Genomic DNA, 56,589 nt, shown 5'->3' on the forward strand with positions numbered 1-56,589 from the left:
GCCGTCGGCCTGACCTGCGGGGGCGAACTCGACGTCCTCGTGCAACGCATCGACCCTGCGGTCGATCCGCACCTCGCCGCCGCCCTCGCCGACGTCGTGGACGGCCGGCCCGCTGCCGTGGCCCAGGTCGTGGCCGGCCCCAGCGACCTCATCGGCTCCACCCTGAGTGTCCTCGCCGACGGCAGCGTCACCTACGGCAGCCTGGACGGCGGTCCGACGGACAAGCTGGTGGCCGAGGAGGCCCGGGCCCTGCTGCGGGCCGGATCTACCACCCGTGTCACGGTCGGCGGGAACGGGGACGGCTGCCTCGATCCGCTGACCCTCCTCGTCCACGTCCACGCGTCCCGCCCCCGCATGCTGATCTTCGGTGCCGTCGACTTCGCCGCCGCACTCAGCCAGGCCGGCCACTTCCTCGGCTACCGGGTCACCGTGTGCGACGCCCGCCCCGTCTTCGCCACCCTCGCCCGCTTTCCGCATGCCGACGAAGTCGTGGTCGACTGGCCCCACCGCTACCTGCAACACACCGAAGTGGACTCCCGTACCGCCGTCTGCGTCCTCACGCACGACGCCAAATTCGACATTCCGCTGCTGCAGCTCGCCCTCGACCTGCCGGTGGGCTATGTCGGCGCGATGGGCTCCCGGCGCACCCACGACGAACGGCTCCGCCTGCTGAGCGAGGCCGACGTCTGCGAGGAACAGCTCGCCCGGCTGCACTCCCCGATCGGCCTCGACCTCGGTGCCCGCACTCCCGAGGAGACGGCCATCTCCATCACCGCGGAGCTCATCGCCCACACCCACCAGGGCACGGGCCTGCCCCTGTCCCGGGCCACCGGACCGATCCACCGGCTTGCGGAGACGGCAATTTCATAGGCGCAGCGGCAGGGCACGGCCCCGTCCCGGAGAAATTCCTCCCCACCTCGCACATCGCCCCGAAAGAGAATGCCACCGAATGTCACCCACGACCGACGGCCGACCCCACAAACTGCCCTTCGTCGTCCTGGTGCTGTCCGCCGGAACATTCCTCATGGGCACCACCGAATTCGTCATCGCGGGCCTGCTGCCCGAGATCGCCGACGATCTGAATGTCAGCGTGTCTCACGCGGGCCTGCTGATCACGGCGTTTGCGGCAGGCATGATCGTCGGCGCGCCGGCGATGGCTGTCGCGACGCTGCGCCTGCCCCGGCGCTCCACGCTGATCCTCGCGCTCGTCGTCTTCGCCGTGGGCCACCTGGTCGCCGCGCTCGTCTCGTCCTTCGCGCTCGTCCTAGTGGCCCGCGTGGTGACCGCACTGGCCACCGGGACCTTCTGGTGCGTCGGCGCCCTCGTGGCCACGACCGCGGCAGGACCGGCAGCGACGTCACGGGCCCTGGGCATGCTGCTGGGAGGTCTGACCGTGGCCAACGTGGCCGGCGTACCTCTGGGCGCGTGGCTGGGGCAGCTGTCGGGCTGGCGCGGGCCGTTCTGGGTGCTGGCCGTGCTGTCGGCCGGCGCGGCGGCGGTCATCGGCCGGTACATCCCTGCCGACGAGCGACGCGAAGCGCCTTCCGTCCGGGCCGAGTTCGCCGCGCTGCGCGATGTCCGGGTCTGGCTGACGCTCAGTGCCATGACACTGCTGATGGGCGGTGTCCTGGCGACGTACACCTACATCTCGCCCCTGCTCACCGAGCGTGCCGGCCTCCCCGACGGAGCCGTGCCCATGGTCCTGACCGGCTACGGCCTGGGCGCCCTGCTGGGCACCACGGTCGGCGGGCGCCTGGGCGACCGCCGACCCCTTGCCACGCTCATCACCTCCGCCGGCACGACCACGCTGGTCCTGCTGTTGTTGACCTTCGTCTCCACGAGCCCCGTGGCGGCCGTCATCCTGGTGACACTCATGGGGATGACCGGCTTCGCCGCGACCCCGGTGCTCGGCGCACTGGCGCTGCGCTTCTCCAGTTCCGCGCCCACCCTCGTCTCCGGCCTCAGCGGCTCGGCGCCCAACCTGGGCATCGCCATCGGCTCCTGGACGGCAGGCATCGCCCTGACCTCACCGCTGGGGCAGGCAGGGCCCCCGCTGGTAGGCACAGTGGCGGCCGCCCTCACCCTCGTACCGCTGACCGCACTCGCGCTGATGCGTGCCACCCGCTCCGATACGCCCCCACCCCAGCCCCGAGCAGCCGCAGAACAGGCGATCGGGTGCGGCACTCAGGGCATCGGCTGACGCAGTGCTCCGCTCCTCCACGCAAGGGCCGTACCTCACGCTCACGGAGCGACAGAGCGTGCGAGGGACGAAGAGGGCGAAAGGTTCTGCTCGGTCGCCCAGGAGGCAAGGATGCGCAGCCGCTCGTGGGTAGGAGAACCGGAGGCGGCGGTCCAGACGGTCAGGTGCTGGTCGGGATCCGTGTTTGCGGTGAGAGTGTCCCAGTCCAGGACGAGTTCTCCGACGACCGGATGGTTGAGGGTCTTGGTACCCACGGTACGGGCCGCGACGCGGTGATCGCCCCACCACTTGGCGAACTGCTTGTCACGCGTGGACAGTTCACCGACCAGCTCGATCAGCCGGGGGTCCTCGGGATACTTCGCCGCCTCCATCCGCACCTGTGCCACGGCGATCCGCGCCGAGCCCTCCCAGTCGGCGTACAGGCTGCGCAGCGCCGGATCGGTGAAGATGAGCCGCGGGTAGTTGCGGTGCTTCTCCGGAATGCGGGAGAAGTCGGTGACCAGGGCGGCGGCCAGCGCGTTCCACGCCAGAATGTCACCGCGCCGCCCCTGCACGATGGCCGGGGTGGCGGTGAGGTCGTCCAGCACGCGTTGCAGCTGGGGCTGTACCTTCTGCCTGCCGTGGCGCCGGGGGGTGCGGGTGGTGGTCTTGCCCGCGAGCTGGAAGAGATAGCCCCGCTCGTCGTCGTCCAGGTGGAGGACGCGGGCGATGGTGTCCAGCACGGGAGCGGATGCCTGCATACGGCCCTGCTCAAGACGCGTGTAGTAGTCCGTACTGATCGAGGCGAGCTGGGCGACCTCCTCACGGCGCAGCCCGGCCACCCGGCGGGGCCCGCCCGTCTCCGGCAGCCCGACCGCGCGCGGGCTCAGCTCCGAACGGCGCTTCTTGAGGAACTCGCCCAGCTCATTGAGAGGAACGTTGCTGGTCATGCTTCCCATCCTGACGAGGCCGGCAGGTTCTGGTCGGCGGCCCAGGAGGCGAGGATGCGCAACCTGTCGTGCGCGGGGGATCCCGGGGCAGCGGTCCAGACCGTCATGTACTGGTCGGGGTCGGTGCTGGCGGTAAGGGTGTCGCAGTCGAGGGTGACCTCGCCCACGACCGGATGGATCAGGGTCTTCGTGCCCACGCTGCGGGCGGCGACGCGGTGATCGCCCCACCACTGGGCGAACTGCTTGTCACGCATGGACAGTTCACCGACCAGCGCGATCAGACGAGGGTCCTCGGGATACTTCGCCGCCTCCATCCGCAGCTGCGCCACGGTGACCTGCCCAGCCGTCTCCCAGTCGGCGTACAGGCGGCGCATCACCGGATCCGTGAACAGGAGCCGCGGGTAGTTGCGGTGCTTCTCCGGAATGCGGGAGAAGTCGGTGACCAGGGCGGCGGCCAGCGCGTTCCACGCCAGAATGTCACCGCGCCGCCCCCGGATCATGGCCGGGGCGGAGGTGAGGTCCTCCAGCACCCGCTGCAGCTGCGGCTGGACATTCTGCACGCCACGGCGCCGCGTGCGGACGGTGACCCTGCCCGCGAGCTGGAACAGATGGCCCCGCTCGTCGTCGTCCAGGCGGAGGACGCGAGCGATGGTGTCCAGCAAGGGAGCGGACGCCTGCATACGGCCCTGCTCGAGCCGGGTGTAGTAGTCCGTGCTGATGGAGGCGAGCTGGGCGACCTCCTCACGGCGCAGCCCTTCGACCCGGCGGGGCCGGCTGGTCGACGGAAGTCCGACCGTGCGCGGGCTCAGCTTTGAGCGGCGCTTCTTGAGAAATTCTCCCAGTTCATTCAGGGTGGCATTGCTGGTCATGCTTCCCAGCATTACATCGATCGCACCCGGGGAAGGGGGGAGAAATTCCTCCCTGGATGTTCCTCTCCCTGGATGTTCCTCTCCTGGGATGGATTCCTCCGCTTTTCCCGCCCGCCCTCGCGTATGAGGCTCGATTTCGAGCAGCCGTCCCCGGATTGCCGGCTGCGGTTCCAGACCCTCGTACCGAAGGAAGCACCCCATCATGCGCGGAGCAGTCATTCACGCCCCCGGCGACGTGCGCTTGGAGACCCTGGACGACCCGAAGATCAGCCGACCGACCGACGCGATCATCCGCACGGTCGCTACCTGTGTGTGCGGCTCGGACCTGTGGCCCTACCGCGGCGCCGAACCGGTGGACGAGCCCCATCCGATGGGGCACGAGTACGTCGGCATCGTCGAGGAAGTCGGCAGCGAGGTCACCAACGTCAAGCCTGGCCAGTTCGTCGTCGGGTCGTTCGCCACCTCGGACAACACCTGCACGAACTGCCTGAACGGCTGGCAGTCCTCCTGTCTGCATCGCGAGTTCATGAGCACCTGCCAGGCCGACTACGTCCGCATCCCCAACGCCCAAGGCACCCTCGTCGCCACCGAAGAGCACCCCGACGGCGACCTCGTCCCTGGTCTGCTCGCCGTCTCCGACGTGATGGGCACCGGCTGGTACGCCGCCCTCGCCGCCGAGGTGAAGCCCGGCTCCACCGCCGTAGTCGTCGGTGACGGAGCCGTCGGTCTGTGCGGTGTCATCGCGGCCAAGGAACTTGGGGCAGAGCGGATCATCACCATGAGCCGTCACGAGCCCCGCCAGAAGCTGGCCCTGGAGTTCGGCGCCACCGACATCATCAGCGAACGCGGCGACGAAGGCATCGCCCGCGTCAAGGACCTCACCGGCGGCGTCGGCGCCGACTCCGTACTGGAGTGCGTCGGCACCCCAGAGTCCATGCGCCAGGCCCTGCACTCCGCCCGCCCCGGCGGCAACGTCGGCTTCGTCGGCGTCCCGCACGACGTTTCGGTCGACGGCCAGGAGCTGTTCTTCTCCCAGGTCGGCCTGCGCGGCGGCCCCGCACCCGTGCGCCGCTACCTGCCCGACCTGATCGACCGGGTCCTGACCGGCCGGATCAACCCGAGCAAGGTCTTCGACCTCAACCTCCCCCTGGACCAGGTCGCCGACGGCTACAAGGCGATGGACGAACGCCGCGCCATCAAGGCCCTCCTGAAGCCCTGACCGCAAACCGTCCCGCCATCGGGGCCGGGCATCCGCTGCCCGGCCTCTCCCGCAAAAGGACTCATCGTGACCACTTTCGCCCTCATCGGTGCCGGACCGGGCCTCGGGCTCGCCACCGCCCGCCGCTTCGGAGCCGCCGGCCACTCCGTCGCTCTCATCGCCCGCGACACCCAGCGCCTGGACGACCTCACGGCCGAGCTGGTCGGCGACGGCATCGAGGCCCGCGGCTTCGCCGCCGACGTCCTCGACATCGAGTCCCTGACGGCGGCCCTGTACGCGGCCGGGACCTCGCTGGGGACCATCGAGATCCTCCAGTACAGCCCCGTGCCCCGGGCCGACTTCATGAAACCGGTCCTCGACACCAGCGCCGACGACCTCGACGCCCCCCTCGCCTTCTCCGTCAAGGGCCCCGTCACCGCCGTGAACGCCGTCCTGCCCGGCATGCGGGACCTCGGCCGCGGCACGCTGCTGTTCGTCAACGGCTCCAGCGCCGTACGCCCCAACCCGAACGTCGCCGGCACCTCGGTCGCTTTCGCCGCCGAAAGCGCCTACGCCCGCATGCTCCACGACAGCCTCGCCGCTGAGAACGTCCACGTCGCCCAGCTGATCGTTCCCGGTGCCATCCGGCCCGACGCCGAACACAGCAGCCCCGACGCCCTGGCCCAGCGCCTGTACGACATCCACACCGAGCGCGACGGCTTCCGCCACTACTCCGAGCCCCTGCCCGACTGAATCCCTGGACGCCCCGTGATGCCGACCGCCCTTCCCGCCCCGGCGGCCCGTGGCGCCGTAGCCGCGGTCCTGCTGCTTGCCGTCACCGCCTGCACCGACAACTCGCCCGCCGCCTCCTCCGCGTCCTCCGTGTCGTCCCCTTCCGGACGGCAACAGACGCCGAAACGCCCGGCATCCACCACATCGTCCGACAGGAACACCGCCATGAACATCCAGGTCACCATCGACGGCCAACCGGTCGACGCCAGGCTGAACGACAACGCCGTAGCCCGCGACTTCGCCTCCCTGCTCCCGCTCAGCCTCGATCTGGAGGACTTCCACCAGACGGAGCGGATCGCTTATCCGCCGCGCAAACTGGATATCTCCGGCGCCCCGGACCCGGCCGCACCGAAGGCCGGCGACCTGACCTACTACGAGCCCTGGGGCAACCTGGCCCTGTTCTACCGCGACGGCGACTCCGCCTCCGCCGACCTGATCGTCCTCGGCCACATCGACGACCGCGACACCGAACGTCTCGCCAACGCCGAACACATCACCATCGAAGCCGCCCCCTGACCCGGCCGGCAGCCACCGCAAGCACTGGCCTGCTCATATTTCGCCATTCCGCTCAAGGAGAGACCACACGTATGCCTTCCACATCCGGGACCGCACGCGGCAAGCTCCCCTTCGTCGTCTGGGTGCTCGCCGCAGGCACGTTCCTGATGGGCACCACTGAGTTCGTCATCGCCGGGCTGCTGCCCGAACTCTCCACCGGCCTAGGTGTGGGCACCTCCCAGGCCGGGCTGTTGATCACCGCCTTCGCCGTCGGCATGATCATCGGGGCGCCGGCCATGGCGATGGCCACCCTGCGCCTGCCCCAGCCTCAGACGCTGATCCTGGCGCTGTCCGTCTTCAGCCTCGGTCACGTGGTGGCGGCCCTCAGTACCTCCTTCACCGTCGTCCTCGCCGCCCGCGTCGTCACCGCGCTGGCCACCGGAGCGTTCTGGTCCGTCGGTTTCGTCGTCGCCACCGCCGCCTCGGGCCCGGAGAAGGCCACCCGCGCGACCGGCGTCATGATCGGTGGGCTGACACTGGCCAACGTCGTCGGCGTACCCATCGGCTCTTTCGCCGGCCAGTTCATCGGCTGGCGCGGCCCGTTCTGGGCCCTGGCCGCCCTCTCCGCACTCGCCGCCGTCTTCATCGGCCGCTTCATCCCCGCCCGGGAACAACGCGCGACCGTCTCGCCGCGCGCTGAATTCCGCGCCCTGCGCCAGGGCCGGCTGTGGTTGGCGCTGAGCGCCGCCATGCTGATCATGGGCGGTGTCCTGGCGACCTACAGCTATGTCACCCCGCTGCTGACCGACCGCGCCGGGATCCCGGCGGGCGCCGTCCCGTTCGTCCTCATCGCCTTCGGTATCGGCGCCCTGGGCGGCACCACCACCGGCGGCCGTCTGGGTGAGCGCCGTCCGATGGGCACCACCATCACCGCCGCCGCGGCCACCGCCCTGGTCCTGTTCCTGATGATCCCGCTGTCCGTCAACGCGGTCACGGCCACCGTCCTGGTCTTCCTCATGGGCCTGACCGGATTCACGGTGAACCCCGTCGTCACCGCGCTCGCCATGCGCTTCGCCGGCGACGCTCCCACCCTCACGTCCGCACTGACCACCTCCGCCTTCAACGTCGGCGTGGCCGGCGGATCGTTCATCGCGGGTACGGCCCTGGACTCCTCCCTCGGGCTGACCGGCCCGCCCCTGGTCGGCACCGTCATCGCCACCCTCACCCTGCTCCCGCTCATCGCTCTCGCCGTCCGCGGCGCCTCCGGCAGGAGCCGAATCGTGGCTCAGCACCCTGCCCCGGCCCGCGCGCCGGGTGACGAGCCGGTACAGACGCCGTCGCGTCGCTGACCGCAGCCCTGGCCGCCGTACACGGCGGACGTGGCCCAGCGCAGAGAGCAGGCGAGCGCCCGCCATGAACTGAACGGGGCACCCCGAACCACAGAACAACCCACGACGGGAGAGCACGACGTGAACCCCACCTATGACTTCACCGGCCAGGTCGCCCTCGTCACGGGGGCCGGCGCCGGCATGGGCCTGGCGACCGCCCACGCCTTCGCCGAGTCCGGGGCCGCCGTCGCCCTCATCGACATCGACGAAGCCGCCCTCAACGCCGCCGTGCAGGACCTCACCGACGCAGGCCACCGGGTCCTCGCCCTCACCTGCGACGTCAGCGACGAGGACCAGGTCGCCGCCGCGGTCGACCGCACCGTGGAGACCTTCGGCCGCCTCGACATGGCCTACAACAACGCCGGCATCCAGATCCCGCCCAGCGACGCCGCCGAGGAACCCGCCGAACGCTTCGACCGCGTCAACGCCATCAACCTCCGTGGCGTCTGGGCCTGCATGAAGCACGAGCTGCGGCACATGCGCGACCGGGGCAGCGGCGCCATCGTCAACTGCTCCTCGCTCGGCGGCGTGGTGGGCCTCCCCGGCCGCGCCTCCTACCACGCCTCCAAGCACGGCGTCATCGGCCTGACCAGCAGCGCCGCACTCGAATACGCCCCGCGCGGCATCCGCATCAACGCCGTCTGCCCCGGCACCATCGACACCCCCATGGTCAGCGACATGATCGCCGAGGGGGAACTCGACCGCGCGGACGCCGAGGCCAACCAGCCCATCAACCGGCTCGGCACCGCCGAGGAGATCGCCCAGGCCGTCCTGTGGCTGTGCAGCCCCGGGGCCGGCTTCGTCATCGGAGTCGCCCTCCCCGTCGACGGCGGCTACGTCGCCCGATAACGACCATCAACGTCCGCAAGGGATGTGAGGCAACCATGCAATTCGTCCAGCAGCAGCCCACCAGCAAGGCCCCGGCGGACTGGTTCACCGGTGACGTGTGGTGGGACGTCATCGTCGCCGGCCAGGAGCCGTCCCGAATGCGCGCCAACCTGGTCCGCTTCTCCCCGGGCGCGCGCACCAACTGGCACTCCCATGTGCTGGGCCAGGCCCTGCACGTCGTCTCCGGCGTCGCCCTGATCGGCACCCGGGACGGCACGGTCTTCGAGGCCCACCCCGGCGAGACCGTCGCCTGCCCGCCGGGCGAGGAGCACTGGCACGGCGCGGCCCCCGACCGGTTCATGGAGCACCTCGCCCTGTGGGAGGCCAAGGGCGACGGCAGCACCGAAACCACCTGGGCCGAGCCGGTCACCGACCAGCAATACAACAGCCCGCGCACTCGCGAACTGCCGCAGGCCACCTCCTGATCCCGCCCCCGACGCGCCGAGGACGATCTGTGCCATGAAGAGCCCCACCGATGCCCCAACCGAAAGACTCATCCATCTCCGGTCAGCAAGCGTGAGCTTGGTGCTGGACCTGCGGGGCAACGGCTTGCCCACCGTGCTCCACTGGGGCGCCGATCTCGGCGACCTCACCCAGGAGGAGCTGTCGCAGCTGGCCGAGGCCGTCACCATGCCGAACATGCCGGGGTTCGACGATGTCGTACCACGTGTCGCGTTGCTGCCCGAGCACGGCACCGGATGGCCGGGCCGGCCCGGTCTGACCGGGCACCGGCAGGGTGCGGACTGGTCACCCCTGTTCGCCCTCGACTCGGTCGAGACCGACGGCCTCTCGGTACGGATCCGGGCCGCCGACAACACCGCCCGGCTCGGTCTCGTCCTGGAAGCCGGGCTCACCCCCTCCGGGCTGGTGCGGATGCGGGCTGCCCTACGCAACGACGACACGGTGCGGCCGTACACGCTCGACGGGTTGATGCTCGCGCTGCCGGTACCCGACGCTGCCACCGAACTGCTCGACCTCACCGGCCGCTGGTGCCGTGAACGCGCCCCGCAGCGCCATCCGTTCAACGCCGGCACCTGGCTGCGCGAGACCCGCAGCGGGCGCACCGGCCACGACGCCGCCCTGGTCCTGGCGGCCGGCACGCCGGGCTTCGGCTTCGGCTACGGTGAGGTGTGGGGGCTGCACATCGCCTGGAGCGGCAACCACCGGATCCTGGCCGAACGGCTTCCCACCGGCCGCCCGGTCGTCGCCGCCGGCGAACTGCTGCTTCCGGGCGAAGTGATCCTCGGCCCCGGCGAGCAGTACACCGGCCCGTGGCTCTACGGCTCCCACAGCGACCAGGGCCTCGACGGACTGTCCGCCCGCTTCCACGACCACCTGCGCGCCCGCCCCGGACACCCGCACCGGCCCCGCCCGGTGGTGCTCAACACCTGGGAAGCCGTCTACTTCGACCACGACCTCGACAAGCTCACCCACCTCGCCGACCTCGGCGCCGAAGTCGGCGTGGAACGCTTCGTCCTGGACGACGGCTGGTTCCGCCACCGCCGCGACGACCGGGCCGGACTCGGCGACTGGTACGTCGACGAGACCGTCTGGCCCAGCGGCCTGCGCCCCCTCATCGACCATGTCCGCGCGCTCGGGATGGAGTTCGGCCTGTGGGTCGAACCGGAAATGGTCAACCCCGACTCCGACCTGGCCAGAGCCCACCCCGAATGGATCCTGGCCACCGGTGGCCGCACCCCCGCCGACCGCCGCCACCAGCAGGTCCTGGACCTCACCCACCCCGAGGCGTACGCCCACATCCTGGAGCGGCTCGACGCCCTGCTGACCGAGTACGACATCGCCTACCTCAAGTGGGACCACAACCGCGAACTGGTCGACGCCGGCCACTCGCCCGACGGAGAACCCGCCGTCCACGCCCAGACCCTCGCCGTCTACGCGCTGCTCGACGAACTGCGCGCCCGCCACCCGGGCCTGGAGATCGAGTCCTGCTCCAGCGGCGGCGGACGGATCGACCTCGCCATCCTCGAACGCACCGACCGCGTCTGGGCCAGTGACTGCAACGACGCCCTGGAACGCCAGTCCATCAACCGCTGGACCGGTCTGCTCCTGCCGCCCGAACTGATCGGCTCCCACATCGGCGCCGCCCGCTCCCACACCACCGGCCGCACCCACGACCTGGCCTTCCGGGCCGGTACCGCGCTCTTCGGTCACCTCGGCATCGAATGGGACCTGACCCGCGCGAGCGAGAGCGAACGCACCGAACTCGCCCGCTGGATCACCCTCCACAAGCAGCTCCGCGGCCTGCTGCACACCGGCCGCGTGGTCCGCGTCGACCACCCCGACCCGGCCCTGTGGGCCCACGGCGTCATCTCCCACGACCGGACCGAAGCCGTCTTCGCCCTCACCACCATGGCCACGTCCGTCGCCGCCCATCCCGGCACGCTACGGCTGCCCGGCCTCGACCCGAACACCACCTACCACCTGCACCCGCTGCCCCCGGCCGACCAGGCCCCCGGCATGGAACGCGGAACCCCCGCCTGGTGCACCAAGGACGGCATCACCCTGCCCGGCAGCGTCCTGGGACGCGTCGGCATCCAGATCCCCAACCTCCACCCCGAACAGCTCATCCTGCTCCACCTCACGAGCTGTCCCTCTACACGGGCCAATCGCTGATGAGAGCGTGTCCGCCACCAGGCGGACCGTGTGATCCGGCTGCCGGCCGCCGGTGCCCGCTGGCAGGCCAACGGGGACCGGCACGCGCAGACTTCACCGGCTGGCTCGCATCTCCTCGACAGCGCTGTCTGACGCCCGTCACGCCCCCTCGGACCTCCCATCCCACGCCTGTGACGGCTGAGATGCCGTACGTGATCCGACCTCGCCTCCGGTCTGCTGAAGAAGCACGAGGTCACTTCAGGCTCAGCGCGCGATGTCTCAACAGTAGATCGTCAGACCTTGATGACTGTGACGCGTCGGCCGCACAGCGCAGTGAGGTCCTCGGGATCCGAGGTGAGGATCGTGACCTGCCCCGGGGCGGCGAGGGCGGTTGCGCTGAGCATGGCGTCGATGGCGTACTTGTGGCCGTGCAGCCCGGCGTCAGCGAGGAGCGCGGCGGCATGGCGGGCGATGGGCTCGGTCACCGGTTCCACGACGAGGCGGGACAGCGTCCACTCCAGGGCCGGCCGGTTGATCCGGGGGTGGACCACCTCGACGAGGGTTGCCGCAGAGGTGATCACTCGCAGGTCGTCGGCGCGTGCGAGGGCGAGCCAGCCGGTGACTGTGCGATCGCGCAGCACGGCCTTGGCCAGCCCTTCGCTGTCCAGGACGAGGGTGCCACCGGGGACGGCAGGAGAGCGGGTCACGCGGCGTCCGCCCCGTCCTGTTTCTGCTCCGATCGGGCCTGGTGAAGCTGGTCGCGGAGAGTCTGGATCTCCTCGTCCGTGACGGGCCCGTGCTCGGCCTCGGCGACCTGGATGAGCTCGTTCAGATTGTCGCGTTCGATCTGACGGGCCACGGCGGCGGCCACGTAGGCGGACAGCCCGGAGGGGCCGCTGCGGGCCTTGGCGGCTTCGGCGATGTCGCGCGGCATAGTGATCGAATACTTGCCGGTAGGCTCACTCATGCTACTCATCCTACCTCTCATCCTCTCTTCCGGCCGAGGATATCTGGGCGCTGGTCAAGCGCGACCTGGGCAACCTGGCACCCGGGGACCTCGGTGAGATCACCAGAGCCGTCAAACGTCGGCTCAAGGGGAGCCAGTACCGCCCTGACCTGTCGACGGCTGCATCGTTGCCACCGGCCTGAGCCTGGACGGCTGACCGAACCAGGAGACCGGCCCCGGATCACTCGTCCCAGTCCGCATAGTCTCCGATCGCCACGTCATCGCAGAAAGTCTCCCAGAACCCGTTGTGCGCGAGAGCGGTCTCGTCGATGGCAGAGACGAGATCGCGCAGCTCTTCCGCCACCTCCTCGCATCTCTCCACGTCGTCCTCCGCGTAGAAGGGGAAGCGTGCGATCACGGCCGCGGCGCATCGGTTGAAGGAGTCGAGGTCTCTGTTTACGTGACTGGCCGTCGCTGACTCGATCTTGGGAATCTGCACCACGTGACCAGTGGCCACGTCGATGGCGATACGTCCGAACAGGCCACTGGTCGCGATGGCGACCAGCCCCCGCTCACCGATCCCTCCGAGGCACACCGGCTCGCTCAGCGGCCGGTACTCGTATCCGATCAACCCGCCTGGGATGCCAGTCTCCCTGAGATCGGCAGCGATCTGGGTGGGCACCTCGGGTGGGGCCTCGATGGGGACCAAGACGAACGCGGGCTTCGGCAACTGCGGCAGGGGCTGGCTCACGGGAGGATCCTCTCCCGACGGACTGACCGGCAACACCCAGGCGACGCACGTCGGGCGACCGGTCCCGACATCACCCAATCAAGTTCAGTAGCGTGCCGGAAAGCTGTCACCCACGTCACTACTTCCGGGAGGGTGTGCGCCAAGGTTTGTTGTGGTGTGAGGCGCAGAGTCAGCGGCGGCCGGCCCGGAGCCACAGCGATCGCCAGTGGGCGTCCTGTTGTGGACGGGTAGACGCGTGTCGGAGGTGTGTCGCGAACACTGAGAGACAACGAGAAAGAGCGGGAGTCAGTGAGACTGACTCCCGCCCTCTTCTGTCGGCATCCGCACAGGTCAGAGCTTGATTCTTGCTGTCTGACTGGCGAGTGCCCCCGGCAGGATTCGAACCTGCGCACACGGCTCCGGAGGCCGTTGCTCTATCCCCTGAGCTACGGGGGCGTGTCGGGCGCCTTGCTTGGCGGCGACGGGTAGAACCCTACCAGTTCCTCCGGGGTGTTCATGAACGGTTTCCGGGGTGGTGGCACCGGGTGCGACCTGGGGTGGCTCGTTCCCAGGGGGTGGAAGTGGGGAAAACCCGGACGCGGTGGCCGGTCCGGACCTACTCTCGAGTTGTGCCAGGCGCGTCGGGCCGGGTGCTTGTTGTGGACGACAACAAGGTCATCCGGCAGCTGATCAGGGTCAATCTCGAACTGGAGGGGTTCGAGGTGGTGACCGCGGCCGATGGTGCCGAGTGTCTTGATGTCGTTCATCAGGTGCGGCCCGATGCGGTCACCCTGGATGTCGTCATGCCGCGGCTCGACGGGCTACGGACCGCCGCACGACTGCGTGCCGACCCCCGTACCCGTGATCTTCCCCTCGCCATCGTCAGCGCCTGCACCCAGTACGAGGTCGACAGCGGCCTCGACGTCGGCGTCGACGCCTTCCTCGCCAAGCCGTTCGAGCCCGCCGAACTCGTCAGCCTCGTACGGCAGTTGATCGAGCGGGAGCGGAAGCGGGGCGGGGAGCGGAGTCGGGAACGGAAGGGGAACCCCGAGGGTGGGGGCGAGGACCCCGGCGCCGGCGAGATCGTATTCGGCAGCGTCTTCGGGGCCGGAGAGGCCGCCGGGCGCGCCGGAGGCTGACACCCCTGTCGGTAGCGTTCACCGCAGGCGTTGCCGGCAGCGCGGCAGTCGAAAACGTCGCGCGGCCCCACCGCCCACCCCCGTCCACATCGCGGGACCCCGCCCAAACGCATTCGCATACCCACCCCCCTCCTCCCATACGCTTGTCCCGTGACCCCCGTCGAGCTCTCCCGTACCGTGCTGCGCGCGGTGCGTCGTGCTGTCGATGAGGGGGAGCTGCGCGTCAGCGTGCCGGAGCGGGTCGTGGTGACCGCTCCTGGGCCCGGTGGCTGTGGTGACTACGCCACCAACATCGCCCTCCAGCTCGCCCGCCCCGCCGGAATGCCGCCGCGGGACGTCGCCGAGATCCTGCAGGCCCACCTGCTCAGTACCGACGGCATCACCGACGGCATCACCGAGGGCATCACCGACGGCATCGGTGATGGCAGCACCGACGGCATCGCCGACGTCGTCATCACCGGGCCCGGCTTCCTCAACATCAGCCTGGGCGGTACCGCGCCGGTCGCCCTCGTCGAGGAGATCCTGCGGCGTGGCAGCCGGTACGGGTTCGCGCACGGGCCCTCCGCGGAGTTCGTGCCGCTGTACTGTCCGCGCGAGGTGCGGGCCGTGGTCGTGATGGACGCCGTCGCTCGGATCCTGCGGTCCCAGGGTGCCCTCGTCCGCACCCGTTGCGAGGCCGCCCCCGAGCCGCAGTGGGCCGACATCCTGGGCGTACGGGTCGACGAGCACGGCACGCAGGGCGCGCACGGTGTGCAGGGCTCGCCCGCCCCGCCCCACCTCCTCGTGCGTCCGGTGCCCGCCCCGGCCGATCCCCTCCCGCTCGGCCGCGACGCCGCCCGCTGGGCCCTGCTGCATCCCGCCGCCCACGACCGGCCCCGTCTCACCGACGACCACCTCGTCCAGCGCGAGAGCAACCCCCTCTTCCGCGTCCGCTACGCCCACGCCCGCACCCGGGCCCTCGGCCGTAACGCCGCCGACCTCGGCTTCGCCCCCGCACCCGGGCCCGTCGAGGACGCGCACCAACTCCTCGCCGCCCTCGCCGACCACCCCCGCGTCCTGGCCCGAGCGGCAGCGCAGCGCACCCCCGACCGGGTCGCCCGGCACCTCGTCACCGTCGCCGATGCCGTTCTGCCGCTGCTGCCCGCCGTCCTTCCCCGCGGTGCGGAGAAACCCTCGGCCGCCCACCGTGCCCGGCTCGCCCTCGCCGAAGCCGCCGGGACGGTGCTGGCCGGTGGCCTGTCCCTGCTCGGCATCGACGCACCCGATCACCTCTGAGAGAGCCCACGACAGTCATGAGCCGTTCCGCCCACCCCGCCGGGCCCCGCCACGCCGACGTCCTCCCCGAGGGCCACTACTCCGCCCCGCCCACCGACCTCAACGCCCTCGACCCGAAGGTGTGGGCCCAGACCGTCGCCCGTAACGCCGAGGGCACTGTCACCGTCGGCGGCATCGACGTGAAGACCCTCGCCGAACAGCACGGCACCCCCGCCTACTTCCTCGACGAGGCCGACTTCCGCGCCCGGGCGCGGGCCTGGCGCAGCGCCTTCGGGGCCGATGCCGACGTCTTCTACGCAGGCAAGGCGTTTCTGTCCCGTGCCGTGGTGCGGTGGCTGCACGAGGAGGGGCTCAATCTGGACGTGTGCTCCGGTGGCGAGCTCGCCACCGCCCTCTCGGCCGGCATGCCCGCCGACCGCATCGCCTTCCACGGCAACAACAAGTCCGTCGACGAAATCACCCGGGCCATCGACGCCGGCGTAGGGCGTATCGTCCTCGACTCCTTCCAGGAGATCGTCCGCGTCGCCCACATCGCCCAGTCCCTCGGCAAGCGGCAGCGCGTCCAGATCCGTATCACCGTCGGCGTGGAAGCGCACACGCATGAGTTCATCGCCACGGCCCATGAAGACCAGAAGTTCGGTATTCCGCTTGCCGGTGGTCAGGCCGCCGAGGCCGTGCGGCGGGCCCTTCAGCTCGACGGGCTCGAGCTCATCGGGATCCACAGCCACATCGGGTCGCAGATCTTCGACATGTCCGGCTTCGAAGTCGCTGCGCACCGCGTGGTCGGCCTGCTCAAGGACATCCGCGACGAGCACGGTGTCGAGCTGCCGGAGATCGACCTCGGCGGCGGCCTCGGCATCGCCTACACGAGCGACGACGACCCCCGCGAGCCGCACGAGATCGCCAAGGCGCTGACCGAGATCGTCACCCGTGAGTGCGAGGCCGCCAAGCTGCGGACTCCTCGGATCTCCGTCGAGCCCGGGCGCGCCATCGTCGGGCCGACCGCCTTCACGCTCTACGAGGTCGGCACCATCAAGCCCCTCGACGGGCTGCGGACGTACGTCTCCGTCGACGGCGGCATGTCGGACAACATCCGTACGGCGCTGTACGACGCCGAGTACAGCGTGGCCCTCGTGTCCCGCACGAGCGACGCCGAGCCCATGCTGGCCCGCGTCGTCGGCAAGCACTGCGAGAGCGGGGACATCGTCGTGAAGGACGCGTTCCTGCCCGCCGACCTGGCACCGGGTGACCTCATCGCCGTACCGGCGACGGGTGCCTACTGCCGGTCCATGGCCAGCAACTACAACCACGTGCTGCGGCCGCCCGTCGTCGCCGTGAACGACGGCGAGGCCCGGGTGATCGTCCGCCGTGAGACGGAGGAGGACCTCCTGCGTCTCGACGTCGGATAACCCCGAAAAGAACCCGGGGCGGAAGATCTCCTGTCTTCCGCCCCCGTACAAATGAAATAGATGTCTCACAATCCGGACCAGGGGCAGAAACTCCCGTCCGGTGAGTGAGACTGGTGCAACCGTAGACGGTAAGAGGAAACGAGGTCGGATGATGCGTACGCGTCCGCTGAAGGTGGCGCTGCTGGGCTGTGGGGTTGTCGGCTCAGAGGTGGCGCGCATCATGACGACGCACGCCGACGACCTCGCGGCCAGGATCGGGGCGCCCGTGGAGCTCGCGGGGGTGGCCGTACGGCGGCCCTCCAAGGTCCGTGAGGGCATCGACCCCGCGCTCGTCACCACCGACGCCACCGCCCTCGTCAAACGCGGCGACATCGATGTGGTGGTCGAGGTCATCGGGGGCATCGAGCCCGCCCGCGCCCTCATCACCACCGCCTTCGAGCACGGCGCGTCGGTCGTCTCGGCCAACAAGGCGCTGCTCGCCCAGGACGGCGCCGCCCTGCACGCCGCCGCCGAGCAGCACGGCCGTGACCTCTACTACGAGGCCGCCGTCGCCGGTGCCATCCCGCTGATCCGGCCGCTGCGCGAGTCCCTCGCCGGCGACAAGGTCAACCGGGTGCTCGGCATCGTCAACGGCACGACGAACTTCATCCTCGACAAGATGGACTCGACCGGCGCCGGCTACCAGGAGGCCCTCGACGAGGCCACCGCCCTGGGGTATGCGGAAGCCGACCCCACCGCCGACGTCGAGGGCTTCGACGCCGCCGCCAAGGCCGCCATCCTCGCCGGAATCGCGTTCCACACGCGCGTGCGCCTCGACGACGTCTACCGCGAGGGCATGACCGAGGTGACGGCGGCCGACTTCGCCTCGGCCAAGGAGATGGGCTGCACCATCAAGCTGCTCGCCATCTGCGAGCGGGCCGAGGACGGGGCCTCCGTCACCGCGCGCGTGCACCCCGCCATGATCCCGCTGACCCACCCGCTCGCCTCCGTGCGCGGCGCCTACAACGCCGTGTTCGTCGAGTCCGACGCCTCCGGGCAGCTCATGTTCTACGGCCCCGGCGCGGGCGGCTCCCCGACCGCGTCCGCCGTGCTCGGCGACCTCGTCGCCGTCTGCCGCAACCGGCTCAGCGGGGCAACGGGGCCCGGCGAGTCGGCATACGCCGCACTGCCCGTGTCGGGCATGGGCGACGTCGTCACGCGCTACCACATCAGCCTTGATGTGGCGGACAAACCGGGTGTTCTCGCCCAGGTGGCGACCGTGTTCGCCGAGCACGGAGTCTCGATCGATACGGTTCGCCAGCAGGGCAAGGACGGCGAGGCCTCCCTCGTCGTCGTCACCCACCGTGCGTCCGACGCGGCCCTCGGCGGGACCGTGGAGGCGCTGCGCAAGCTCGACACCGTGCGGGGTGTCGCCAGCATCATGCGGGTTGAAGGAGAGTAACCAGCAATGACCCACCAGTGGCGCGGAATCATCGAGGAGTACCGGGACCGGCTGCCCGTCTCCGACACCACGCCGGTCGTGACGCTCCGCGAGGGCGGCACGCCCCTCGTGCCCGCGCAGGTGCTCTCCGAGCGCACGGGCTGCGAGGTCCACCTCAAGGTGGAAGGCGCCAACCCGACCGGGTCCTTCAAGGACCGCGGCATGACCATGGCCATCAGCAAGGCCAAGGAGGAGGGGGCCAAGGCTGTTATTTGTGCCTCCACCGGCAACACCTCCGCCTCGGCTGCCGCCTACGCCGTGCGCGCGGGCATGGTTTCGGCCGTTCTCGTTCCGCAGGGCAAGATCGCGCTCGGCAAGATGGGCCAGGCCCTCGTGCACGGCGCGAAGATCCTCCAGGTCGACGGCAACTTCGACGACTGCCTCACGCTCGCGCGCGACCTGAGCGACAACTACCCCGTGGCACTGGTCAATTCGGTCAACCCGGTGCGTATCGAGGGGCAGAAGACGGCCGCCTTCGAGATCGTGGACATGCTGGGCGACGCCCCGGACATCCACGTCCTGCCGGTGGGCAACGCGGGCAACATCACCGCGTACTGGAAGGGCTACACGGAGTACGCCGCCGACGGTGTCGCGAAGCAGACCCCGCGCATGTGGGGCTTCCAGGCCTCCGGCTCCGCGCCCATCGTGCGCGGCGAGGTCGTCAAGGACCCGTCGACCATCGCCACCGCCATCCGCATCGGCAACCCGGCCTCGTGGCAGTACGCGCTGGCCGCGCGGGACGAGTCGGGCGGCTTCATCGACGAGGTGACGGACCGTGAAATCCTGCGCGCCTACCGGCTGTTGGCCGCGCAGGAGGGCGTCTTCGTGGAGCCCGCCTCCGCCGCGTCCGTCGCCGGTCTGCTGAAGGCCGCCGAGCAGGGCAAGGTCGACCCGGGCCAGACGATCGTGTGCACCGTCACCGGCAACGGCCTGAAGGACCCCGACTGGGCTGTCGCCGGCGCCCCGCAGCCCGTCACCGTCCCGGTCGACGCGGCGACGGCGGCCGAGCGGCTCGGACTGGCGTAGCAATGGCGTAAGCGGGGCCACGCCCCGTCGTAGGGCGCCACACCCCGTCGTACGGGGCTCGTGTACGCGAGTAAGAGGGCGCTTACCTGGGGAACTTCCCTACAGTGGGTGCACAGGGGGCATACGACACGCATCGTGCGCCTCCTGTGCGCCCTATGTCGCCACAGAACCTACCTTCGATAGGCTGTACCGAACCCGCCCGCCGCATATGCCTCCGCATGGGGCGCGGTGCCGCGCCGTCTCCGCGGCCCGGAAGCGGCCCCAGGGGTCTTCGTACGTCATCGAATGTCGTCATCGAATGTCTTCGACAATCACGCAGCTCAAGGAGAGTCATCGAGCGATGGCCGGTCCAGCCTTCCGCGCCGCCGCCGTCCGGGTGCGCGTCCCCGCCACCAGCGCCAACCTCGGCCCGGGCTTCGACGCCCTCGGCCTGTCGCTGGGGCTCTACGACGACGTCGTCGTCCGGGTGGCCGACTCCGGGCTGCACATCGACATCGCGGGTGAGGGCAGCGAGACGCTGCCGCGTGACGAAAAGCACCTTCTCGTACGGTCCCTGCGCACCGCCTTCGATCTGCTGGGCGGCCAGCCGCGCGGCCTGGAGATCGTCTGCGCCAACCGCATTCCGCACGGCCGGGGCCTCGGCTCCTCCTCGGCCGCCATCTGCGCCGGCATCGTCGCCGCGCGCGCCGTGACCATAGGCGGCGAGGCCAAGCTCGACGACACCGCCCTCCTGGAGCTGGCCACCGAGATCGAGGGCCACCCCGACAATGTGGCGGCCTGTCTGCTCGGCGGCTTCACCCTCTCCTGGATGGAGGGCGGCGCCGCTCGGGCGATCAGGATGGATCCCGCCGATTCCATCGTTCCGGTGGTTTTCGTGCCCGGAAAGCCGGTCCTCACCGAGACCGCGCGCGGTCTGCTCCCGCGCACCGTGCCGCACGTCGACGCCGCCACCAACGCGGGCCGAGCGGCCCTGCTCGTCGAGGCCCTGACCAGGCGCCCCGAGCTGCTGCTGCCCGCCACCGAGGACCGTCTCCATCAGGAATACCGCGCGCCCGCGATGCCGGAGAGCGCGGCGCTGGTGGAGCGGCTGCGGGCCGACGGAGTCCCGGCAGTCATCTCCGGCGCGGGCCCCACCGTTCTGGCGTTGGTCGATGCCGACAACGCCGACAAGGTCGCCCATCTGGCAGGCGACGGCTGGGCCGCGAACCGGCTCGAACTGGATGCCCAGGGAGCGAGCGTGCTGCCGCTCGCGGCTCCCAGTGACATTTAAAAGCCGGCGGTTGCCGGATTTCGAGAGGGGGAATGTTTGTTGGATCCGGTAGTGTTAACCTCAAGTCTGCACCCGACCCCACCATGGCGAGGTGCTTCGTGTCCCCGTCCGGGACAGACATTCTTCCGGGAGCCTCCCAAGCCGCACTGTGTTTCGTACGACGTACGCGAGCAGTACCTCGTACGCGGGCACTGAGCGACTTGCCGGGCACGCTCCGGAACCGGCGCGACCGAGCCGCGTGACACAGACACTGAGTGCCACGGCTCTGGGAAGCGTCATCACCAGATATTTCCTCCGCCGCTTCGGCGGAACACCGCCCCGGCACGGTCCACACACCAAGGACCGAAGCCGGACAGCACAACCGGTCGCCGAGCCAGACAGGCCGACGTCCGCTCCAGGGAAGGACCCTTCGTGAGCGACACCACCGATCTGATGGGCGCACGTGTCGAGGAGACCGCTGCCGCGCCCGCCACGGACGCCTCCGCGCCTGCCAGCGGTGCCGGCTCCCGGCGGCGCCGCGGTACCGGCCTCGAGGGCATGGTGCTGGCCGAGCTGCAGCAGGTCGCCTCGGGCCTCGGTATCAGGGGCACGGCGCGTATGCGCAAGAGCCAGCTGATCGAGGTCATCAAGGAGGCGCAGGCCGGGGGAGGTGCTGCGGCTCCCAAGGCGGACGCCGCCACCGAGACCAAGCCCAAGCGCCGCGCCACCTCCAAGGCTCGTACCGGCGAAGCCGCCGAGAAGAAGGCGGAGAAGGCGGCTGAGGCCCCCGCCGAGAAGGCCGTGGCCCAGCAGCAGATCGAGATTCCCGGCCAGCCGGCCGGGGGCCCCTCCCGCGCGAGCGACGCCGAGCGTGGGGGAGACGACGCCCCGGCCGAGCGCCGCCGTCGCCGCGCCACCGCCGACGCCGGTGCACCCGCGGCCGCGCCCGAGACGATCGCGGCCGAGCCGAAGGCCGAGACGCCCGCGCAGTCCCAGGCCCAGCAGGGCGACGCCAAGGGCGACGCCGGTGAGGGCGAGGGCCGCCGTCGCGACCGCCGTGAGCGCGGCCGTGACCGTGACCGCGGTGACCGCGGTGACCGTCGCAAGGGCGACGACCAGCAGGGCGGCGGCCGTCAGGACCGCCAGCAGGGCCAGCAGCAGGGCGGCGGTCGTCAGGACCGCCAGGACCGTCAGCGCGACAACGGCCCGCAGGACGACGACGACTTCGAGGGTGGCCGCCGTGGCCGTCGCGGGCGTTACCGCGACCGCCGTGGCCGTCGTGGCCGCGACGAGATGGGCGGCGCGGAGCCGCAGATCAACGAGGACGACGTCCTGATCCCCGTCGCGGGCATCCTGGACATCCTCGACAACTACGCCTTCATCCGTACGTCGGGCTACCTGCCGGGCCCGAACGACGTGTACGTCTCCCTCGCCCAGGTCCGCAAGAACGGCCTGCGCAAGGGCGACCACGTCACCGGCGCGGTCCGTCAGCCCAAGGAAGGCGAGCGGCGCGAGAAGTTCAACGCGCTGGTCCGCCTGGACTCCGTCAACGGCATGGCGCCCGAACACGGCCGTGGCCGCCCGGAGTTCAACAAGCTGACCCCGCTGTACCCGCAGGACCGGCTCCGCCTGGAGACCGACCCGGGCGTGCTGACCACCCGCATCATCGACCTCGTGTCGCCGATCGGTAAGGGCCAGCGCGGTCTGATCGTGGCCCCGCCGAAGACCGGTAAGACCATGATCATGCAGGCGATCGCCAACGCGATCACGCACAACAACCCCGAGTGCCACCTGATGGTCGTCCTCGTCGACGAGCGTCCGGAAGAGGTCACCGACATGCAGCGGTCGGTCAAGGGCGAGGTCATCTCCTCGACCTTCGACCGCCCGGCCGAGGACCACACGACGGTCGCGGAGCTCGCCATCGAGCGTGCGAAGCGGCTCGTCGAGCTGGGCCACGACGTGGTGGTCCTGCTGGACTCCATCACGCGTCTGGGCCGTGCCTACAACCTCGCCGCCCCCGCCTCCGGCCGCATCCTGTCCGGTGGTGTCGACTCGACCGCGCTGTACCCGCCGAAGCGCTTCTTCGGTGCCGCGCGCAACATCGAGGACGGTGGCTCGCTCACCATCCTGGCGACGGCCCTTGTCGACACCGGGTCCCGCATGGACGAGGTGATCTTCGAGGAGTTCAAGGGCACCGGCAACATGGAGCTCAAGCTCGACCGGAAGCTCGCCGACAAGCGCATCTTCCCGGCGGTGGACGTGGACGCGTCCGGCACCCGTAAGGAAGAGATCCTGCTCGGCAACGAAGAGCTGGCGGTCGTATGGAAGCTGCGCCGGGTGCTGCACGCGCTCGACCAGCAGCAGGCGATCGAGCTGCTCCTCGACAAGATGAAGCAGACCAAGTCGAACGTCGAGTTCCTGATGCAGATCCAGAAGACGACGCCGACGCCCGGCAACGGCGACTGAGCACCAGCGCTCCCAGAAGGTCCCTGAAGGCCGCTCCCCGTCAAACAGTGACGGGGAGCGGCCTTTTGGCGCTGATAGGGACGGGCGTGTACGTGCGCCCCTTCCTACTCTTGTGTCTCTGGGGGGACCTTCTTGACCACCACCCTGTCCGGCAGCGGTCGTCACAGACGCCGGATTCGTTTCGGGCTGCCCGTCGCCGCCGCCGGCCTCGCCGCGGCCGTCGCCGCAGCGCTGCTGACCTCGTCCGCGGGGGCCGCTACCGCGCAGCCCAGGCCCACCGTGAAGCCCGCCACCAGTTCGGCCTCGCTCGACGAGCTGGAGCGGCGCGTCGCGGGCGCCGTCGACGGTGACGACACCGCGGGGGAGACGACCAAGAAGTCGTCGTACAGCGCGAGCACCAGCAGCTCCGGTGACTCGACCGTGAGTCCCATGGTGATCGGCGGCACCGAGACCACCATCACCTCGGCGCCCTGGATGGCGCAGCTCTGGTACTACGACGACCAGGGCACCGCCGACGAGGCCGACGACCTCGGGTTCTTCTGCGGTGGCGCCGTCGTCGCGCCCACGAAGATCCTCACCGCCGCGCACTGCGTCAAGGGCTACGACTGGCACGGCTACGGTGCCGTCGTCACCGGCACCGCCCAGCTGCCGACCACCGACGACGCCGGCAACACCGACCTGCACGGCGGGACCGTCACGCTGCCGCACCGGCAGTGGAACCACCCGTCGTACAGCGCGACGACGATCGACAACGACATCGCGGTCATCACGCTGGCCAACCCGGTCCAGGCGACGCCGATCCGCATGACGACGTCCGGCGACACCGCCTCGTACGCCGCCGGGACCAGCGCCAAGGTCTACGGCTGGGGCCGGACCAGCTCCACCACCCAGGACGTCTCCGAGACGCTGAAGACGGCCACGCTGCCCGTCCAGTCCGACAGCACCTGCGCGGGCTACTACGGCAGCGAGTTCATCAAGGGCCACATGGTCTGCGCGGGCCAGCCGGCCAGCGGCAGCGACAGCGGCACCACCTCCGCCTGCAACGGCGACTCCGGCGGGCCGCTCGTCGTCAACGGCCGGATCGTCGGTGTCGTCTCCTGGGGTGTGCAGGACTGCGTCGCCAAGGGCGCGTACAGCGTCTTCGCCAAGGTCAGCAGCTATGTCGGGGCCGCCTACCCGCGGGTCGACGACACCAACGTCAGCGGTGACCACCGGGCCGACATGTGGGTGCGCAACGCCTCCACGAAGGCCGGTTACTCGAAGAACTCCAACGGCACGTCGTTCGCCGCGCGCGAGTCCTGGGGTGACTGGAACGGCGTGAACGTCGTCCTGCAGACCGACCTCGACCGGGACGGCTACCAGGACCTGGTGTACCGGCGCAGCTCCGACGGCGCCATGTTCTGGACGCACTACGTGCAGGCCAGCGGTTCCTGGGCCACCAAGACGCTCTTCACCAACTGGAAGACCCGCACCCGCGTCGTCGCCCCGGGCGACGTCACCGGCGACTACCTGCCCGACCTGCTCTCGGTCGACTCCGGCGGCGCCCTGTGGATCTACCCGGGCAAGGGCACCGGCTCCTTCGCCACCCCGGTCAAGGTCGGCACGGGCTGGAACCAGTACAACTCCCTGCGCGGGCACGGCGACTTCACCGGCGACGGCAAGACCGACCTGATCGCGCGTGCCTCCAGCACCGGCTACCTGTACCTCTACAAGGGGACCGGCAAGTCCGGCACGGGCGCCTTCTCCAGCCGCGTCAAGGTGCGGGAGTGGGCCGGCTACAACGCCTTCGACGCGGTCGGCGACGTCAGCGGCGACGGCAAGGCGGACTTCCTGGCCCGCACGCCCGGAGGCACGCTCTACCTGTACAAGGGCACCGGAAAGGCCACCAGCGAGATCTTCGCCACAAGGATCTCGGTCGGCACTGACTTCAAGCAGTACGACATCTTCGGCTGAAACCGCAGGTGAGACGGGATACACCCGGGATCACCGAATACGGACCGTGCCCACCGCTCCTCGGCGGTGGGCACGGTCCGTTGTGCAACCCTTCTCCGAGTTTCCCCGTCTGACCGGACAGGGTGACGATGGTGTGGTACGGGCCAAATGGCCACGCCTGACCCTGAAAACAGGGGGTAACCGACCGGACGAGAACCGAGGAGCACAGTGTCTGCCGAGAGCACGCCGGAACCCGGCATACCGGGTGGTACCGGCACCACCGGTCCGCGCCACCGCGCCAAGGGCCGTCGCCGCAAGCCCCGCGACAAACGCAAGGGTCTGCTGATCGCGGCGTGGACGACCGCCGGGATCGTGGTTCTGGGCGGCACCGGCGCCGGATATCTGTACTTCAAGCTCAACGGCAACATCAAGAGCGTCAACATCGACCAGGCCCTCGGCACCGACCGGCCGCAAAAGGTCGACAACGGCTCGGAGAACATCCTCGTCCTCGGCTCCGACACCCGCTCCGGCAACAACAAGAAGGTCGGCGGCGGCACCGACGACGGCAGCGCCCGCTCCGACACGGCGATGATCGTCCACGTCTACGAGGGCCACAAGAAGGCCAGCGTGGTCTCCATCCCGCGCGACACCCTCGTCGACCGCCCCCGGTGCACCGACGCAGGCGGCGACACGCATGACGCCGCGTCCGGCGTGATGTTCAACGAGGCGTACGGCACGGGCGGCGCCGCCTGCGCGGTGAAGACCGTCGAGTCCGTCACCGGCATCCGCATGGACCACTACCTGGAGGTCGACTTCGCCGGCTTCCAGAAGCTCATCGACGAACTCGGCGGCGTCGAGGTCACCACCACCAAGGACATCAACGACCCCGACAGCCACCTCAACCTCAAGGCCGGCCCCCACGAGCTCACCGGCAAGCAGGCCCTCGGCCTCGTCCGCACCCGCCACGGCGTCGGCGACGGCTCCGACCTGGGCCGCATCCAGCTCCAGCAGGCCTTCATCAAGGCACTGATCAACCAGGTCAAGGACATCAACCTCTTCGGCAACCCCAAGAGGCTCTACGACCTGGCCAACACCGCCACCAAGACGGTGACCACCGACTCCGACCTCGGCTCGGTCAACAAGCTCATGTCCTTCGCCGGCGGCCTCAAGGGCATCAGCTCCAAGAACATGAACATGGTCACGATGCCGGTCCGGTACGACCCGGCGGACCCGAACCGGGTCCTCGTGGCGAAGACAAAGGCCCAGCTGGTGTGGGATGCCTTGAAGAACGACAAGACGATCCCGAAGTCGGCCACGAAAGGCACGGCCACGGGCGATGCCAAGGGTGTGGTGAGCGCCCCGTAAGGGGCGCGGGGCTGTGTCGATATGCGGCTCTGCCGCGTGGGCGCGATCAACCCCACCGGCCCGCAGGGAACAAACAAGAGCAACCCCCGGTTTTGGCTGATGGACACCAGTCCTGGCAGACTGGTACGTCGGCTCCGGTTCACGCTCCCGCACCCCGCGGCGGCGACCCGGCGCCCTCCCGAAACTAGGAGACACCTTGAAGCGCGACATCCACCCCGAGTACGTCGAGACGCAGGTCAGCTGCACCTGTGGCGCGTCGTTCACCACCCGTAGCACGATCGAGAGCGGCACCATCCGCGCCGAGGTCTGCTCCGAGTGCCACCCGTTCTACACGGGCAAGCAGAAGATCCTCGACACCGGTGGCCGTGTGGCCCGCTTCGAGGCCCGCTTCGGCAAGGCAACCGCCGGCTCCAAGAAGTAGCGAGCTCCAATTCGCCGGTCCACGGTTCGCGGGCCCTCCCTCACGGAGGAGCCCGCACCGGGACCGGCGTTTTTGGTCGCCCGCCCTTCACCCACGTACACACAGGAGCCCAAGATGTTCGAGGCCGTCGAGGACCTGGTCGTTGAGCACGCCGACCTGGAGACGAAGCTCGCCGACCCGTCGGTCCACGCCGACCAGGCGAACGCGCGCAAGCTGAACAAGCGCTACGCCGAGCTCACCCCGATCGTCGCCACGTACCGCTCCTGGAAGCAGACCGGCGACGACATCGAGACGGCGAAGGAACTCGCCGCCGACGACCCGGAGTTCGCCGCCGAGGTCAAGGAGCTGGACAAGCAGCGCGAGGAGCTGACGGAGAAGCTCCGCCTGCTGCTCGTCCCGCGCGACCCCAGCGACGACAAGGACGTCATCCTCGAGATCAAGGCGGGCGCGGGCGGCGACGAGTCGGCGCTGTTCGCCGGCGACCTGCTGCGCATGTACCTGCGCTACGCCGAGCGCGTCGGCTGGAAGACCGAGATCATCGACTCCACCGAGTCCGAGCTCGGCGGCTACAAGGACGTCCAGGTCGCCGTGAAGACCAAGGGCGGCCAGGGTGCCACCGAGCCCGGCCAGGGCGTGTGGGCGCGGCTGAAGTACGAGGGCGGTGTGCACCGCGTGCAGCGCGTGCCGGCGACCGAGTCCCAGGGCCGTATCCACACCTCCGCGGCCGGTGTGCTGGTCACGCCCGAGGCCGAGGAGATCGACGTCGAGATCAACCCGAACGACCTGCGCATCGACGTGTACCGGTCGTCCGGCCCGGGTGGTCAGTCCGTCAACACCACCGACTCCGCCGTGCGCATCACGCACATTCCCACCGGAGTCGTGGCCTCCTGCCAGAACGAGAAGAGCCAGCTGCAGAACAAGGAGCAGGCTATGCGTATCCTGCGCTCCAGGCTGCTCGCAGCGGCGCAGGAGGAGGCCGAGAAGGAGGCCGCCGACGCCCGCCGCAGCCAGGTCCGCACGGTCGACCGCTCCGAGAAGATCCGCACCTACAACTTCCCGGAGAATCGCATCTCGGACCACCGCGTCGGCTTCAAGGCGTACAACCTGGACCAGGTCCTGGACGGCGACCTCGACTCGGTGATCCAGGCCTGCGTCGACGCGGACTCGGCCGCCAAGCTCGCGGCTGCGTAAGGCACGTACGAGTACGACCGGAGGACTTGCGTGCAGCAATTCATTGGGGGGCGATCCCCAAGCCCCCGCAGCGTGCTGCTCGCGGAGGTGGCACAGGCCACCCAGCGGCTGGCCGACGCCGGCGTGCCCTCGCCGCGCAACGACGCGGAGGAGCTCGCCGCGTTCGTGCACGGCGTGAAGCGGGGCGAGCTGCACTCCGTGAAGGACTCGGACTTCGACGCCCGCTACTGGGAGGTCATCGCCCGCCGTGAGCAGCGCGAGCCGCTCCAGCACATCACCGGGCGGGCCTACTTCCGCTATCTCGAACTCCAAGTCGGGCCCGGCGTGTTCGTGCCCCGCCCCGAGACGGAGTCGGTGGTCGGCTGGGCCATAGACGCAGTGCGCGCGATGGACGTCGTCGAGCCCTGCATCGTCGACCTGTGCACCGGCTCCGGCGCCATCGCGCTCGCCCTCGCCCAGGAGGTCCCGCGCTCGCGCGTGCACGCCGTGGAGCTGTCCGAGGACGCCCTGCAGTGGACGCGCAAGAACGTCGAGGGGTCCAGGGTCGACCTGCGTCAGGGCAACGCCCTGGACGCCTTCCCGGACCTCGACGGCCAGGTCGACCTGGTCATCTCCAACCCGCCCTACATCCCGCTCACCGAATGGGAGTACGTCGCTCCCGAGGCGCGGGACTACGATCCCGAACTCGCCCTGTTCTCCGGCGAGGACGGCCTCGACCTCATCCGCGGTCTGGAACGCACCGCACACCGGCTCCTGCGCCCCGGCGGCGTCGTCGTCATCGAGCACGCCGACACCCAGGGCGGCCAGGTGCCGTGGATCTTCACCGAGGAGCGGGGCTGGGCCGACGCGGCCGACCACCCCGACCTCAACAACCGCCCGAGGTTCGCGACCGCCCGCAAGGCGCTGCCGTGACCACCCCCCAGAGTCTTTTCCCGAAGTACGTGTACGAGGAGGCCCGCTGATATGGCACGGCGATACGACACCAACGACGCGACCGACCGCACGACCGGTCTGCGCGAGGCCGCGTCCGCCGTCCGCCGTGGCGAGCTCGTGGTCCTCCCGACCGACACGGTGTACGGCATCGGCGCCGACGCGTTCTCCAAGGAGGCCGTGGGTGACCTGCTGGAGGCCAAGGGGCGGGGCCGCAACATGCCCACCCCTGTGCTGATCGGCTCCCCGAACACGCTCCACGGTCTCGTCACCGACTTCTCCGAGCTGGCCTGGGAGCTGGTCGACGCGTTCTGGCCGGGCGCGCTGACCCTGGTCGCCAAGCACCAGCCGTCCCTGCAGTGGGACCTGGGCGACACCCGGGGCACGGTTGCCGTGCGCATGCCGCTGCACCCGGTCGCCATCGAGCTGCTGACGGAGGTCGGCCCGATGGCGGTCTCGTCGGCGAACCTGACGGGCCACCCCGCCCCCGAGGACTGTGACGCCGCGCAGGAGATGCTCGGCGACTCGGTCTCCGTCTACCTGGACGGCGGCCCGACCCCCGGCAACGTCCCGTCCTCGATCGTCGACGTGACGGGCGAAGTGCCCCTCCTTCTGCGCGCGGGCGCCATCTCCGCGGAAGAGCTGCGGAAGGTCGTACCCGACCTCGAGGTGGCGAATTGACAGCCCCTGAGGCGGGGCGTGGCATAGGCAACGGGGAACGTGCCGCGGAGATCACGACGACGTTCGTCGGGCTTCCGCGCGACAGCTTCCGCATCCTCCACGTCAGCACCGGAAATGTGTGCCGCTCGCCGATCACCGAGCGGCTGACCCGCCATTTCGTGGCGCAGCGGCTCGGTGTGCTCGGCGGCGGGCTGATCGTGGAGAGCGCGGGGACCTGGGGCCATGAGGGCGCCCCGATGGAGGCCAACGCGGAGACGGTCCTCGCCGACTTCGGCGCGGACGCCGCCGGCTTCGTCGGCCGCGAGCTCCTCGACGAGCACGTCATCCGCGCCGACCTGGTCCTGACGGCCACCCGCGACCACCGCGCCCAGGTCATCTCCATGGGCCATTCGGCGGGCCTGCGCACCTTCACCCTCAAGGAGTTCACCCGCCTGGTGAAGGCGATAGACACCGCGACCCTGCCTCCCCTGGAGGACGGCGTGGTCAGCCGCGCACGCGCGCTGGTCCGCGCGGCGGCGGCTCTACGCGGGTGGCTCCTCGCGCCGACGGCGGAGGCGGACGAGGTGTACGACCCGTACGGGGCACCGCTGCCGTTCTTCCGGTCGGTGGGGGACGAGATACACGAGGCGCTGGATCCGGTCGTCACAGCGCTCACCGGAGTACCTGCGCGGGCGTAACAACCGGGCGCCCCTGTCGCCCCGGGCCTACATTGGACGTACGTCACCGTCGACGCACGCCCGGAGCCCACCATGTCGGTCACCCATACCCTCGAGGCCGATGTCCTGCGCCGCCAGGACCCCCAGCTCGCCGACATCCTGCTCGGGGAGCTCGACCGGCAGTCGACGACGCTTCAGCTCATCGCCGCCGAGAATTTCACCTCGCCCGCGGTGCTGGCGGCCCTCGGTTCGGCGCTCGCCAACAAGTACGCCGAGGGCTATCCGGGCGCCCGGTACCACGGCGGCTGCGAGATGGTCGACGTCGCCGAGCGGCTCGCCGTGGAGCGGGCCAAGCTGCTGTTCGGGGCCGAACACGCCAACGTGCAGTCGCACTCGGGGTCTTCGGCCGTCCTCGCCGCGTACGCCGCCCTGCTGCGCCCCGGCGACACCGTGCTCGCCCTCGGGCTGCCGTACGGCGGACACCTCACGCACGGCTCACCCGCCAACTTCTCCGGCCGCTGGTTCGACTTCGTGGGCTACGGGGTGGACGCCGAGACCGGGCTCATCGACTACGACCAGGTGCGCACGCTCGCCCGCAACCACCGGCCCAAGGCCATCGTCTGCGGGTCCATCGCCTACCCGCGCCACATCGACTACGCCCTCTTCCGTGACATCGCCGACGAGGTGGGCGCGTATCTCATCGCCGACGCCGCCCACCCGATCGGGCTCGTCGCCGGGGGAGCGGCGCCGAATCCGGTGCCGTACGCCGATGTCGTGTGCGCCACCACACACAAGGTGCTGCGGGGGCCGCGCGGCGGCATGATCCTGTGCGGCTCGGATCTGGCCGAGCGCGTCGACCGCGCCGTTTTCCCGTTCACCCAGGGCGGCGCGCAGATGCACACCATCGCCGCCAAGGCCGTCGCGTTCGGCGAGGCGGCAACACCGGCGTTCGCGGTGTACGCCCATCAGGTGGTCGCCAACGCGAGGACCCTGGCGGCCGGGCTGGCCGCGGAGGGGCTCGTCGTCACCACGGGCGGCACCGACACCCACCTCATCACCGCAGATCCGGCGCCGCTCGGCGTCGACGGCCGTGACGCGCGGGGACGGCTCGCGGCGGCCGGGATGGTGCTGGACTGCTGCGCGCTGCCGCACGGCGACGCCCGCGGCCTGCGCCTCGGCACGGCGGCCGTGACCACCCAGGGCATGGGGGAGGAGGAGATGGCGTGGCTCGCCGCGCTGCTGGCGAGCGTGCTGCGAGGAGAGCGCGAAAGTCAGAAGGCCCGTGAAGAAGTGCGGGAGCTGGCCGGTAGATTTTCGCCGTATCCCGGCTGAGACGGGGTAGACGCACCTGGGCACCCAGCCACACGTGCAACCATCGTCGCTACCCGGAAGTCCCCACACATATGCGTCGCGTATGTGTCCGTCGCTAGGGTGTGGGGCTGAGATGGCCAGCGAGACTTGTGGGGAAGCCCGTGCGTGAATACCTGCTGACGCTCTGCATCACGGCCGCGGTGACGTATCTGCTGACAGGGCCGGTACGTAAGTTCGCGATCGTGGCCGGAGCGATGCCGGAGATCCGGGCACGCGACGTGCACCGGGAACCCACTCCGCGGCTCGGCGGTATCGCCATGTTCTTCGGCCTGTGCGCGGGCCTGCTGGTCGCCGACCACCTCACCAACCTCAGTGCGGTCTTCGAGAAGTCCAACGAACCGCGGGCGCTGCTCTCCGGAGCGGCGCTCATCTGGCTGATCGGCGTCCTGGACGACAAGTTCGAGATCGACGCCCTGATCAAGCTGGGCGGCCAGATGATCGCCGCCGGCGTCATGGTCATGCAGGGCCTGACGATCCTGTGGCTGCCCATCCCCGGCTTCGGCTCGGTCGCCCTGACCCAGTGGCAGGGCACCCTGCTGACGGTCGCGCTCGTCGTCATCACCATCAACGCGGTCAACTTCGTCGACGGCCTGGACGGCCTCGCGGCCGGCATGGTGTGCATCGCCTCGGCCGCGTTCTTCCTCTACGCCTACCGGGTCTGGGTGTCGTACGGCATCGAGGCCGCCGCCCCGGCCACTCTCTTCGCGGCGATCCTGATGGGCATGTGCCTGGGCTTCCTGCCGCACAACATGCACCCGGCGCGGATCTTCATGGGCGACTCCGGCTCGATGCTGATCGGCCTGGTGCTCGCCGCGGGCGCGATCTCCATCACGGGACAGGTCGACCCGGACGCGCTGAAGCTGTTCGCCGGCTCCGAGAAGGCGGCCGTGCACCAGACGGTGCCGGTCTACATCCCGCTCCTGCTGCCGCTGACGATCATCGCGATCCCGGCCGCCGACCTGGTCCTGGCGATCGTGCGCCGCACCTGGCGCGGCCAGTCGCCGTTCGCCGCCGACCGGGGCCACCTGCACCACCGCCTGCTGGAGATCGGCCACTCGCACAGCCGCGCGGTGCTGATCATGTACTTCTGGTCGGCGCTGATCGCCTTCGGCGCGCTCGCCTACTCCGTGAACTCGGCGTCGATGTGGATCGTGCTCGGCGTGGTGTTCCTCAGCTTCATCGGCCTGGTCCTGCTGCTGCTCCCGCGCTTCACGCCCCGCGCCCCGCGCTGGGCCGAGGCCTTCGTGCCGCCGCGCTACCGCCGCCGCGGCGTCGTCGCCGAGCCCGCGGCCACCACGCCGCAGACCGCTTCCGCGGAGGCGGCTGTGGAGTCCGGGCTCGAGGCCGAGGAGGAGCCGCGCACTCCGGTCGCCGCCGCCGTGGCCGGGGTCAACGGCGCGACCGCCATCGGCGCCCGTTCGCGCTTCCTGGACCGGCGGAAAGCCGGAACGTCGCGCTGACGGGTCAGGTAAGAGCGTGGCCAAGGTAAGAATCTGACTAGAGCATTGCCAAGTCATGGGGGAACGAAGCGCCCCTATACCAGACAAACCGACCGTGTTTTTGCACAGACGCGCACTCTCACTCTCATGTGTGACACCGGGCACACCCCCAGGTAAAGACCTCATCAAATAGTTTGTGATACGGTTCACGAGAACCCCCGGATAGAGCCGAAGGGCCGTAGTGCGACGGTCCATTGGCGTGAGGTTCCCTCTCATCCCGGGACTACGCTCGTCCATGACGACACCCTGCCCCCACCGTGAAAGCGGAGCTGCCGCCATGCCGTCCAATGACGCCCGGAACCTTCTGCAGATCGCTGTGCCTACGGCCGCGGTCGGCGCGGTCGCCGTTGCTGTCAGCGGTGTGATCGCCGGCGGCGAGGGTGCGGTCGGTGCGGCTGTCGGTACGGTGCTGGCCATCCTCTTCATGGGGATCGGCCTGTACGTCCTGCAATGGACGGCAAAAACGCTCCCGCAGTTGTTCCAGGCCATGGGGCTGATGCTGTACGTCGCTCAGCTCCTGCTGCTCCTGATCTTCGTGGCCCTCTTCAAGGACACTTCTCTCTTCAACGCGAAGGCGTTCGCCGCCTCGCTCGTAGTCGCGACCGTCGTGTGGATGGCTGCACAGGCCCGTGCGCACATGAAGGCCAAGATCTTCTACATCGATCCCGACCACGAGAAGAGTGAGAAGTCCGAGAAGACAGGGCCGTCGTCGTGAGGGGTAGGCCCGGGATAAAGGCTTGGGGTATCTCCTGCTATCGTCCGGTGCCAACTGCGGCATCGCGGGCGCGGGCATCTGAGCTGACGCCTGCTCAATCGCGAGGCTTGATGCCCCCCAGCCGCCCTCACATCCGTAACACCAGTCCAGTGCCGACCCGCGGCTGCGCGCCGCGCCGACACAACGAGGTTGCCGTACCCATGCGTCACGCCGAAGGAGCCCGTGGTGAGTGCTGACCAGACCCAGCTCGCCTTTGACTGGAGCTGTCGGATCATGTCCGACAACGGCTGCGGCTTCCCGGCTCCGGGCCTGCACTCGTTCCTCTTCAAGCCGATCGCCACGGTCGGGGGGTTCGAGTTCAACAAGGTGATGCTGCTTGCCCTCATCACCACGCTGCTGGTCGTCACCTTCTTCACACTCGCCTTCAGCAAGGCGAAGGTGGTGCCGGGCAAGCTGCAGATGGTCGCCGAGGCCGGCTACGACTTCGTACGCCGCGGCATCGTGTACGAGACCCTCGGTAAGAAGGAGGGCGAGAAGTGGGTGCCGCTCATGGTCTCCCTCTTCTTCTTCATCTGGATCATGAACATCTGGTCCGTGATCCCGCTGGCGCAGTTCCCGGTGTCGTCGGTCTTCGCCTTCCCGGTGGTCCTTGCCGCCCTCGTCTGGGTCCTCTGGGTCGGGCTGACGTTCAAGCGCCACGGCTTTGTCGGGTTCTTCAAGAACGTCACCGGCTACGACAAGTCGCTGGGTGCGGTGCTGCCGCTGGTCATGGTCATCGAGTTCCTCTCGAACCTCATCGTCCGCCCGTTCACGCACGCGGTGCGACTGTTCGCCAACATGTTCGCCGGTCACCTGATGCTGGTGATGTTCACCGTCGCCTCCTGGTACCTGCTCAACAGCTGGATGATCCCGGCGGCCGGCGTCTCCTTCGTCATGACCATGGTCATGATCCTCTTCGAGCTTTTCGTGCAGGCAGTCCAGGCGTACGTCTTCGTGCTCCTCGCCTGCTCGTACATTCAGGGCGCTCTCGCCGAGCACCACTGAGCCCCGCCCCACCCACCCCCCTGATCGTCCGGTGGCCAACTCCCACCGGTCCGTAAAGAGAAGGAAGAATCAGCATGGCTGCCACTGAGACCCTCGCCGCCGTCTCCGGTTCGCTCGGCTCCATCGGCTACGGCCTCGCCGCGATCGGCCCCGGCGTCGGCGTCGGCATCATCTTCGGTAACGGCACCCAGGCCCTGGCCCGTCAGCCCGAGGCCGCCGGTCTGATCCGTGCCAACCAGATCCTCGGCTTCGCCTTCTGTGAGGCGCTCGCCCTCATCGGCATCGTTATGCCGTTCGTGTTCGGTAAGTAATCACCCCTTACTCGACACGCATCGACGAAAGGCACTGATGTGATCGACAACCTGGTGCGGCTTGCGGCCGAGGAAGAGCAGAACCCGCTCATTCCTCCGGGCCCCGAGCTGCTCGTCGGCACCATCGCCTTCGCCATCGTGTTCTTCTTCTTCTGGAAGAAGCTGCTTCCGAACATCAACAAGGTTCTGGAAGAGCGCCGCGAGGCGATCGAAGGTGGTATTGAGAAGGCCGAGGCGGCGCAGGTCGAGGCGCAGAGCGTCCTCGAGCAGTACAAGGCCCAGCTCGCCGAGGCCCGGCACGAGGCTGCTCGTCTGCGCCAGGAGGCGCAGGAGCAGGGCGCCACGCTCATCGCCGAGATGCGCGCGGAAGGCCAGCGGCAGCGCGAGGAGATCGTCGCCGCCGGTCACGCGCAGATCGAGGCCGACCGCAAGGCCGCCGCGTCCGCGCTGCGCCAGGACGTCGGCAAGCTCGCCACCGACCTGGCGGGCAAGCTCGTCGGCGAGTCCCTCGAGGACCACGCCCGGCAGAGCCGCGTCATCGACCGCTTCCTCGACGAGCTCGAGGAGAAGGCCGAGGCCGGACGATGAACGGAGCGAGCCGCGAGGCCCTGGCAGCCGCACGTGAGCGTCTCGACGCGCTGACGGACAACACGTCCGTGAACGCCGGGCAGCTCGCCGACGAGCTGGCCGCCGTCACCGCGCTGCTCGACCGCGAGGTGTCGCTGCGTCGGGTCCTCACCGACCCGGCGCAGGCCGGCGAGGCCAAGGCGGAGCTGGCCCAGCGCCTGCTCGGCGGCCAGGTCAGCGGCGAGGCCGCCGACCTGCTGGCCGGCATGGTGCGCTCCCGTTGGTCGCAGTCGCGTGACCTGGTGGACGCGCTGGAGCAGCTGGCGGACACCGCCGACCTCACCGCCGCCCAGCAGGCGGGCACGCTCGACGACGTCGAGGACGAGCTGTTCCGGTTCGGCCGGATCGTCGCCTCGAACACCGGGCTGCGCGCCGCGCTGACCGACCGGTCTGCCACCACCTCGGCCAAGGGCGAGCTGCTGCGCAGCCTGCTCGGCGGCCGGGCCAAGGCGACCACCGAGCGTCTGGTGACGCGTCTTGTGACCGCGCCGCGTGGACGTAGCCTGGAGTCGGGACTGGAGTCCCTGTCCAAGCTCGCCGCCGATCGCCGGGAGCGCATGGTGGCCGTCGTCACCTCGGCGGTACCGCTGAGCGACCAGCAGAAGCAGCGCCTGGGCGCCGCCCTCGCGAAGGTCTACGGCCGCAAGATGCACCTCAACCTCGACGTGGACCCCGAGGTCCTCGGCGGAATCCGGGTGCAGGTCGGCGACGAGGTCATCAACGGCTCCCTCGCGGACCGCATCGAGGACGCCGGCCGCCGCCTGGCGAGCTGAGCAGCAACTCAATAGGCAGTACGTACTTACGACGGCCCTGGTTGGGCCGTGCAGAAGAATCCTGGGGGTCGCCCCCAGACCCCCAAAGTGAAACTTCGGGCCCAACAAGGAGAGCAGGGAACCCAGATGGCGGAGCTCACGATCCGGCCGGAGGAGATCCGGGACGCGCTGGAGACGTTCGTCCAGTCGTACAAGCCGGACGCGGCCTCGCGCGAGGAGGTCGGTACGGTCACCCTTGCCGGCGACGGCATCGCGAAGGTCGAGGGTCTGCCCTCGGCCATGGCCAACGAACTGCTGAAGTTCGAGGACGGCACCCTCGGCCTCGCCCTCAACCTCGAGGAGCGCGAGATCGGTGCCATCGTCCTCGGTGAGTTCAGCGGCATCGAGGAGGGTCAGCCGGTCTCCCGTACCGGTGAGGTCCTCTCCGTGGCCGTCGGCGAGGGCTACCTCGGCCGCGTCGTCGACCCGCTCGGCAACCCGATCGACGGCCTCGGCGAGATCGAGACCAGCGGTCGTCGTGCCCTGGAGCTGCAGGCTCCGGGCGTCATGGCCCGTAAGTCGGTGCACGAGCCGATGGAGACCGGCTACAAGGCCGTCGACGCGATGACCCCGATCGGCCGTGGCCAGCGTCAGCTGATCATCGGTGACCGCCAGACCGGCAAGACCGCCCTGGCCGTCGACACGATCATCAACCAGCGCGACAACTGGCGCACCGGCGACCCGAACAAGCAGGTCCGCTGCATCTACGTCGCCATCGGTCAGAAGGGCTCGACGATCGCGTCGGTCCGCCGCGCGCTGGAGGAGAACGGCGCGCTGGAGTACACGACCATCGTCGCCGCCCCGGCGTCCGACCCGGCCGGCTTCAAGTACCTGGCGCCGTACACCGGTTCGGCCATCGGCCAGCAGTGGATGTACGAGGGCAAGCACGTCCTCATCATCTTCGACGACCTCTCGAAGCAGGCCGACGCCTACCGCGCCGTGTCCCTGCTGCTGCGCCGCCCGCCGGGCCGTGAGGCCTACCCGGGTGACGTCTTCTACCTGCACTCCCGTCTGCTGGAGCGCTGCGCGAAGCTCTCCGACGAGATGGGCGCGGGCTCGATGACCGGTCTGCCGATCGTCGAGACCAAGGCCAACGACGTCTCGGCGTTCATCCCGACCAACGTCATCTCCATCACCGACGGCCAGTGCTTCCTGGAGTCGGACCTGTTCAACGCCGGTCAGCGCCCCGCGCTGAACGTCGGTATCTCCGTCTCCCGAGTCGGTGGTTCCGCGCAGCACAAGGCGATGAAGCAGGTCTCCGGTCGTCTGCGCGTCGACCTCGCCCAGTTCCGTGAGCTGGAGGCGTTCGCCGCCTTCGGTTCCGACCTGGACGCCGCGTCGAAGGCGCAGCTGGAGCGCGGTCAGCGCATGGTCGAGCTGCTGAAGCAGGCGCAGTACGAGCCGATGTCCACCGAGGACCAGGTCGTCTCCGTCTGGGCCGGCACCACCGGCAAGATGGACGACGTGCCGGTCGTCGACATCCGCCGCTTCGAGAAGGAGCTCCTGGAGTACCTGCACCGCAAGGAGCAGGGCCTCATGACCTCCATCAAGGAGGGCGGCAAGATGTCGGACGACACCCTCGGCGCCGTCGCCGACGCCATCGCGGAGTTCAAGAAGCAGTTCGAGACCGCGGACGGCAAGCTCCTCGGCGAAGAGGCTCCGGCCGCCCCGAAGGCGACCAGCGCCTCCAAGTGACGTAAGGAAGGGACCTGACTCATGGGAGCCCAGCTCCGGGTCTACAAGCGTCGCATCCGATCCGTCACCGCGACCAAGAAGATCACGAAGGCGATGGAGATGATCGCCGCCTCGCGCGTCGTCAAGGCGCAGCGCAAGGTGGCGGCCTCCACGCCGTACGCGACCGAGCTCACCCGCGCGGTCACGGCGGTCGGCACCGGCTCGAACACCAAGCACCCGCTGACCACGCAGGCCGAGACGGTCACGCGGTCCGCGGTGCTGCTCCTGACGAGCGACCGCGGTCTGGCCGGCGCCTTCAACTCCAACGCCATCAAGGCGGCGGAGCAGCTGACCGAGCGCCTGGAGCGCGAGGGCAAGGAGGTCGACGTGTACATCGTCGGCCGCCGTGGTGTGGCGCACTACAACTTCCGTGAGCGCAAGATCGCGGAGTCGTGGACCGGCTTCACCGACGAGCCCACGTACGCGGACGCCAAGAAGGTCGCGGCTCCGCTGATCGAGGCGATCGAGACGGCGACGGCCGAGGGCGGCGTGGACGAGCTCCACATCGTCTACACCGAGTTCGTCTCGATGATGACCCAGCAGGCGCTCGACGCGCGCATGCTGCCGCTGAGCATCGAAGAGATCGCGGAGGAGAGGCCGAAGGGCGAGATCCTTCCGCTGTACGACTTCGAGCCCTCGGCGGAGGACGTCCTCGACGCCCTGCTGCCGCGCTATGTGGAGAGCCGTATCTACAACGCGCTGCTCCAGTCGGCCGCCTCCAAGCACGCCGCCACGCGGCGCGCGATGAAGTCGGCCACCGACAACGCGGGCGAGCTGATCAACACGCTCTCCCGACTTGCCAACGCGGCCCGCCAGGCCGAAATCACCCAGGAAATCAGCGAGATCGTCGGTGGCTCCAGTGCCCTGGCCGACGCGACCGCGGGGAGTGACCGATAATGACCACCACTGTTGAGACCGCGACGGCCACGGGCCGCGTCGCCCGGGTCATCGGCCCGGTCGTCGACGTGGAGTTCCCCGTCGACGCGATGCCGGAGATCTACAACGCCCTCCACGTCGAGGTCGCCGACCCGGCGAACGCGGGCGAGAAGAAGATCCTGACCCTGGAGGTCGCCCAGCACCTGGGTGACGGCCTGGTCCGCACCATCTCCATGCAGCCCACCGACGGTCTGGTCCGCCAGGCCGCCGTCACCGACACGGGCACGGGCATCACCGTCCCGGTCGGCGACTTCACCAAGGGCAAGGTGTTCAACACCCTCGGTGAGGTGCTGAACGTCGACGAGAAGTACGACGGCGAGCGCTGGTCCATCCACCGCAAGGCCCCGAACTTCGACGAGCTCGAGTCGAAGACCGAGATGTTCGAGACCGGCGTCAAGGTCATCGACCTTCTCACCCCGTACGTCAAGGGTGGAAAGATCGGTCTGTTCGGCGGTGCCGGCGTCGGCAAGACGGTGCTCATCCAGGAGATGATCTACCGCGTCGCCAACAACCACGACGGTGTGTCGGTGTTCGCCGGTGTCGGTGAGCGCACCCGTGAGGGCAACGACCTCATCGACGAGATGAGCGAGTCCGGCGTCATCGACAAGACCGCGCTGGTCTTCGGTCAGATGGACGAGCCCCCGGGCACCCGTCTGCGCGTCGCGCTGGCCGGCCTCACCATGGCCGAGTACTTCCGTGACGTCCAGAAGCAGGACGTGCTGTTCTTCATCGACAACATCTTCCGCTTCACGCAGGCCGGTTCCGAGGTGTCGACCCTGCTCGGCCGTATGCCCTCCGCGGTGGGTTACCAGCCGAACCTGGCCGACGAGATGGGTCTCCTCCAGGAGCGCATCACCTCGACCCGTGGTCACTCGATCACCTCGATGCAGGCGATCTACGTCCCCGCGGACGACCTGACCGACCCGGCCCCGGCCACCACCTTCGCCCACCTCGACGCGACGACGGTGCTGTCCCGTCCGATCTCCGAGAAGGGCATCTACCCGGCCGTGGACCCGCTGGACTCCACGTCCCGGATCCTGGACCCGCGCTACATCGCGCAGGACCACTACAACACCGCGATGCGCGTCAAGGGGATCCTGCAGAAGTACAAGGACCTCCAGGACATCATCGCGATCCTCGGTATCGACGAGCTCAGCGAGGAGGACAAGCTGGTCGTCCAGCGTGCCCGCCGCGTCGAGCGCTTCCTGTCCCAGAACACGCACGTCGCCAAGCAGTTCACCGGTGTGGACGGCTCGGACGTGCCGCTGGACGAGTCGATCTCCGCGTTCAACTCGATCTGCGACGGTGAGTTCGACCACTTCCCGGAGCAGGCGTTCTTCATGTGCGGTGGTCTCGAGGACCTCAAGAAGAACGCGAAGGAGCTGGGCGTCTCCTGACGCACCGGTGCTCTTTTGAGCCTTGTGCTCTTGGCGAGGGGGCGGGGCACGTCCCGCCCCCTCTGTCACGCCTACTAGACTTGTAACCAACACCCGGCAGAACCGCCGGGTGGTGACCCGAGGAGCCACCCTTGGCTGCTGAGCTGCACGTCGCGCTGGTCGCCGCCGACCGTGAGGTCTGGTCGGGCCAGGCCACCCTGGTCGTCGCGCGCACCACGTCCGGCGACATCGGCGTCATGCCCGGTCACCAGCCGCTGCTCGGTGTGCTGGAGTCGGGCCCGGTGACCATCCGTACGAGTGACGGTGGAACCGTCATTGCCGCGGTGCACGGCGGATTCATCTCGTTCGCGGACGACAAGCTGTCGCTGCTGGCCGAGATCGCCGAGCTGTCGGACGAGATCGACGTCCAGCGCGCGGAGCGGGCACTGGAGCGCGCCAAGTCGGATGACGACGCCTCCGCCGAGCGCCGCGCGGAGGTCCGCCTGCGGGCGGCGACGACGCGCTGACCCCTGGGGGTACCGCCCAGGGCCCTTAGGCTCTGGGACAGTGCACGCGACGACGTCACTCAGCCGCGGCTGGGACCGGAGCAATCCGGTGCCGGTCGCGGCTGAGGCAGATATGGAAGTTTTTTCCGTTCCGTTACCTAGGAGACGAGGAGGTCGGTGTCGATGGTCCTCGCTCTGACTGTGTGCGGAATCGTTGTCGCCCTCGTGGTGCTGGGGCTGTTCGTCTTCGGCCTGCGCCGCAGGCTCATCCAGCGCTCCGGCGGCACATTCGACTGTTCCCTGCGCTGGGACGTGCCGGAGAAACCCGACACCAGCGGCAAGGGCTGGAGCTACGGCGTCGCCCGCTACAACGGCGACCGCATCGAGTGGTACCGCGTCTTCTCCTACGCCTATCGCCCGCGCCGCATCCTGGAGCGCTCCGCGATCGAGGTGGCCGGCCGCCGGGTCCCCGACGGCGAGGAGGAGCTGGCGCTGCTCTCCGACGCGGTGATCCTCACCTGTCTGCACCGGGGAACGCGCCTCGAACTCGCCATGAGCGAAGACGCGCTGACCGGTTTCCTCGCGTGGCTGGAGGCAGCCCCGCCCGGTCAGCGCGTCAATGTCGCCTAGGGGTCTTCAACCCCTTGAACGGCCCTTTGGATTTCCTTACGACAGCCCGCTGTTGATGGCGCTCACCAGCTCGCCGTTGCTGCTGTCACCGCTGAACTCCCAGAAGAATGCGCCACCGAGCCCCTGGGTCTTGGCCCACGCCATCTTCGTACCGATGGTGGCGGGAGTGTCGTACGACCACCAGTTGCTGCCGCAGTGCGCGTACGCCGTGCCGGCGACGGTGCCGGTGGCCGGGCAGGAGTTCTTGAGGACCTTGTAGTCCTCGATGCCCGCCTCGTAGGTGCCGGTCGCCGGGCCGGTGGCCGTGCCGCCGGGGGCGGACTGGGTGACGCCGGTCCAGCCGCGGCCGTAGAAGCCGATGCCGAGCAGCAGCTTGCTCGCCGGGACGCCCTTGGCCTTGAGCTTGGCTATGGCGGCGGCGGAGTTGAAGCCCTCCTTCGGGATGCCGGAGTACGACGTGAGCGGCGAGTGCGGGGCGGTCGGGCCGGTCTTGTCCCAGGCGCCGAAGTAGTCGTACGTCATCACGTTGTACCAGTCGAGGTACTGGGCGGCGCCGCCGTAGTCGGCCGCGTCGATCTTGCCGCCGGACGAGGCGTCGGCCGTGATGGCGGCGGTGATCAGGTAGTTCGAGCCGAACTCGGCACGCAGTGCCTGCGAGAGGTTCTTGAAGGCCGCGGCGCCGGAGGTGTCGCAGGTCAGGCCGCAGGCGTTCGGGTACTCCCAGTCGATGTCGATGCCGTCGAAGACGTCGGCCCAGCGCGGGTCCTCGACCACGGCCTTGCAGGACTTGGCGAAGGCTGCGGCGTTGGCCGCCGCTTGGCCGAAGCCGCCGGAGTAGGTCCAGCCGCCGAAGGAGTACAGCACCTTGATGTGCGGGTACTTGGCCTTCAGCTGGCGCAGCTGGTTGAAGTTGCCGCGCAGCGGCTGGTCCCAGGTGTCGGCGGTGCCGCTGACGGACTGGTCGGCGGTGTAGGCCTTGTCGTAGGCGGCGTAGGTGTCGTCGACGGTGCACTGGCCGTTCTTGACGTTGCCGAACGCGTAGTTGATGTGGGTGATCTTCGACGCGGAGCCGGACGTCACCAGGTTCTTGACGTGGTAGTTGCGGCCGTAGACGCCCCACTCGGTGAAGTAGCCGAGCTTGACCTTGTCGCCGGTCGGGGGCGGTTCCGTGGTGCTGCCCGTGGTGCGCACCGCGCGGGCGCCGCTGACCGGACCGGTCTGGTCGGCGCTGTCGCGTGCCTGGACGGTGTAGGAGTAGTCGGTGCCGGCGCTCAGGCCGGTGTCCGAGTACGAGGTGGTCGTCACCGTCGCGACCTTGGCGCCGTCGCGCAGGACGTCGTAGTTCTTGACGCCGTTGTCGTCGGTGGCGGCCGACCAGCTCAGCTTCACCGAGGTGTTGGTGATGTCGGAGGCGGTGGGCGTGCCGGGGGCGGACGGCGGGTTGTCGCCGGGGACGCTGCCGCCGTCGCAGCTGCCGCCGTTCAGCTTGCAGTTCGCGGGGGAGCCGGAGCCGCTGCCGTTGAAGCCGAAGGTGACGGAGGCGCCGGGGGCGAGGGTGCCGTTCCAGGACTTGTTCTTGGCGGTCCAGTGGGTGCCGGAGGAGGTGACGTCGGCGTCCCAGGCGGAGGTGACGGATGTGCCGGAGGGGAAGTCCCACTCGACCGTCCAGGAGCTGAGGGAGGTCGTGCCGGTGTTCTTCACCGTCCACTTGCCCTCAAAGCCGGAGCCCCAGTCCTGCGTCTTGGCGTAGGTGGCGGTGGCGGACGTCGCGGCCTCGGCGGGGCTCGCGAGGCCGACCAGGCCGGCGAAGGGGAGCAACAGGGTCGCGAACCCTGCCGCGGCTCTGTGTCTGAAGCGCATGCTGCGCCTCCTTGTTGGGGAGTTGGGGGCGTGACTGAGCCTTCACGCCCACGGTGCCGCGAGAATAGAAAGGTCTGGACCACGGGTCAATAGGTCTGGACCACTCTCGTGAGTGCTGGAGCCCCGAACCCCTAGATGCCCAACTCCTGCGCCAGTACGGCCGCTTGGACCCGGCTCCGCAGCTCCAGCTTCCCCAGCAGGCGGCTGACGTGCGTCTTCACCGTCGCCTCGGCCATGTCGAGCCGGCTCGCGATGTCGGCGTTGGACAACCCCTCCCCGAGGCAGGCCAGCACCTCGCGCTCGCGGCGGGTGAGACTGTCCAGGACGGACGGGTCGGCCGTCGTCTCGCGCACCGGCTTCGCGGCGAACTCGGCGATCAGGCGCCGGGTGACGGCCGGGGCGATGAGTCCCTCGCCGCGCGCCACGGTCTGGACGGCCTCGATCAGGTCCCTCGCCTCCGTGTTCTTCAGCAGGAACCCCGCGGCCCCGGCCCGCAACGCCCCGAACACGTACTCGTCGAGGTCGAAGGTGGTGAGCACGAGCACGTCGGCCAGCCGCTCGGCGACGACCTGCCGTGTCGCCGACACCCCGTCCAGGCGGGGCATCTGAATGTCCATCAGCACCAGGTCGGGCCGCAGTTCGCGTGCCATGGCCACCGCCTGCTCGCCGTCCGCCGCCTCGCCGACGACCTCGATGTCGGGGGCGCTGCGCAGGATGAGGACCAGCCCGGCGCGCACGGCGGACTGGTCCTCGGCGACCAGGACGCGGATCATTCTCTGTCTCCTTCGGTCACGGGAAGCGTGGCCCGTACGGCCCAGATCTTGCCGTCGATCGAGTCCGGGTCCTGCACGGGGCCGGCCTCGAAATCGCCGCCCAGCAGCGCGACCCGCTCCCGCATCCCGACCAGCCCGGCACCCGAGCCGGGCGCGCGGGGCCCCTCGCGCTCGCCACCGAACGGGCTGGTCACGGAGACGGTGAGGCAGCCGTCCCGGTGGGCCAGCGCGACCCTGACCCGGCCGGGGGAGGCGTGTTTGAGGGCGTTGGTCAGGGACTCCTGGACGATGCGGTAGGCGGCGAGCTCGACCGGGGCGGGGACGGCGGCGCAGGAGGTGTCGAGGGTGACGTCGAGGCCGTTGGTGCGGGCGCCGTCGACCAGGGCGTCGAGGCCGTCGAGCGTGGGAGCGGCGACGGGCTCGGTGTCGCCGCTGGAGTCGCGCAGGATGCCGATGAGCCGGCGCATCTCGGCGAGCCCTTCGACGCTGTTCTCCCGGATGACCGTGAGGGCCTCCCGGGAGGTCTTCGGGTCGTCGAGGGAGAGCGCGGCCGTGGAGTGGATGGCGATCGCGGAGAGATGGTTGGCGACCATGTCGTGCAACTCGCGTGCCATGCGGGCGCGTTCCGAGGTGACGGCCTGGGCGCGGTCCATCTCGGCCAGCAGTGCGGTCTGTTCGGCGCGCAGCCGGGCGGCCTCGGCGGCGTCGCGGTGGTTGCGCACGATCCAGCCGGTGGCGGCGGGGCCGTACGCCACGACACCGACCCCCACGCCGATCAGCAGCGCCTCCGGGACGCGCCACACCGCGAACGGCACCAGCGTCGCGGCCACCGTGAGCAGACCGGTGATCCACTGGGTACGGCGGGCCGAGGCGAGCGGGCCGTACAGCACGGCCGCGTAGATGATGTCGGTGAACATCAGGATCGTGGCCAGGTTGCCCTGGGTGAAGACGTCCGCGCAGATCGCGGGCGTGCCGATCAGCAGGGCTGCGCGGGGGGCCGTGCGACGCAGCAGCTCGCAGCCGGCCATCACGGTCAGCGGCACCAGGATCGGCCAGGGGCCGTCGAAGAGCGTGATCGGGTCCTTGGCGGTCCGCGTGCCCAGACCGACGCCCAACAGCAGCAGGCCGCCGAGCAGCCCGCCGATGGCGACGTACACGTCGAAGCGGTGCGGGCGGGGGAGGGCCATGACTCCATCCAACACGGTGGCCGTGGCCGACGCCTGATTCCGGGGGAGGGTCCTGGACTGCATCTTTCGATGTACGGCGGTTTCGTCACCGCCGACGACGAAAGGGGCCGTGGCCGCCGGGAGCCTGGAAGGGTGACCGAAGGGAGCATGTTGTGATCGTCGCCCTCATCATCGCCTGTGAGGTGGGCTTCTGGGTGCTGCTGGCCCTGGGCCTGGCCGTCCGCTACCTGCTGAAATGGCGCCGCACCAGCGTGGTGCTGCTGCTGTGCGAGCCGGTGCTGGAGCTCGTCCTGTTCGTCGCGACGGCGATCGACCTGAAGAACGGCGCCGAGCCGAGCTGGGAGCACGGCGTGGCGGCGCTCTACATCGGCTACACCGTCGCCTTCGGCCACTACACGATCCGCTGGCTCGACGGCCACGCCGCCCACCGCCTGGGCGGCGCCCCGCCCCCGCAGAAGCCGCCCCGCTACGGTCGCGCCCGTGCCCGGCACGAGGCGAAGCTGTGGCTGCGGGCAGTGGTCGGGGGAGCGGTGGCCCTCGGGCTGCTCCAACTCGCGGTCTGGTACGTGGGCGACTCGGGGGACGTCAGCTCCCTGCGGGCCTTCCAGTGGGTGGCGATCCGCACGGTCGGCATCTACGGCCTGATCGCCCTGGGGTACTGGATCTGGCCGAAGAAGGCCCCCGCCGGCGCCGAGGAGGAGCCCCGGCACACGGCCGACAAGGAGCATGTCCGGTCATGAGCCCGGCGACGAAAGCGGTGCGGGGCTGCATGGGTGTGCGCCGGCACTCCCGCGGAGCGGCTAGCGCTCCCCGCCCGGCACCCACAGCACGTCCCCGACCTCCTTGTTCGCGGTCCTCGCGAGGATGAACAGGAGGTCGGACAGGCGGTTGAGGTAGGTCGCGGTCAACGGGTTCATCACCTCGCCGTGCACCTCCAGCGCCGCCCACGTCGAGCGCTCCGCCCGGCGTACGACCGTGCAGGCCTGGTGCAGCAGGGCCGCGCCCGGCGTGCCACCCGGGAGGATGAAGGACCGCAGCTTCTCCAGCTGCTCGTTGAAGTGGTCGCAGTCCGCCTCCAGCTTGTCGATGTAGAACTGCTCGACCCGCAGCGGCGGGAACTCCGGGTTCTCCACCACCGGCGTCGACAGGTCCGCACCTACGTCGAACAGGTCGTTCTGCACCCGGGTGAGGACCTTGACGACCTCCTGCGCCAGCCCGCCCAGTGCGATCGCCGTGCCGATCACCGCGTTCGCCTCGTTGGCGTCGGCGTACGCCGAGATCCGCAGATCGGTCTTGGCGACCCGGCTCATGTCGCCGAGGGCGGTGGTGCCCTGGTCGCCGGTCCTGGTGTAGATGCGCGTCAGATTGACCATGTGGCCAGCGTAGTTACGCTCCGGCGGTTCGGAACACGCGTGTGCCGACCGTCACGGCCAGTGCGGTGAAGGCGAGGGCGACCAGGACGCCGTACAGCATGTGCGCCGTCGCGTACGAGCCGATGTACGCGTCCCGCACCGCGTCCACCAGATAGCGGAACGGCACGAAGTGCGAGAGGACGTCCAGCCACGTCGGCCCCAGCGTCATCGGCAGCATCAGGCCCGACAGCAGCATCATCGGCATCGTCATGGCGTTGATCGCCGGGCCGAACTCCTGCGGTGTGCGGACCTTCATGGCGAGCGCGTACGACAGCGAGGCCAGCGACACCGTCAGCAGCGCGACGAACGCGAAGCCGATCAGCACGCCGGGCAGGGGAACCCGCAGCCCCATCACCAGCGCCGCCAGCACCAGCAGCACCGCCTGGAAGACGAACACGGTGGCGTCGCGCAGGACGCGTCCCAGCAGCAGCGCGAGGCGGCTGACGGGCGTCACCCGCATCCGCTCCACCACGCCCTGGCCCTTCTCGATGATGATCGAGAAGCCCGCGAACGACGCCCCGAACAAGCCGAGTTGCAGCAGCAGCCCGGGCACCAGCACCTGCCACGAGCTGCCCTCGTCGCCCAGCGGCAGATCCGTCAGCAGCGGACCGAAGAAGAGCAGATACAGCAGCGGCATCAGCACGCCGAAGAGCAGGGCGAAGCGGGAGCGCAGGGACTGGCGCAGATAGCGGCCGTAGATCAGCGCGGTGTCATGAAGCAGCATCTTCGGGGATTCCTATACGGCTACGGGGGCGGCGTCGGCCTGCGTGGCGCTGCGGCCGGTGATGGCGAGGAACGTGTCCTGCAGTGAGGCGTCGATCGAGCCGCCGTACTGCAGCTTCAGCGCGCTCGGTGTGCCCTCCGCCACGACCACGCCCTTGTCGACGATCACCAGGCGGTCGGAGAGGGCGTCGGCCTCGTCGAGGTAGTGCGTGGTCAGGAAGACGGTCGTGCCGTGCTCGTCGCGCAGGCGCCGGATCAGGTCCCACAGGTCGGCTCGGCTGCCGGGGTCGAGGCCGGTCGTCGGCTCGTCGAGGAACAGGACCTTCGGGCGGTGCGTGAGCGCCATCGCGATGTCGAGGCGGCGCCGCTGCCCGCCGGAGAGGGCGCCCGCCTTGCGGTCGAGGAGGTCGGTCAGGCCCAGATCGCGGGCCAACTCCTCGGCGCGCTCGGTCGCCTGGGTCTTGGTCAGGCGGTACAGGCGGCCCTGGGTGACGAGTTCCTCCCGCACGGTGATCTGCGGATCGACCCCGCCCGACTGGGCCACGTAGCCGCACGCCCGGCGCACTCCGGCCGGGTCGGTGGCCAGGTCGCAGCCCGCCACGGTGGCCGCGCCCCCGGTGGGCGCCAGCAAAGTCGTCAGCATCCGCAGGGTCGTCGTCTTGCCTGCCCCGTTCGGGCCCAGGAAGCCGAGGATCTCGCCCTCGCGGACGGCAAGGTCGATGCCGCGCACGGCCTGGACCGGGCCGAGCTTGGTCTGGAAGGTACGGGCCAGTCCGGCCGTACTGATGATTGGCATGACCCCAGAAAAACAGAGTCCCTTAAATTTTGCAATGACCCCAAAGTTTAAGAGGGCCCAGCGAAGCTAGGATGTGGACCATGGCTGAGGGGCTCAGGGAGCGGAAGAAGCGCGAGACGCGGCAGCGCATCTCGGACATCGCCACCGGGCTGTTCCTGGAGCACGGGTTTGTGACGGTGACCATCGCGGAGGTGGCGGAGGCCGCGGATGTCTCCGTGAACACCGTCTACAACTACTTCCCGGCGAAGGAGGACCTCTTCTTCGACCGCTCCGCCGGCGTCGTCGAGCAGCTCTCCCGCTGGGTGCGCGCCCGGGACGAGGGGGAGTCGGCCGCCCGGGCCGTGCTGCGCGAGCTGCGCGCCGAGGTCGAGGCGGTCTCGCCCCGGATCGGCCTCATGGCGGGCTACGACCGCTTCATGCGCGTCATCCACGAGGCGCCGCCGCTGCGATCGAGGCTGTGGAGCCTCCAGCAGGAGATCCACGACCACCTCGAAGCCACCCTTCGCGAGGAGGCCGGCGCGCCCGACGGCGACCCGCTGCCGGGGCTGATCGCGGGTCAGCTCTCCTGGTGCCATCAGACGGTCTTCGTCACCGTCGGCCGCGAGATGCTCAAGGGGCGCAATCCGGACGAAGTGTCACGTGAGGTGCTCGTGCTTCTCGACGACATCGAGGAGCTGTTGAGCGAGAAGGTGCTCAACTACGCCGTCCGAGGCGCTCAATGACCCGTGCCGGTGTGATGTCCGTCAGATGAGACGTGACTCGCGTTACTAACCGGTCACACAGTCCCTCACGACCGCTAAGGTCCGCCGAAGAGGCAACCTAAACAGGGTGTAAGGCGTTTCAAAGGGGAGTCACAACAGTGGCACGGAAGCTTGCCGTCATCGGCGCCGGCTTGATGGGTTCCGGGATCGCCCAGGTCTCCGCGCAGGCGGGCTGGGACGTCGTCCTCAGGGACGTCACCGACGAGGCACTCAAGCGTGGCACCGACGGCATCAAGGCGTCGTACGACAAGTTCGTCAGCAAGGGCAAGCTGGAGGCGCACGACGCCGATGCCGCCCTCGCCCGGATCACCGCGACCACCGACCTGGACGCCGTCGCCGACGCGGACGTCGTCGTCGAGGCCGTCTTCGAGAAGCTCGAGGTCAAGCACGAGATCTTCCGCGCGCTCGACAAGATCGTGCGGGACGACACCGTGCTCGCCTCCAACACCTCCGCCATCCCGATCACCAAGATCGCGGCGGCCACCGAGCGCCCCGAGCGGGTCGTGGGCGTGCACTTCTTCTCGCCGGTCCCGATGATGCAGCTGTGCGAGCTGGTCCGCGGCTACAAGACGAGTGACGAAACCCTCGCCACCGCGCGGGAGTTCGCCGAGTCCGTCGGCAAGACCTGCATCGTCGTGAACCGGGATGTCGCCGGCTTCGTGACGACCCGGCTCATCTCGGCCCTCGTCGTCGAGGCCGCCAAGCTGTACGAGTCGGGCGTCGCCACCGCCGAGGACATCGACCTCGCCTGCAAGCTGGGCTTCGGCCACGCCATGGGTCCGCTCGCCACGGCGGACCTCACCGGCGTCGACATCCTGCTGCACGCCACCAGCAACATCTACACCGAGTCCCAGGACGAGAAGTTCGCCCCGCCGGAGCTGATGCGCCGGATGGTGGACGCGGGTGACATCGGCCGCAAGAGCGGGCAAGGCTTTTACAGCTACTGAGGTTTCGTAGACCACCGCACAGCCCCTGCGCGCATCACGCGATGGGGTGAATTCGGTATCGGTTCGCTTACAGACGGCAACCTCTGACCGCTCAACGCAGTCAGAGGTTGCATCACCCGTCACAGCGAAGACTCATAGCAAACACAGGCACAAGCACAGGCAACGCATCGCGGAGCACTAACGCACGCTTGGGGAGCGCATATGCACATCAGGGGCGACCACGCCGAACTGGTCGTCGGGGGCGTCCTCGACGTCCGCAGCGCGGCGGACGCCCGTACGGTCCTGCACTCGGCCGTCGACGACGGAGTCGGCGATCTGGTGCTCGACCTGTCCGAGCTGGACTCCTGGGACGCCACCGGACTCGGGGTGATCATGGGGGCCCACCGGCGGGCCGGCCGCTGCGGCCGGCGCCTGGTGCTGCGCGGTGTACCGCCGCAGATGCAGCGCCTGCTGGTGGCCACCCGGCTGCACCGGATCCTGGCGATCGAGGGCGGCATCGGGGTGGAGTCCCTGCCCCGGGTGTGACCCCCGGCACGGGTGGGGCCGGACAGTCGGGCGTTCCGTCTGCGAAGCGTACGACGGGCACAATCCTCACGAGACTGTGATGTCTCGGACGGCGCGGTACCCCGACCTGTCGTAGATACTGTGCGAAGGTTTAGGGTTCGGCTGCCCGCCGGCCAGAACTAACCCCTTCGAGCGGGCCCGGACCAGAAGCGACAGCGCGGTGTGCAAAGGCCGGGAGGGGCCAGGACCCGCAGCACACGACGCTTTTGGGGGGCTTGAAGCTATGGACCCGAACAACCGGGGACCCGAGGAGTACGGACACGACGGCGACGGCCAGGCCTCGCGCCAGCGCCCGCCCAGGGATCCCCTCACAACCGACTTCGGACAGCACACGCCCGCACTTGCCCGCACGGCGCAACTGGTCTCGGGCGACTTCCTGCTCACCGTCAACCCCGTCGACGGCAGCGAGATAGAGGTCTGCCCGTCGGCGGAGCGTCCCGCGCGGCCCGAGAAACTGGGCCCGGCCGACCGCGCCGAGGTCGACCGCGCCGCCAAGCCGCCCGTCCCGCCCGGCCCGACCCGGCCCGCCGAGCCGCTGCTGGCCCGCCAGGAGGAGCGCGAACAGCTGGTACGGCTGCTCGCCCGCGGCCGCTCCGTACGCCTCGTCGGCTCCCCGGGCGCCGGCCGCACCAGCCTCCTCGACCTCGTCGCCGAGGACTGCGCGGACCTCGCCCCCGACGGCGTGGTCCGCCTCACCGGCTTCCACCGCACGCCCGCCGATCTGCTGTACGACCTCTTCTACGCCGTCTACAGCGCCCCCTTGCACCGCCCGGAACAGGACGAACTGCTCACCTTCGTCCGTGAGATCGGCGCGGTCGTCGTCCTGGACGACATCGAGTTCGGCGGCGCCGCGCTCGACGAGCTGCTGGACGCGACCCCCGAGTGCGCCTTCGTGATCGGCGCCACGCCCGATGTGCCCGCGCCGTCCGCCGATTCCGGCATGGAGGACGTCGTCCTCGGCGGGCTCGACCGTGCCGCGAGCGTGGAGCTCCTGGAGCGCGGCGTCGGCCGGGTCCTCACCGAGGACGAGTTGAACTGGGCGGGCGACCTGTGGTTCGAGTCGGAGGGCCTGCCGCTGCGGTTCGTCCAGGCCGGGGCGCTGCTGCGGCAGCGGGACCTGCTGCGGGCCGGGGTGGACGCCGTCGACGAGTACGGGGTCTTCGAGGACGCGGCCCCCGTCGACGCGCCCTTCGAGGCGCCGTTCGGCGGCGAGACCGGCGGCGAGGAGGTGCCGCTGCCGTCGCTCGGCGAGGCGGCCGGCCCGGCGCCGCTGCTCGCCTCGCGGCTGAGCGCCTCGGCCCGCGCCACCCTGAAGTTCGCCGTCGCGCTCGGCGGCGAGGTGCCGCACCAGGCCCATCTGCCCGCACTGGTCGGTGACACCCACGCGGACGCCGCGCTGGGCGAGCTGACCGACTGCGGGTTGGTCTCGCCGGTCGGCTCCCGCTACCGGCTCGCCGCCGGCGTACAGGCCCAGCTGGAGGCCGTCGGATACGCCGAGGACGTCCAGGACGGCGCCCTCAGCGCCGCCCGGCACTACGCCTGGTGGACGGGGCACCCCTCGGTCACGCCGGAGCGCGTGTGCGCCGAGGCGGACGCCGTGCTCGCCGCCCTCGGGGTGCTCGTGCCGGGTACGACGCCGCCCGCCGAGGGCGAGGAGAGCCCCACCGTGCAGCTGGCCCGTACGGCCGCGCCCGCGTTCGCCGCGGGGCTGCACTGGAGCGCCTGGGAGCGGGCGCTGCGAGCCGGTGCCGAGGCCGCCCGCCTCGCCGGTGACGTATCCGAACAGGCCTATTTCCACCACGAGTTGGGCATCCTCGCGCTCTGCAACGGCCGGCTGGACCGGGCCCGCGCCGAGCTGGAGACCTCCATCGGCCTGCGCGGCGCCCTCGCCGACAAGCGCGGCACGGTCGCGGGCCGCCGCGCCCTCGCGCTGGTCTCGGACCGCTCCGGTACGACTCCGGGGGTGGCCGCGTTCGGTGCCACGGCCGGGGAGGAGGTGTCGGACGCGCGGTACGAGGAGTCGCAGTCGCCGCCAGGAGGAGTGCCGGCCGCCGCCTTCCAGCTCGGCGGGGACGGCACGACGCTGGTCACCCACCGGGCGTCGGTGCCCGCGGCGCCGTCGTCCTCGGCGACCTCGCACAAGGGCCGTAGCGGGGTGCGGGGCTTCGCCCGGCGCAACCTCGTCGCGGCTGGCTCGGGCGCGCTGCTCGTGGCCGTGCTCGGCACGGTGGTGACGCTCGGCGCGACCTCCGACAACGACCCCAACACCCCGTCCACCCAGGTCGGCGTCAACCCGTCCGCCAGCCAAGGGGTCGGCGACGACAGTCTCGGCGCCGACAAGGCGGAGGGCGACGACAACAAGGGTTCCGGCGACACGGGTACGGCGACGAGCCGCCCGACGGATCCGGGCCCCGACGGCACGTACGGCACGTCGGACGATCCGACACCGACTGAGTCGGCGGGGCCGTCGGACGACCCGACCGGTACGCAGGGCTCGGGCGGCGGCTCCTCGAACACGCCGACGAAGCCGCCGTCGTCGACGACGCGGCCGCCGACTTCGAGGCCCCCGACGTCCAACCCGCCCACGTCCAACCCGCCCACGTCCGAACCGCCGACCACGGAGCCACCGACGTCGGAGCCGCCGACCAGCGAGCCGCCGACCACGTCGCCGTCCACCTCCGACTCGGCCAGCGGCCCAGCCTCCAGCGCCCCCGCGAGCACCTCCGCAAGCGCGCCGGAGACGAGCGAGGCGGGGGCGCCGAGCAGCTCGGACGCCGTAATCTGACCGCTGATCAAGACAAGAGGGCCGGGTCCGTCCATCGGACCCGGCCCTCACCGTCGTAGAACGGTCAAGTACTGCCAAGAACTGCCAAGCGGTGGTCAGAACAACCGCAACTTGTCGTCCTCGATCCCGCGCATCGCGTCGTAGTCCAGCACCTGGCAGCCGATGCCGCGGTCCGTCGCCAGGACCCGGGCCTGGGGCTTGATCTCCTGCGCCGCGAAGATGCCCCGGACCGGTGCGAGATGGGGATCCCGGTTCAGCAACTCCAGATAGCGCGTGAGCTGCTCCACACCGTCGATCTCGCCGCGCCGCTTGATCTCGACCGCGACCGTCTGGCCCTCGGCGTCCCGGCACAGGATGTCGACCGGCCCGATGGCCGTCATGTACTCGCGGCGGATGAGGGTGTAGCCCTCGCCGAGCGTTTCGATGCGGTCGGCGAGGAGTTCCTGGAGGTGCGCTTCCACGCCGTCCTTGATCAGGCCAGGATCCACGCCGAGTTCGTGCGAGGAGTCGTGGAGGATCTCCTCCATCGTGATGATGAGCTTCTCGCCCCCCTTGTTGGTGACCGTCCAGACGTCCTTCTGCTCGCCGTCCCCCTCCTTCAGGGTGCAGGGCGGCGACATCCAGTTCAGGGGCTTGTAGGCCCGGTCATCCGCGTGGATGGAGACGCTGCCGTCCGCCTTGACCAGGATCAGACGGGGCGCCGAGGGCAGGTGGGCGGTGAGCCGGCCCGCGTAGTCGACGGAGCATCGGGCAATGACGAGACGCATGGTCGGCAACGCTACTCGACGGGCCGGTGTCGACGCGATTCGCCCTGGGGGAGTCCGTATGACCCCGGACTGCCCCTGTTCATTTCTGGCCGATTGTGTGCCTAACGAGGACGGCCCATGTACGCAATCTCCTGGTGCCGTCACCGTCTGTTGCCTACCGTATTAAACGGGAGGTCGCGAGGCGTGTACGCAGAGTGTCCGATATCGCGAACTCCCCTATCTGTCCGGCAACCCCTGCTGCTGCGGGGGTGCGAGAGGAGAACCCATGTCGCTCGACGTCTCACCGGCCCTACTCGAACAGGCCGAGCGAGGCGAGGTCGACGAAGCCGTCTTCGTCGACTGCGTCCGGACCTCCCTGCCTTATGCATGGGAGATGATCAGCTCCCTGGTGGCTCAGCTGAAGGTCGACGGCGGTCAGTTCGCCGACAACCAGACGCCCCCGCCGGACGAGCAGGCACGTGGCCAGTTGCTGCGTGCGCTTGCGAGTGACGCGATACGCGGCGCGCTGCAGCGGCACTTCGGGGTGCGACTGGCCTTCCAGAACTGCCACCGGGTGGCGGTGTTCCCGCTTGACGCCTCGGTCGACGAGACGCATGCCCGCTTCACTTCGGTCCGCAGTCAGGTGCTGAACCAGTCCCCGGAATTCAGGGACTGCTGACGCAGTGACCCGCTTGCTTGCCGCTCCTTACGCGGGAGGTGCATTCAGTACTGGGGCGGCAAGCCCTTCTGGCGGCCCGGGCGCTCGGACGACGTGACACAGCCGTGCATCCTCGGCGGGGCGGTTCAGCCGAGGTGCGGCAGTACTTCGGCGCCCAGCCGCCGTACGTTCTCCTCGGTCGCCGCCAGGTCGCCCGAGCCCTCGACGAGCAGGGCGAAGCGGGAGATGCCGGTCCGTTCGCTGGTCGCCGCCAGGCGGTCGGCGCACAGGCGCGGGGTGCCCACGGGGTGCAGCCCGCAGAGCAGTTCGGTGTACGCCAGCGGGTCGCGCATCGCGCGATGGCGGCCGTCCACCGTCACATGGGCCTCCAGGCCCTGCCGCAGCCAGCCCGGCATCGCCTTCGTCAGGGTCTCGACCGCGTCCGTGCGCCGGTCCGCGATCTGGCAGACGCCGGCCGAGACATGGGCCGCGCCATGGATCTCGTCCGCCGGACGCCCGGCCGCGCGGGCGTGCTCCCGCCACAGGGCGACCATCTCGGCCTTCTCCTCGTCGCCCACATGCATCCCCAGCAGCATCGGCAGCCCGCGCTCGGCCGCGAGGCGCACGCTCGCCGGCGAGGTGCACGCGACGACGACCTCGGGCCCCTCGACGCCCGTGAGGCACTCCGACGGCCTTGGTACGACGGGGACTTCACGGAAACCGAAGCGGTCCCCGGCGGCCGCGACCGAGGGCTCACGCAGCCAGCGCATGAGCAGATCGAGTGATTCCGGGAACCCCTCCTCGTACGCCCGCAGACCCGAGCCGAACACTTCCAGGTCGACCCACGGCCCACCGCGCCCCACGCCCAGCGAGAACCGCCCGCCGGAGGTGATGTGCAGCAGCGCGGCCTGCTCGCCGAGGGCGACCGGGTGCGCGGTGGGCAGCACGCTGACCGCCGTGCCGACCCGCAGGCGCTGGGTGCGGCCGAGCAGTAACGCGGCCAGCGTGATCGCGGACGGACAGGTGCCGTACGGCACGAAGTGGTGCTCGGCCAGCCAGACCGTGTCGAGCCCCGCTTCCTCGGCGACCTCGGCGGAGCGGACCGCGCGGTGCAGCGCCTCCCCGTCGCCCTGCCCCGGGAACCGGGCCGCCAACACGAAACTTCCTACGTGCATTGCCTTTTCCTGCTTCCTTGGCTCCGACGCGGAGCTCCCCCACCGGGCATAACCGTCTGACACGTGCCGAGGACACGGCTTGGCGAAGAGATTTGCGGATTGTCTGCAGAATCGAGCGCCGGAGCGAGGGACTTGTGGGGGTTGGTTCTGTACGGATACCCCTGTCCGCGCCGCGTAGGCTGGACATGACCCCGGCATCCTGTATAGCCCCGAGAGGTGTTCCGTGTCCCCGCGTCGCAACCGACCCAACGGCCCTAACGGCGCTGCCTCGTCCGGACGCAGCGCCGAGGACGACCGCCCCGGCCGCTACGGCGGCTGGCAGTCGGCCGAGCGCTGGCAGGGCGAGGACTGGAACGTACGGCATGTGGCGGGC

General features: G+C 69.7%; 55 protein-coding genes, 1 tRNA gene and 1 pseudogene (2 of these 57 only partly in view). 43 read left to right on the forward strand and 14 right to left on the reverse strand.

The window, feature by feature from the left end; all coding sequences use genetic code 11:
* Both EHO50_RS31640 and EHO50_RS31645 read left to right on the forward strand, forming a co-directional pair.
* Window positions 1-870: the 3' portion of an XdhC family protein gene (locus EHO50_RS31640; protein ID WP_128434656.1), read on the forward strand. 258 nt of this gene lie to the left of the window's left edge; the window shows 870 of its 1,128 coding nt (coding positions 259-1,128); the start codon falls outside the window, past its left edge; it ends in the stop codon at window positions 868-870.
* A 79-nt stretch (window positions 871-949) separates the two neighbouring features.
* Entirely contained in the window at window positions 950-2,200 is a 1,251-nt protein-coding gene (locus EHO50_RS31645) for an MFS transporter (protein WP_128434657.1), read from the forward strand.
* A 41-nt stretch (window positions 2,201-2,241) separates the two neighbouring features.
* Here the strand turns inward: EHO50_RS31645 and EHO50_RS31650 are convergent, their stop codons facing one another.
* Together EHO50_RS31650 and EHO50_RS31655 are read right to left on the reverse strand one after the other, a co-directional pair.
* Window positions 2,242-3,129, reverse strand: a complete 888-nt coding sequence (locus tag EHO50_RS31650; RefSeq protein ID WP_128434658.1) for a helix-turn-helix domain-containing protein — start codon at window positions 3,127-3,129, stop codon at window positions 2,242-2,244.
* Entirely contained in the window at window positions 3,126-3,998 is an 873-nt protein-coding gene (locus EHO50_RS31655; protein ID WP_128434659.1) for a helix-turn-helix domain-containing protein, read from the reverse strand. The genes EHO50_RS31650 and EHO50_RS31655 overlap by 4 nt, the downstream gene beginning before the upstream one ends.
* A 202-nt stretch (window positions 3,999-4,200) precedes the next feature.
* Between EHO50_RS31655 and EHO50_RS31660 the strand changes: the two genes are divergently transcribed.
* The 7 genes from EHO50_RS31660 to EHO50_RS31690 all read left to right on the forward strand — a co-directional run bounded on the left by EHO50_RS31660 (window position 4,201) and on the right by EHO50_RS31690 (window position 11,393).
* Window positions 4,201-5,217 (forward strand): zinc-dependent alcohol dehydrogenase family protein, encoded by a 1,017-nt coding sequence (locus EHO50_RS31660; RefSeq protein ID WP_128434660.1) that lies wholly within the window; start codon window positions 4,201-4,203, stop codon window positions 5,215-5,217.
* A gap of 66 nt (window positions 5,218-5,283) precedes the next feature.
* Window positions 5,284-5,949 carry an SDR family NAD(P)-dependent oxidoreductase gene (locus EHO50_RS31665; protein ID WP_128434661.1) on the forward strand — a complete coding sequence of 222 codons (666 nt, stop codon included), beginning with the start codon at window positions 5,284-5,286 and terminating at the stop codon, window positions 5,947-5,949.
* Between the two features lie 18 nt (window positions 5,950-5,967).
* Window positions 5,968-6,504 (forward strand): cyclophilin-like fold protein, encoded by a 537-nt coding sequence (locus EHO50_RS31670; protein ID WP_128434662.1) that lies wholly within the window; start codon window positions 5,968-5,970, stop codon window positions 6,502-6,504.
* Between the two features lie 71 nt (window positions 6,505-6,575).
* On the forward strand, window positions 6,576-7,832 hold the full coding sequence (locus EHO50_RS31675; protein WP_128434663.1) for an MFS transporter: 1,257 nt from the start codon (window positions 6,576-6,578) through the stop codon (window positions 7,830-7,832).
* 120 nt (window positions 7,833-7,952) lie between these two features.
* Window positions 7,953-8,720, forward strand: coding sequence for an SDR family NAD(P)-dependent oxidoreductase (locus EHO50_RS31680; RefSeq protein WP_128434664.1), 768 nt, complete (start codon window positions 7,953-7,955; stop codon window positions 8,718-8,720).
* A 35-nt stretch (window positions 8,721-8,755) separates the two neighbouring features.
* The gene (locus EHO50_RS31685) at window positions 8,756-9,184 is read left to right on the forward strand and encodes a (R)-mandelonitrile lyase (RefSeq protein ID WP_128434665.1); all 429 of its coding nucleotides are present in this window, start codon (window positions 8,756-8,758) and stop codon (window positions 9,182-9,184) included.
* Window positions 9,185-9,284: 100 nt separating this feature from the next.
* Window positions 9,285-11,393, forward strand: coding sequence for an alpha-galactosidase (locus tag EHO50_RS31690; protein WP_128434777.1), 2,109 nt, complete (start codon window positions 9,285-9,287; stop codon window positions 11,391-11,393).
* A gap of 272 nt (window positions 11,394-11,665) precedes the next feature.
* Here the strand turns inward: EHO50_RS31690 and EHO50_RS31695 are convergent, their stop codons facing one another.
* Complete coding sequence (locus EHO50_RS31695; RefSeq protein ID WP_128434666.1) at window positions 11,666-12,079, reverse strand: PIN domain-containing protein; 414 nt, start codon at window positions 12,077-12,079, stop codon at window positions 11,666-11,668.
* Window positions 12,076-12,339, reverse strand: a complete 264-nt coding sequence (locus tag EHO50_RS31700) for a CopG family transcriptional regulator (RefSeq protein ID WP_128434667.1) — start codon at window positions 12,337-12,339, stop codon at window positions 12,076-12,078. Before EHO50_RS31700 ends, EHO50_RS31695 begins: the two co-directional genes overlap by 4 nt.
* A 29-nt stretch (window positions 12,340-12,368) precedes the next feature.
* Here EHO50_RS31700 and EHO50_RS46140 point away from each other — a divergent pair.
* Window positions 12,369-12,535 (forward strand): annotated as a pseudogene (locus tag EHO50_RS46140) (IS630 family transposase); the annotation flags it as partial.
* Window positions 12,536-12,559: 24 nt separating this feature from the next.
* Here the strand turns inward: EHO50_RS46140 and EHO50_RS31705 are convergent.
* The gene (locus tag EHO50_RS31705) at window positions 12,560-13,069 is read right to left on the reverse strand and encodes an SUKH-4 family immunity protein (protein ID WP_128434668.1); all 510 of its coding nucleotides are present in this window, start codon (window positions 13,067-13,069) and stop codon (window positions 12,560-12,562) included.
* A gap of 363 nt (window positions 13,070-13,432) precedes the next feature.
* Window positions 13,433-13,504 (reverse strand) — tRNA-Arg (locus EHO50_RS31710).
* A gap of 173 nt (window positions 13,505-13,677) precedes the next feature.
* On the opposite strand from EHO50_RS31710, the gene EHO50_RS31715 reads away from it, so the two are divergent.
* The 26 genes from EHO50_RS31715 to EHO50_RS31840 all read left to right on the forward strand — a co-directional run bounded on the left by EHO50_RS31715 (window position 13,678) and on the right by EHO50_RS31840 (window position 41,829).
* Window positions 13,678-14,187: a response regulator gene (locus EHO50_RS31715; protein WP_425472290.1), complete on the forward strand. Its 510-nt coding sequence runs from the start codon at window positions 13,678-13,680 to the stop codon at window positions 14,185-14,187.
* Between the two features lie 150 nt (window positions 14,188-14,337).
* A complete protein-coding gene (gene nrtL / locus EHO50_RS31720) occupies window positions 14,338-15,462 on the forward strand; it encodes an ArgS-related anticodon-binding protein NrtL (RefSeq protein ID WP_128434670.1) in 1,125 nt (374 codons plus the stop codon).
* Between the two features lie 17 nt (window positions 15,463-15,479).
* Entirely contained in the window at window positions 15,480-16,871 is a 1,392-nt protein-coding gene (lysA, locus tag EHO50_RS31725) for a diaminopimelate decarboxylase (protein ID WP_128434671.1), read from the forward strand.
* A 148-nt stretch (window positions 16,872-17,019) separates the two neighbouring features.
* The gene (locus EHO50_RS31730) at window positions 17,020-18,312 is read left to right on the forward strand and encodes a homoserine dehydrogenase (RefSeq protein ID WP_164904996.1); all 1,293 of its coding nucleotides are present in this window, start codon (window positions 17,020-17,022) and stop codon (window positions 18,310-18,312) included.
* Window positions 18,313-18,318: 6 nt separating this feature from the next.
* Window positions 18,319-19,377, forward strand: a complete 1,059-nt coding sequence (gene thrC / locus EHO50_RS31735) for a threonine synthase (protein ID WP_128434672.1) — start codon at window positions 18,319-18,321, stop codon at window positions 19,375-19,377.
* A gap of 340 nt (window positions 19,378-19,717) precedes the next feature.
* Entirely contained in the window at window positions 19,718-20,647 is a 930-nt protein-coding gene (thrB, locus tag EHO50_RS31740; RefSeq protein WP_128434673.1) for a homoserine kinase, read from the forward strand.
* Between the two features lie 411 nt (window positions 20,648-21,058).
* On the forward strand, window positions 21,059-23,092 hold the full coding sequence (gene rho / locus EHO50_RS31745; protein ID WP_128434674.1) for a transcription termination factor Rho: 2,034 nt from the start codon (window positions 21,059-21,061) through the stop codon (window positions 23,090-23,092).
* Between the two features lie 174 nt (window positions 23,093-23,266).
* On the forward strand, window positions 23,267-25,045 hold the full coding sequence (locus tag EHO50_RS31750; RefSeq protein WP_128434779.1) for a trypsin-like serine protease: 1,779 nt from the start codon (window positions 23,267-23,269) through the stop codon (window positions 25,043-25,045).
* A 207-nt stretch (window positions 25,046-25,252) separates the two neighbouring features.
* Window positions 25,253-26,389, forward strand: a complete 1,137-nt coding sequence (locus EHO50_RS31755; protein ID WP_128434675.1) for an LCP family protein — start codon at window positions 25,253-25,255, stop codon at window positions 26,387-26,389.
* 196 nt (window positions 26,390-26,585) lie between these two features.
* Complete coding sequence (gene rpmE, locus EHO50_RS31760) at window positions 26,586-26,810, forward strand: 50S ribosomal protein L31 (protein WP_062709720.1); 225 nt, start codon at window positions 26,586-26,588, stop codon at window positions 26,808-26,810.
* A gap of 114 nt (window positions 26,811-26,924) precedes the next feature.
* On the forward strand, window positions 26,925-28,001 hold the full coding sequence (gene prfA, locus EHO50_RS31765; protein ID WP_128434676.1) for a peptide chain release factor 1: 1,077 nt from the start codon (window positions 26,925-26,927) through the stop codon (window positions 27,999-28,001).
* A 72-nt stretch (window positions 28,002-28,073) separates the two neighbouring features.
* Window positions 28,074-28,913, forward strand: coding sequence for a peptide chain release factor N(5)-glutamine methyltransferase (gene prmC, locus EHO50_RS31770; RefSeq protein ID WP_128434677.1), 840 nt, complete (start codon window positions 28,074-28,076; stop codon window positions 28,911-28,913).
* A gap of 51 nt (window positions 28,914-28,964) precedes the next feature.
* A complete protein-coding gene (locus EHO50_RS31775; RefSeq protein ID WP_128434678.1) occupies window positions 28,965-29,612 on the forward strand; it encodes an L-threonylcarbamoyladenylate synthase in 648 nt (215 codons plus the stop codon).
* Complete coding sequence (locus tag EHO50_RS31780) at window positions 29,609-30,289, forward strand: arsenate reductase/protein-tyrosine-phosphatase family protein (RefSeq protein WP_128434679.1); 681 nt, start codon at window positions 29,609-29,611, stop codon at window positions 30,287-30,289. The genes EHO50_RS31775 and EHO50_RS31780 overlap by 4 nt, the downstream gene beginning before the upstream one ends.
* Window positions 30,290-30,361: 72 nt before the next feature.
* Window positions 30,362-31,600 (forward strand): serine hydroxymethyltransferase, encoded by a 1,239-nt coding sequence (locus EHO50_RS31785; RefSeq protein WP_128434680.1) that lies wholly within the window; start codon window positions 30,362-30,364, stop codon window positions 31,598-31,600.
* A 140-nt stretch (window positions 31,601-31,740) separates the two neighbouring features.
* Window positions 31,741-33,099, forward strand: coding sequence for an MraY family glycosyltransferase (locus EHO50_RS31790; RefSeq protein WP_128434681.1), 1,359 nt, complete (start codon window positions 31,741-31,743; stop codon window positions 33,097-33,099).
* A 316-nt stretch (window positions 33,100-33,415) separates the two neighbouring features.
* Window positions 33,416-33,853: a Cg1360 family ATP-synthase-associated protein gene (locus tag EHO50_RS31795; RefSeq protein ID WP_128434682.1), complete on the forward strand. Its 438-nt coding sequence runs from the start codon at window positions 33,416-33,418 to the stop codon at window positions 33,851-33,853.
* 225 nt (window positions 33,854-34,078) lie between these two features.
* Entirely contained in the window at window positions 34,079-34,897 is an 819-nt protein-coding gene (gene atpB / locus EHO50_RS31800; protein ID WP_484422071.1) for a F0F1 ATP synthase subunit A, read from the forward strand.
* Window positions 34,898-34,971: 74 nt separating this feature from the next.
* Window positions 34,972-35,208, forward strand: coding sequence for an ATP synthase subunit c family protein (locus tag EHO50_RS31805; protein WP_015657805.1), 237 nt, complete (start codon window positions 34,972-34,974; stop codon window positions 35,206-35,208).
* A gap of 39 nt (window positions 35,209-35,247) precedes the next feature.
* Complete coding sequence (locus EHO50_RS31810) at window positions 35,248-35,796, forward strand: F0F1 ATP synthase subunit B (RefSeq protein ID WP_128434683.1); 549 nt, start codon at window positions 35,248-35,250, stop codon at window positions 35,794-35,796.
* Window positions 35,793-36,608: a F0F1 ATP synthase subunit delta gene (locus EHO50_RS31815; RefSeq protein WP_128434684.1), complete on the forward strand. Its 816-nt coding sequence runs from the start codon at window positions 35,793-35,795 to the stop codon at window positions 36,606-36,608. Before EHO50_RS31810 ends, EHO50_RS31815 begins: the two co-directional genes overlap by 4 nt.
* Window positions 36,609-36,734: 126 nt before the next feature.
* Entirely contained in the window at window positions 36,735-38,342 is a 1,608-nt protein-coding gene (atpA, locus tag EHO50_RS31820; RefSeq protein WP_128434685.1) for a F0F1 ATP synthase subunit alpha, read from the forward strand.
* Between the two features lie 21 nt (window positions 38,343-38,363).
* Window positions 38,364-39,278: a F0F1 ATP synthase subunit gamma gene (locus EHO50_RS31825; RefSeq protein ID WP_128434686.1), complete on the forward strand. Its 915-nt coding sequence runs from the start codon at window positions 38,364-38,366 to the stop codon at window positions 39,276-39,278.
* On the forward strand, window positions 39,278-40,714 hold the full coding sequence (atpD, locus tag EHO50_RS31830) for a F0F1 ATP synthase subunit beta (protein WP_128434687.1): 1,437 nt from the start codon (window positions 39,278-39,280) through the stop codon (window positions 40,712-40,714). Before EHO50_RS31825 ends, atpD begins: the two co-directional genes overlap by 1 nt.
* A 131-nt stretch (window positions 40,715-40,845) precedes the next feature.
* Window positions 40,846-41,220, forward strand: a complete 375-nt coding sequence (locus tag EHO50_RS31835; RefSeq protein ID WP_128434688.1) for a F0F1 ATP synthase subunit epsilon — start codon at window positions 40,846-40,848, stop codon at window positions 41,218-41,220.
* Window positions 41,221-41,382: 162 nt separating this feature from the next.
* A complete protein-coding gene (locus tag EHO50_RS31840; RefSeq protein WP_062709764.1) occupies window positions 41,383-41,829 on the forward strand; it encodes a DUF2550 domain-containing protein in 447 nt (148 codons plus the stop codon).
* Between the two features lie 36 nt (window positions 41,830-41,865).
* Here EHO50_RS31840 and EHO50_RS31845 read toward each other — a convergent pair whose 3' ends face one another.
* The 3 genes from EHO50_RS31845 to EHO50_RS31855 all read right to left on the reverse strand — a co-directional run bounded on the left by EHO50_RS31845 (window position 41,866) and on the right by EHO50_RS31855 (window position 45,649).
* A complete protein-coding gene (locus tag EHO50_RS31845) occupies window positions 41,866-43,689 on the reverse strand; it encodes a glycoside hydrolase family 18 chitinase (protein ID WP_128434689.1) in 1,824 nt (607 codons plus the stop codon).
* Window positions 43,690-43,820: 131 nt separating this feature from the next.
* Window positions 43,821-44,462 carry a response regulator gene (locus EHO50_RS31850; protein ID WP_128434690.1) on the reverse strand — a complete coding sequence of 214 codons (642 nt, stop codon included), beginning with the start codon at window positions 44,460-44,462 and terminating at the stop codon, window positions 43,821-43,823.
* Window positions 44,459-45,649, reverse strand: coding sequence for a sensor histidine kinase (locus EHO50_RS31855; protein ID WP_246101612.1), 1,191 nt, complete (start codon window positions 45,647-45,649; stop codon window positions 44,459-44,461). The genes EHO50_RS31850 and EHO50_RS31855 overlap by 4 nt, the downstream gene beginning before the upstream one ends.
* Before the next feature lie 152 nt (window positions 45,650-45,801).
* Here EHO50_RS31855 and EHO50_RS31860 point away from each other — a divergent pair, with 152 nt between their 5' ends.
* Window positions 45,802-46,389 carry a hypothetical protein gene (locus tag EHO50_RS31860; protein WP_128434692.1) on the forward strand — a complete coding sequence of 196 codons (588 nt, stop codon included), beginning with the start codon at window positions 45,802-45,804 and terminating at the stop codon, window positions 46,387-46,389.
* 60 nt (window positions 46,390-46,449) lie between these two features.
* Here the strand turns inward: EHO50_RS31860 and EHO50_RS31865 are convergent, their stop codons facing one another.
* Genes EHO50_RS31865 through EHO50_RS31875 form a run of 3 tightly spaced genes read right to left on the reverse strand, consistent with a single transcriptional unit; the run spans window position 46,450 to window position 48,580 of the window.
* Window positions 46,450-47,022, reverse strand: coding sequence for a cob(I)yrinic acid a,c-diamide adenosyltransferase (locus EHO50_RS31865; RefSeq protein WP_128434693.1), 573 nt, complete (start codon window positions 47,020-47,022; stop codon window positions 46,450-46,452).
* Between the two features lie 13 nt (window positions 47,023-47,035).
* Window positions 47,036-47,785, reverse strand: a complete 750-nt coding sequence (locus EHO50_RS31870; protein WP_128434694.1) for an ABC transporter permease — start codon at window positions 47,783-47,785, stop codon at window positions 47,036-47,038.
* Window positions 47,786-47,797: 12 nt separating this feature from the next.
* Window positions 47,798-48,580: an ABC transporter ATP-binding protein gene (locus EHO50_RS31875; RefSeq protein WP_128434695.1), complete on the reverse strand. Its 783-nt coding sequence runs from the start codon at window positions 48,578-48,580 to the stop codon at window positions 47,798-47,800.
* An 80-nt stretch (window positions 48,581-48,660) separates the two neighbouring features.
* On the opposite strand from EHO50_RS31875, the gene EHO50_RS31880 reads away from it, so the two are divergent.
* From EHO50_RS31880 to EHO50_RS31895, 4 genes are all read left to right on the forward strand, one after another.
* Window positions 48,661-49,302 carry a TetR/AcrR family transcriptional regulator gene (locus tag EHO50_RS31880; RefSeq protein WP_128434696.1) on the forward strand — a complete coding sequence of 214 codons (642 nt, stop codon included), beginning with the start codon at window positions 48,661-48,663 and terminating at the stop codon, window positions 49,300-49,302.
* A 137-nt stretch (window positions 49,303-49,439) separates the two neighbouring features.
* The gene (locus EHO50_RS31885; RefSeq protein WP_048582924.1) at window positions 49,440-50,288 is read left to right on the forward strand and encodes a 3-hydroxyacyl-CoA dehydrogenase family protein; all 849 of its coding nucleotides are present in this window, start codon (window positions 49,440-49,442) and stop codon (window positions 50,286-50,288) included.
* A 201-nt stretch (window positions 50,289-50,489) separates the two neighbouring features.
* Window positions 50,490-50,813 carry an STAS domain-containing protein gene (locus EHO50_RS31890; protein WP_030046661.1) on the forward strand — a complete coding sequence of 108 codons (324 nt, stop codon included), beginning with the start codon at window positions 50,490-50,492 and terminating at the stop codon, window positions 50,811-50,813.
* 262 nt (window positions 50,814-51,075) lie between these two features.
* Window positions 51,076-53,637: an ATP-binding protein gene (locus EHO50_RS31895; protein ID WP_128434697.1), complete on the forward strand. Its 2,562-nt coding sequence runs from the start codon at window positions 51,076-51,078 to the stop codon at window positions 53,635-53,637.
* Window positions 53,638-53,732: 95 nt separating this feature from the next.
* Here EHO50_RS31895 and nucS read toward each other — a convergent pair whose 3' ends face one another.
* Window positions 53,733-54,404: an endonuclease NucS gene (gene nucS, locus EHO50_RS31900; protein ID WP_164904997.1), complete on the reverse strand. Its 672-nt coding sequence runs from the start codon at window positions 54,402-54,404 to the stop codon at window positions 53,733-53,735.
* A 265-nt stretch (window positions 54,405-54,669) separates the two neighbouring features.
* On the opposite strand from nucS, the gene EHO50_RS31905 reads away from it, so the two are divergent.
* The gene (locus EHO50_RS31905) at window positions 54,670-55,062 is read left to right on the forward strand and encodes an SCO5389 family protein (RefSeq protein ID WP_128434698.1); all 393 of its coding nucleotides are present in this window, start codon (window positions 54,670-54,672) and stop codon (window positions 55,060-55,062) included.
* Window positions 55,063-55,187: 125 nt separating this feature from the next.
* Here the strand turns inward: EHO50_RS31905 and EHO50_RS31910 are convergent, their stop codons facing one another.
* Window positions 55,188-56,216: an LLM class flavin-dependent oxidoreductase gene (locus tag EHO50_RS31910; RefSeq protein ID WP_128434699.1), complete on the reverse strand. Its 1,029-nt coding sequence runs from the start codon at window positions 56,214-56,216 to the stop codon at window positions 55,188-55,190.
* Between the two features lie 223 nt (window positions 56,217-56,439).
* Here EHO50_RS31910 and EHO50_RS31915 point away from each other — a divergent pair, with 223 nt between their 5' ends.
* Window positions 56,440-56,589, forward strand: partial view of an ATP/GTP-binding protein gene (locus tag EHO50_RS31915; protein ID WP_128434700.1) — the beginning only. It continues 192 nt past the right edge of the window; the window shows 150 of its 342 coding nt (coding positions 1-150); its start codon is at window positions 56,440-56,442; the stop codon falls past the right edge of the window.

It is taken from the genome of Streptomyces cyaneus (genome assembly GCF_004028635.1).
Taxonomy (GTDB): Bacteria; Actinomycetota; Actinomycetes; order Streptomycetales; family Streptomycetaceae; genus Streptomyces; species Streptomyces cyaneus.

Bases quoted from the DNA above. Each gene is read 5' to 3' on its own strand.
- EHO50_RS31645 (WP_128434657.1), top strand. From the start codon at position 950: ATGTCACCCACGACCGACGGCCGACCCCACAAACTGCCCTTCGTCGTC.
- EHO50_RS31650 (WP_128434658.1), bottom strand. From the start codon at position 3,129: ATGACCAGCAACGTTCCTCTCAATGAGCTGGGCGAGTTCCTCAAGAAG.
- EHO50_RS31655 (WP_128434659.1), bottom strand. From the start codon at position 3,998: ATGACCAGCAATGCCACCCTGAATGAACTGGGAGAATTTCTCAAGAAG.
- EHO50_RS31660 (WP_128434660.1), top strand. From the start codon at position 4,201: ATGCGCGGAGCAGTCATTCACGCCCCCGGCGACGTGCGCTTGGAGACC.
- EHO50_RS31670 (WP_128434662.1), top strand. From the start codon at position 5,968: ATGCCGACCGCCCTTCCCGCCCCGGCGGCCCGTGGCGCCGTAGCCGCG.
- EHO50_RS31675 (WP_128434663.1), top strand. From the start codon at position 6,576: ATGCCTTCCACATCCGGGACCGCACGCGGCAAGCTCCCCTTCGTCGTC.
- EHO50_RS31685 (WP_128434665.1), top strand. From the start codon at position 8,756: ATGCAATTCGTCCAGCAGCAGCCCACCAGCAAGGCCCCGGCGGACTGG.
- EHO50_RS31700 (WP_128434667.1), bottom strand. From the start codon at position 12,339: ATGAGTGAGCCTACCGGCAAGTATTCGATCACTATGCCGCGCGACATC.
- lysA (WP_128434671.1), top strand. From the start codon at position 15,480: ATGAGCCGTTCCGCCCACCCCGCCGGGCCCCGCCACGCCGACGTCCTC.
- EHO50_RS31730 (WP_164904996.1), top strand. From the start codon at position 17,020: ATGATGCGTACGCGTCCGCTGAAGGTGGCGCTGCTGGGCTGTGGGGTT.
- thrC (WP_128434672.1), top strand. From the start codon at position 18,319: ATGACCCACCAGTGGCGCGGAATCATCGAGGAGTACCGGGACCGGCTG.
- thrB (WP_128434673.1), top strand. From the start codon at position 19,718: ATGGCCGGTCCAGCCTTCCGCGCCGCCGCCGTCCGGGTGCGCGTCCCC.
- prfA (WP_128434676.1), top strand. From the start codon at position 26,925: ATGTTCGAGGCCGTCGAGGACCTGGTCGTTGAGCACGCCGACCTGGAG.
- EHO50_RS31775 (WP_128434678.1), top strand. From the start codon at position 28,965: ATGGCACGGCGATACGACACCAACGACGCGACCGACCGCACGACCGGT.
- EHO50_RS31785 (WP_128434680.1), top strand. From the start codon at position 30,362: ATGTCGGTCACCCATACCCTCGAGGCCGATGTCCTGCGCCGCCAGGAC.
- EHO50_RS31795 (WP_128434682.1), top strand. From the start codon at position 33,416: ATGCCGTCCAATGACGCCCGGAACCTTCTGCAGATCGCTGTGCCTACG.
- EHO50_RS31805 (WP_015657805.1), top strand. From the start codon at position 34,972: ATGGCTGCCACTGAGACCCTCGCCGCCGTCTCCGGTTCGCTCGGCTCC.
- EHO50_RS31815 (WP_128434684.1), top strand. From the start codon at position 35,793: ATGAACGGAGCGAGCCGCGAGGCCCTGGCAGCCGCACGTGAGCGTCTC.
- atpA (WP_128434685.1), top strand. From the start codon at position 36,735: ATGGCGGAGCTCACGATCCGGCCGGAGGAGATCCGGGACGCGCTGGAG.
- EHO50_RS31825 (WP_128434686.1), top strand. From the start codon at position 38,364: ATGGGAGCCCAGCTCCGGGTCTACAAGCGTCGCATCCGATCCGTCACC.
- atpD (WP_128434687.1), top strand. From the start codon at position 39,278: ATGACCACCACTGTTGAGACCGCGACGGCCACGGGCCGCGTCGCCCGG.
- EHO50_RS31840 (WP_062709764.1), top strand. From the start codon at position 41,383: ATGGTCCTCGCTCTGACTGTGTGCGGAATCGTTGTCGCCCTCGTGGTG.
- EHO50_RS31845 (WP_128434689.1), bottom strand. From the start codon at position 43,689: ATGCGCTTCAGACACAGAGCCGCGGCAGGGTTCGCGACCCTGTTGCTC.
- EHO50_RS31850 (WP_128434690.1), bottom strand. From the start codon at position 44,462: ATGATCCGCGTCCTGGTCGCCGAGGACCAGTCCGCCGTGCGCGCCGGG.
- EHO50_RS31855 (WP_246101612.1), bottom strand. From the start codon at position 45,649: ATGGCCCTCCCCCGCCCGCACCGCTTCGACGTGTACGTCGCCATCGGC.
- EHO50_RS31865 (WP_128434693.1), bottom strand. From the start codon at position 47,022: ATGGTCAATCTGACGCGCATCTACACCAGGACCGGCGACCAGGGCACC.
- EHO50_RS31870 (WP_128434694.1), bottom strand. From the start codon at position 47,785: ATGCTGCTTCATGACACCGCGCTGATCTACGGCCGCTATCTGCGCCAG.
- EHO50_RS31875 (WP_128434695.1), bottom strand. From the start codon at position 48,580: ATGCCAATCATCAGTACGGCCGGACTGGCCCGTACCTTCCAGACCAAG.
- EHO50_RS31880 (WP_128434696.1), top strand. From the start codon at position 48,661: ATGGCTGAGGGGCTCAGGGAGCGGAAGAAGCGCGAGACGCGGCAGCGC.
- EHO50_RS31890 (WP_030046661.1), top strand. From the start codon at position 50,490: ATGCACATCAGGGGCGACCACGCCGAACTGGTCGTCGGGGGCGTCCTC.
- EHO50_RS31895 (WP_128434697.1), top strand. From the start codon at position 51,076: ATGGACCCGAACAACCGGGGACCCGAGGAGTACGGACACGACGGCGAC.
- nucS (WP_164904997.1), bottom strand. From the start codon at position 54,404: ATGCGTCTCGTCATTGCCCGATGCTCCGTCGACTACGCGGGCCGGCTC.
- EHO50_RS31905 (WP_128434698.1), top strand. From the start codon at position 54,670: ATGTCGCTCGACGTCTCACCGGCCCTACTCGAACAGGCCGAGCGAGGC.
- EHO50_RS31910 (WP_128434699.1), bottom strand. From the start codon at position 56,216: ATGCACGTAGGAAGTTTCGTGTTGGCGGCCCGGTTCCCGGGGCAGGGC.